General features: G+C 63.1%; 50 protein-coding genes and 1 tRNA gene (1 of these 51 running past the window's edge). 48 read left to right on the top strand and 3 right to left on the bottom strand.

Annotated features, from left to right (window positions below; translation table 11 throughout):
* Positions 1 to 196 precede the first annotated feature (196 nt).
* Positions 197 to 982: an SDR family NAD(P)-dependent oxidoreductase gene (locus ABID58_RS31135; RefSeq protein ID WP_354036657.1), complete on the bottom strand. Its 786-nt coding sequence runs from the start codon at positions 980 to 982 to the stop codon at positions 197 to 199.
* A gap of 134 nt (positions 983 to 1,116) precedes the next feature.
* On the opposite strand from ABID58_RS31135, the gene ABID58_RS31130 reads away from it, so the two are divergent.
* A complete protein-coding gene (locus ABID58_RS31130; RefSeq protein WP_354036655.1) occupies positions 1,117 to 1,815 on the top strand; it encodes a histidine phosphatase family protein in 699 nt (232 codons plus the stop codon).
* Positions 1,816 to 1,900: 85 nt separating this feature from the next.
* Complete coding sequence (locus tag ABID58_RS31125; RefSeq protein ID WP_148750322.1) at positions 1,901 to 2,668, top strand: SDR family NAD(P)-dependent oxidoreductase; 768 nt, start codon at positions 1,901 to 1,903, stop codon at positions 2,666 to 2,668.
* Positions 2,669 to 2,847: 179 nt separating this feature from the next.
* Here ABID58_RS31125 and ABID58_RS31120 read toward each other — a convergent pair whose 3' ends face one another.
* Positions 2,848 to 4,071 (bottom strand): serine hydrolase domain-containing protein, encoded by a 1,224-nt coding sequence (locus ABID58_RS31120; RefSeq protein WP_354036654.1) that lies wholly within the window; start codon positions 4,069 to 4,071, stop codon positions 2,848 to 2,850.
* 162 nt (positions 4,072 to 4,233) lie between these two features.
* Between ABID58_RS31120 and ABID58_RS31115 the strand changes: the two genes are divergently transcribed.
* The 12 genes from ABID58_RS31115 to ABID58_RS31060 all read left to right on the top strand — a co-directional run bounded on the left by ABID58_RS31115 (position 4,234) and on the right by ABID58_RS31060 (position 22,544).
* A tRNA-Trp gene (locus tag ABID58_RS31115) sits at positions 4,234 to 4,309 on the top strand.
* Positions 4,310 to 4,636: 327 nt separating this feature from the next.
* The gene (gene secE / locus ABID58_RS31110; protein WP_007611620.1) at positions 4,637 to 4,828 is read left to right on the top strand and encodes a preprotein translocase subunit SecE; all 192 of its coding nucleotides are present in this window, start codon (positions 4,637 to 4,639) and stop codon (positions 4,826 to 4,828) included.
* Positions 4,828 to 5,388 carry a transcription termination/antitermination protein NusG gene (gene nusG, locus ABID58_RS31105; RefSeq protein WP_129268045.1) on the top strand — a complete coding sequence of 187 codons (561 nt, stop codon included), beginning with the start codon at positions 4,828 to 4,830 and terminating at the stop codon, positions 5,386 to 5,388. Before secE ends, nusG begins: the two co-directional genes overlap by 1 nt.
* A 132-nt stretch (positions 5,389 to 5,520) precedes the next feature.
* Positions 5,521 to 5,949: a 50S ribosomal protein L11 gene (rplK, locus tag ABID58_RS31100; RefSeq protein WP_007602986.1), complete on the top strand. Its 429-nt coding sequence runs from the start codon at positions 5,521 to 5,523 to the stop codon at positions 5,947 to 5,949.
* Positions 5,950 to 5,955: 6 nt separating this feature from the next.
* Entirely contained in the window at positions 5,956 to 6,648 is a 693-nt protein-coding gene (gene rplA / locus ABID58_RS31095; RefSeq protein WP_014494487.1) for a 50S ribosomal protein L1, read from the top strand.
* Positions 6,649 to 6,738: 90 nt separating this feature from the next.
* Positions 6,739 to 7,692 carry a 2-hydroxyacid dehydrogenase gene (locus ABID58_RS31090; protein ID WP_354036653.1) on the top strand — a complete coding sequence of 318 codons (954 nt, stop codon included), beginning with the start codon at positions 6,739 to 6,741 and terminating at the stop codon, positions 7,690 to 7,692.
* 580 nt (positions 7,693 to 8,272) lie between these two features.
* Positions 8,273 to 8,791, top strand: a complete 519-nt coding sequence (gene rplJ, locus ABID58_RS31085; protein WP_148750325.1) for a 50S ribosomal protein L10 — start codon at positions 8,273 to 8,275, stop codon at positions 8,789 to 8,791.
* Between the two features lie 54 nt (positions 8,792 to 8,845).
* Positions 8,846 to 9,217 carry a 50S ribosomal protein L7/L12 gene (rplL, locus tag ABID58_RS31080; RefSeq protein WP_148750326.1) on the top strand — a complete coding sequence of 124 codons (372 nt, stop codon included), beginning with the start codon at positions 8,846 to 8,848 and terminating at the stop codon, positions 9,215 to 9,217.
* A gap of 472 nt (positions 9,218 to 9,689) precedes the next feature.
* Positions 9,690 to 13,808 carry a DNA-directed RNA polymerase subunit beta gene (gene rpoB / locus ABID58_RS31075; protein WP_148750327.1) on the top strand — a complete coding sequence of 1,373 codons (4,119 nt, stop codon included), beginning with the start codon at positions 9,690 to 9,692 and terminating at the stop codon, positions 13,806 to 13,808.
* Positions 13,809 to 13,937: 129 nt separating this feature from the next.
* Positions 13,938 to 18,134, top strand: coding sequence for a DNA-directed RNA polymerase subunit beta' (gene rpoC, locus ABID58_RS31070; RefSeq protein ID WP_148750328.1), 4,197 nt, complete (start codon positions 13,938 to 13,940; stop codon positions 18,132 to 18,134).
* A 192-nt stretch (positions 18,135 to 18,326) separates the two neighbouring features.
* Positions 18,327 to 20,390 (top strand): FAD-dependent oxidoreductase, encoded by a 2,064-nt coding sequence (locus ABID58_RS31065; protein WP_148750329.1) that lies wholly within the window; start codon positions 18,327 to 18,329, stop codon positions 20,388 to 20,390.
* A gap of 135 nt (positions 20,391 to 20,525) precedes the next feature.
* Positions 20,526 to 22,544, top strand: a complete 2,019-nt coding sequence (locus ABID58_RS31060) for an ABC transporter ATP-binding protein (protein WP_354036652.1) — start codon at positions 20,526 to 20,528, stop codon at positions 22,542 to 22,544.
* Here ABID58_RS31060 and ABID58_RS31055 read toward each other — a convergent pair.
* A complete protein-coding gene (locus ABID58_RS31055; protein ID WP_354036651.1) occupies positions 22,466 to 23,710 on the bottom strand; it encodes an FAD-dependent oxidoreductase in 1,245 nt (414 codons plus the stop codon). The genes ABID58_RS31060 and ABID58_RS31055 overlap by 79 nt on opposite strands.
* A 669-nt stretch (positions 23,711 to 24,379) precedes the next feature.
* On the opposite strand from ABID58_RS31055, the gene rpsL reads away from it, so the two are divergent.
* The 34 genes from rpsL to ABID58_RS30885 all read left to right on the top strand — a co-directional run.
* Positions 24,380 to 24,751, top strand: a complete 372-nt coding sequence (gene rpsL / locus ABID58_RS31050; RefSeq protein ID WP_007603006.1) for a 30S ribosomal protein S12 — start codon at positions 24,380 to 24,382, stop codon at positions 24,749 to 24,751.
* A gap of 15 nt (positions 24,752 to 24,766) precedes the next feature.
* Entirely contained in the window at positions 24,767 to 25,237 is a 471-nt protein-coding gene (gene rpsG, locus ABID58_RS31045; RefSeq protein WP_148750332.1) for a 30S ribosomal protein S7, read from the top strand.
* Between the two features lie 33 nt (positions 25,238 to 25,270).
* Positions 25,271 to 27,343, top strand: coding sequence for an elongation factor G (fusA, locus tag ABID58_RS31040; RefSeq protein WP_354036650.1), 2,073 nt, complete (start codon positions 25,271 to 25,273; stop codon positions 27,341 to 27,343).
* 40 nt (positions 27,344 to 27,383) lie between these two features.
* Positions 27,384 to 28,574 carry an elongation factor Tu gene (gene tuf / locus ABID58_RS31035; RefSeq protein WP_148750334.1) on the top strand — a complete coding sequence of 397 codons (1,191 nt, stop codon included), beginning with the start codon at positions 27,384 to 27,386 and terminating at the stop codon, positions 28,572 to 28,574.
* An 86-nt stretch (positions 28,575 to 28,660) separates the two neighbouring features.
* Entirely contained in the window at positions 28,661 to 28,969 is a 309-nt protein-coding gene (gene rpsJ, locus ABID58_RS31030; protein ID WP_002712302.1) for a 30S ribosomal protein S10, read from the top strand.
* Between the two features lie 53 nt (positions 28,970 to 29,022).
* Positions 29,023 to 29,739, top strand: a complete 717-nt coding sequence (rplC, locus tag ABID58_RS31025) for a 50S ribosomal protein L3 (RefSeq protein WP_148750335.1) — start codon at positions 29,023 to 29,025, stop codon at positions 29,737 to 29,739.
* A 1-nt stretch (position 29,740) separates the two neighbouring features.
* On the top strand, positions 29,741 to 30,361 hold the full coding sequence (rplD, locus tag ABID58_RS31020; RefSeq protein WP_011088150.1) for a 50S ribosomal protein L4: 621 nt from the start codon (positions 29,741 to 29,743) through the stop codon (positions 30,359 to 30,361).
* Entirely contained in the window at positions 30,358 to 30,660 is a 303-nt protein-coding gene (locus ABID58_RS31015) for a 50S ribosomal protein L23 (protein ID WP_027535292.1), read from the top strand. The genes rplD and ABID58_RS31015 overlap by 4 nt, the downstream gene beginning before the upstream one ends.
* A gap of 12 nt (positions 30,661 to 30,672) precedes the next feature.
* Entirely contained in the window at positions 30,673 to 31,506 is an 834-nt protein-coding gene (rplB, locus tag ABID58_RS31010; RefSeq protein ID WP_128951222.1) for a 50S ribosomal protein L2, read from the top strand.
* A gap of 12 nt (positions 31,507 to 31,518) precedes the next feature.
* On the top strand, positions 31,519 to 31,797 hold the full coding sequence (gene rpsS / locus ABID58_RS31005) for a 30S ribosomal protein S19 (RefSeq protein ID WP_008136357.1): 279 nt from the start codon (positions 31,519 to 31,521) through the stop codon (positions 31,795 to 31,797).
* A gap of 10 nt (positions 31,798 to 31,807) precedes the next feature.
* A complete protein-coding gene (rplV, locus tag ABID58_RS31000) occupies positions 31,808 to 32,197 on the top strand; it encodes a 50S ribosomal protein L22 (RefSeq protein ID WP_057745488.1) in 390 nt (129 codons plus the stop codon).
* A gap of 18 nt (positions 32,198 to 32,215) precedes the next feature.
* Positions 32,216 to 32,941 carry a 30S ribosomal protein S3 gene (gene rpsC, locus ABID58_RS30995; protein WP_148750336.1) on the top strand — a complete coding sequence of 242 codons (726 nt, stop codon included), beginning with the start codon at positions 32,216 to 32,218 and terminating at the stop codon, positions 32,939 to 32,941.
* A 32-nt stretch (positions 32,942 to 32,973) separates the two neighbouring features.
* Positions 32,974 to 33,387, top strand: coding sequence for a 50S ribosomal protein L16 (gene rplP, locus ABID58_RS30990; RefSeq protein ID WP_148750337.1), 414 nt, complete (start codon positions 32,974 to 32,976; stop codon positions 33,385 to 33,387).
* Between the two features lie 5 nt (positions 33,388 to 33,392).
* On the top strand, positions 33,393 to 33,599 hold the full coding sequence (gene rpmC, locus ABID58_RS30985; RefSeq protein ID WP_027535297.1) for a 50S ribosomal protein L29: 207 nt from the start codon (positions 33,393 to 33,395) through the stop codon (positions 33,597 to 33,599).
* 13 nt (positions 33,600 to 33,612) lie between these two features.
* The gene (rpsQ, locus tag ABID58_RS30980) at positions 33,613 to 33,861 is read left to right on the top strand and encodes a 30S ribosomal protein S17 (protein ID WP_027535298.1); all 249 of its coding nucleotides are present in this window, start codon (positions 33,613 to 33,615) and stop codon (positions 33,859 to 33,861) included.
* 83 nt (positions 33,862 to 33,944) lie between these two features.
* Positions 33,945 to 34,313, top strand: a complete 369-nt coding sequence (rplN, locus tag ABID58_RS30975) for a 50S ribosomal protein L14 (RefSeq protein ID WP_027535299.1) — start codon at positions 33,945 to 33,947, stop codon at positions 34,311 to 34,313.
* Complete coding sequence (rplX, locus tag ABID58_RS30970) at positions 34,313 to 34,627, top strand: 50S ribosomal protein L24 (RefSeq protein ID WP_027535300.1); 315 nt, start codon at positions 34,313 to 34,315, stop codon at positions 34,625 to 34,627. Before rplN ends, rplX begins: the two co-directional genes overlap by 1 nt.
* The gene (gene rplE / locus ABID58_RS30965) at positions 34,620 to 35,177 is read left to right on the top strand and encodes a 50S ribosomal protein L5 (RefSeq protein ID WP_148750338.1); all 558 of its coding nucleotides are present in this window, start codon (positions 34,620 to 34,622) and stop codon (positions 35,175 to 35,177) included. The genes rplX and rplE overlap by 8 nt, the downstream gene beginning before the upstream one ends.
* A 46-nt stretch (positions 35,178 to 35,223) precedes the next feature.
* The gene (gene rpsN / locus ABID58_RS30960) at positions 35,224 to 35,529 is read left to right on the top strand and encodes a 30S ribosomal protein S14 (RefSeq protein WP_057745473.1); all 306 of its coding nucleotides are present in this window, start codon (positions 35,224 to 35,226) and stop codon (positions 35,527 to 35,529) included.
* 14 nt (positions 35,530 to 35,543) lie between these two features.
* Positions 35,544 to 35,942, top strand: coding sequence for a 30S ribosomal protein S8 (gene rpsH / locus ABID58_RS30955; RefSeq protein WP_027535303.1), 399 nt, complete (start codon positions 35,544 to 35,546; stop codon positions 35,940 to 35,942).
* A 16-nt stretch (positions 35,943 to 35,958) separates the two neighbouring features.
* Positions 35,959 to 36,492 carry a 50S ribosomal protein L6 gene (gene rplF / locus ABID58_RS30950; RefSeq protein ID WP_148750339.1) on the top strand — a complete coding sequence of 178 codons (534 nt, stop codon included), beginning with the start codon at positions 35,959 to 35,961 and terminating at the stop codon, positions 36,490 to 36,492.
* A gap of 11 nt (positions 36,493 to 36,503) precedes the next feature.
* Entirely contained in the window at positions 36,504 to 36,866 is a 363-nt protein-coding gene (gene rplR / locus ABID58_RS30945; protein WP_027535305.1) for a 50S ribosomal protein L18, read from the top strand.
* A 44-nt stretch (positions 36,867 to 36,910) separates the two neighbouring features.
* The gene (gene rpsE, locus ABID58_RS30940; protein ID WP_148750340.1) at positions 36,911 to 37,501 is read left to right on the top strand and encodes a 30S ribosomal protein S5; all 591 of its coding nucleotides are present in this window, start codon (positions 36,911 to 36,913) and stop codon (positions 37,499 to 37,501) included.
* Between the two features lie 25 nt (positions 37,502 to 37,526).
* On the top strand, positions 37,527 to 37,721 hold the full coding sequence (rpmD, locus tag ABID58_RS30935) for a 50S ribosomal protein L30 (RefSeq protein ID WP_148750341.1): 195 nt from the start codon (positions 37,527 to 37,529) through the stop codon (positions 37,719 to 37,721).
* 75 nt (positions 37,722 to 37,796) lie between these two features.
* On the top strand, positions 37,797 to 38,282 hold the full coding sequence (gene rplO, locus ABID58_RS30930; RefSeq protein ID WP_354036648.1) for a 50S ribosomal protein L15: 486 nt from the start codon (positions 37,797 to 37,799) through the stop codon (positions 38,280 to 38,282).
* 150 nt (positions 38,283 to 38,432) lie between these two features.
* A complete protein-coding gene (gene secY, locus ABID58_RS30925) occupies positions 38,433 to 39,764 on the top strand; it encodes a preprotein translocase subunit SecY (protein ID WP_148750343.1) in 1,332 nt (443 codons plus the stop codon).
* 274 nt (positions 39,765 to 40,038) lie between these two features.
* Positions 40,039 to 40,929: an adenylate kinase gene (locus ABID58_RS30920; RefSeq protein ID WP_354036646.1), complete on the top strand. Its 891-nt coding sequence runs from the start codon at positions 40,039 to 40,041 to the stop codon at positions 40,927 to 40,929.
* A gap of 186 nt (positions 40,930 to 41,115) precedes the next feature.
* On the top strand, positions 41,116 to 41,484 hold the full coding sequence (rpsM, locus tag ABID58_RS30915) for a 30S ribosomal protein S13 (RefSeq protein WP_148750346.1): 369 nt from the start codon (positions 41,116 to 41,118) through the stop codon (positions 41,482 to 41,484).
* 131 nt (positions 41,485 to 41,615) lie between these two features.
* Positions 41,616 to 42,005 (top strand): 30S ribosomal protein S11, encoded by a 390-nt coding sequence (gene rpsK / locus ABID58_RS30910; RefSeq protein ID WP_007603045.1) that lies wholly within the window; start codon positions 41,616 to 41,618, stop codon positions 42,003 to 42,005.
* A 112-nt stretch (positions 42,006 to 42,117) separates the two neighbouring features.
* Positions 42,118 to 43,149: a DNA-directed RNA polymerase subunit alpha gene (locus ABID58_RS30905; RefSeq protein ID WP_148750347.1), complete on the top strand. Its 1,032-nt coding sequence runs from the start codon at positions 42,118 to 42,120 to the stop codon at positions 43,147 to 43,149.
* Between the two features lie 144 nt (positions 43,150 to 43,293).
* Positions 43,294 to 43,710 carry a 50S ribosomal protein L17 gene (rplQ, locus tag ABID58_RS30900; RefSeq protein WP_148750348.1) on the top strand — a complete coding sequence of 139 codons (417 nt, stop codon included), beginning with the start codon at positions 43,294 to 43,296 and terminating at the stop codon, positions 43,708 to 43,710.
* Between the two features lie 264 nt (positions 43,711 to 43,974).
* A complete protein-coding gene (locus ABID58_RS30895; protein WP_148750349.1) occupies positions 43,975 to 44,763 on the top strand; it encodes an SDR family NAD(P)-dependent oxidoreductase in 789 nt (262 codons plus the stop codon).
* A gap of 9 nt (positions 44,764 to 44,772) precedes the next feature.
* Positions 44,773 to 45,069, top strand: coding sequence for a DUF1330 domain-containing protein (locus ABID58_RS30890; protein ID WP_354036644.1), 297 nt, complete (start codon positions 44,773 to 44,775; stop codon positions 45,067 to 45,069).
* 56 nt (positions 45,070 to 45,125) lie between these two features.
* Positions 45,126 to 45,959, top strand: partial view of a chloride channel protein gene (locus ABID58_RS30885; protein ID WP_354036642.1) — the 5' portion only. The gene runs 483 nt beyond the window's last position; 834 of the gene's 1,317 nt are visible here — the first part of the coding sequence; it begins with the start codon at positions 45,126 to 45,128; the stop codon falls past the right edge of the window.

Genomic DNA, 45,959 nt, shown 5'->3' with positions numbered 1-45,959 from the left:
GATGAGCCGCGAGGATGCGAACTTATGTTGATATTTCAAAGACGGGCTCGTGCCCCGGAGGCTGCGCAGCGCTCCTTCAGCGGTGCGCTGCAGAGCCGGGGCCCATGCAGCAGCGCACTGTGTCGCTTCCTGGGTCCCGGCTCTGCGCAGCAGCGTAAGAACGCTGCAGCGCGTCCGGGACACGGGAGTGTCCGCGCTAAACCGGCTTGCCCGCATACGGCATCGACGCCGTGAGGCCGCCATCCACCGGAAACGCCTGGCCGTTCACATACGACGCCTCGTCGCTGGCCAGAAACAATCCCATCGCGGCGAGCTCGTGCGGCTGGCCGGGGCGCTTCAAGGGGTTGAGCTGGCCGATCTTGTCGGCAGTGCCGCGCTCCCTAGCGCGGTCGAAGATCGGCTTGGTCATGCCCGTCTCGATCAGGCCCGGGCACACCGCGTTGATGCGCACGCCGGTGCCGGTGAGCGAATAGGCGGTGGTCTGCACCAGCGAGATCACGCCGGCCTTGCTTGCCGCATAGGGATGCCCGCTCGCGCCGGCCTTGAGGCCGGCGACCGATGCGGTGAGCACGATCGCGCCGGACTGCTGCTTCACCATGTGCGGCATTGCATGCTTTACCGCGAGGAATGGTCCGATCAGATTGACGCGCAGCACCTCCTGCCACTGTTCGACGGTCTGCTCGCCGAGCGGGACGAGCCCGCCGGAGACGCCGGCATTGGCCCAGATCACGTCGAGCCGGCCGTGCGTCTTCACTGCCTTGTCGATTACCGCGATGACGTCCGCCTCGGAGCCGGCATCGGCGATCATCGCTTCGGCGACACCGCCGGCCTTCCTCACCTCGTCGACGGTCTCCTTCACCGCCTCGGTGCGATCGACCGCGATCAGCTTGGCGCCTTCCCTGGTGAAGAGCAGCGCAGCCGCGCGGCCGATGCCGCTGCCGGCGCCGGTGATGATGACGGATTTGCCTTGCAGACGGCCCATGCGTTTCTCCCTTTGATGTGCCGCGAGACGCTTGCCGCGCGACGGAATTTCAAACAGAATTTCAAACGGTAAAGTGTCTTGAGACACGTTCGCTACTGACGTACAGCGACATTACACGGGATGGAAGGGCTTCAATGGCAACCGCAGACAAGCCGAATGTGGTCACGACACGCTGGTGGTGGGTCCGTCACGCGCCGGTGCGCAATGACGGCGGCAACATCTACGGACAGAGCGATCTCGCCTGCGACACCAGCGACACCTACGTGTTCAACGCCGTTGCCAAGGTGCTGCCGCGCAAGGCGGTCTGGTATTCGAGCAATCTGATGCGCACGCATCAAACGGCCGAAGCGATCTGGGAGGCGGGCTATCCGCGGCCTGCTTCGATGAAGTGGGAGGCGGACCTCGCCGAGCAGAATCTCGGCCGCTGGCAGGGCATGAATCGCGCCGCGTTCATTGCCAGCCGTCCCCTCGGCTCGAGCTGGTTTGCCGACATCAACGAGCCAGCGCCCGGCGGCGAAAGTTTTATGGATCTCTACAACCGCACGCGCCGTACCGTCGAGCGGATCACTAATGAGGCCGGCGGGCAGGACATCATCGCGGTCGCGCATGGCGGCACAATCAAGGCCGCACTGGGACTCGCGCTCAATGGCGAGGTTGAGAGGGCGTTGTCGTTCGATATCGACAATTGCTCGATCACGCGGCTCGATTATTTCACAAGCCCCGAGCGCTCGGTCTGGCGGCTGCCGATGGTGAACCAGCAGCCGTGGATCGCGGACGACGCGCATGCCGAGATGCATCAGCCGGCGGGACCGGAAGTCAAGAAGCTCGCCTGAGGCCCAAACTTGCCTGCGTCATTGTCCGTTCGCGGGGACACGGCGTAAGCTTCAAGCAAATCAAATCATACTGTGGGAGAAAAACATGACCTTGTTCGACATGAAAGGCAAAGTTGCCGTCATCACGGGATCGACCCGCGGCATCGGGCTTGCGATTGCCGAGCGTATGGCCGAGCACGGCGCCAAGGTCGTGATCTCCTCGCGCAAGGCCGATGTCTGCGATGAGGTTGCCCAGGGCATCAACGACAAGTTCGGCAAGGACACCGCGGTCGCGATCGCCGCGAACATCTCGTCGAAGGAGAATCTGCAAAACCTCGTCGACGAGAGCAACCGCGCCTTCGGCAGGATCGACGTGCTGGTCTGCAATGCCGCGTCGAACCCGTATTACGGTCCGCTTGCCGGCATCTCCGACGATCAGTTCCGCAAAATTCTCGACAACAACATCGTCGCCAACAACTGGCTGATCTCGATGGTGGTGCCGCAGATGATCGAGCGCAAGGACGGCTCGGTCATCATCGTCTCCTCGATCGGCGGCCTCAAGGGCTCGACCATTCTCGGGGCTTACGCGATCTCGAAGGCTGCGGACATGCAGCTCGCACGCAACCTGGCTTGCGAATACGGCAAGCACAACATCCGCGTGAACTGCATCGCGCCTGGCCTGATCAAGACCGATTTTGCCAAGGCGCTGTGGGACAATCCGGAGAACCTGAAAGCCTCGACCGCGCGCTCGCCGCTCTTGCGCATCGGCATCCCCGACGAGATCGCGGGCGCCGCGGTGTTCCTGGGATCCGCGGCCGGCGACTTCATGACCGGCCAGACCATGGTGATCGACGGCGGCGCGACGATTAGTTGATTCCCTCGCGGGAAGGGCACTCATTGCGGCTAAACTCAGGTGTCATCGTCCGCGAAGGCGGACGATCCAGTATCCCAGAGACCGGCGTTGGAGAGCTCGCCTTCACCACACCTGCCGCGGAGTACTGGATGCCCCGCTTTCGCGGAGCATGACAGCGAGATTGGTGATCCGGCGCAAGTTCAATCCACCGCCGCGTACACCAGATCCCGCACCAGTGTGCGCGTAAAATCGCGCTGGCCGGGGCCCTGGCTCATGAACACCGTGAACAGGTCTTCTTTCGGATCGATCCAGAAGAACGTCCCGGCAATGCCGCTCCAGAAATACTGGCCGACGCTGCCGGGGAAGGGTGCGATGCCGGCTTGCATGCGCACCGCAAAGCCGAGACCGAATCCGTGGCCGGGCGAGAGCAGCGTGCCGTTGGTCACGACGTGCGGCCCGAGGTGATCGGACGCCATCAGCTCCAGCGTCTTGCGCCCGATGATCCTGGCGCCGTCGAGCGTGCCGCCATTGCGCAGCATCAGCGCGAAGCGGGCATAGTCCATCGTGGTCGAGACGAGGCCGCCGCCGCCTGACTCCATGATCGGCTGCTCGAGCATGTTGAACAGCGCGACCTTGTCGCCGGTCCAGGGATCGGCTTCGAATGGCTGGGCGAGCCGGCTGGCATTGGCCTCAGAGGTAGAGAATCCGGTCTCGGTCATCTGCAAGGGGGCGAGAACGCGCTCGGTGAGGTACGCGCCGAGGGACTTGCCGCTGATGATTTCGATGATGCGGCCGAGGATGTCGGTGGAGCGGCTGTAGTTGAACTCGTCGCCGGGGTGGCAGACCAGCGGGAAGCTCGCCACAAGTGCTGCGTGCTCGGCATTGGTGATCTTGCGGCTGCGGACGCGGGACTCCTGGTAGAGCTTGTGCACCGGGCCGTCGCCCTGGTGCTCATACGTCAAACCAGACGTGTGGCGGAGCAGGTCCTGCACCGTCATCGGCCGCTTCGGTGGAACCAGTTCCAGCCTGCCGCCGCTGACGACGCCGACCTTCTGGTCGGCAAACTCGGGGATGAATTTCGCGACGGGATCGCCGAGGAGAAGGTGGCCGTCCTCGACCAGCGCCATGATGCCGACCGACACAATCGGCTTGGTCATCGAGAAGATCCGGAAAATCGAATCAAGCGCCATCGGCGCGGAAGCCGCCGGGCTCTGCTTGCCGAGCGCCTCGAACCAGCCGACCTGGCCGCGGCGGGCCACCAGCACGGTCACGCCGGGGACGGTTCCCTTGTCGATCTCGCGCTTGAACGCATCCGACATCGCCTGGAGACGAGGGCGCGACAGGCCCAGCGTTTCCGGCTTGGCCTCGGGAAGAGGCGGGGTTTTCGGCGCGGTCGAGGGGCGAGGGGCGGCTGTCGCGGTCATGTTCACTCCCGGGGGCAATGTTATTATCGGGAACGAACTCTGGCCCAGAAGGCGCGGCACAAACAAGCGAAGCCAGCGCGCTTCACCCTTGCAATCCGTCCTTGCAAACCAGCCGTCCCCTGTGCTTGAAAGCGGCCTGATCCGCGGCAACGCAGGGTCCGTAGGAGTGTAGCTCAATTGGTAGAGCACCGGTCTCCAAAACCGGGGGTCGCAGGTTCGAGCCCTGCCACTCCTGCCAGCTAATCCCGACAATCAGGATCGACAGGCAGGACGGCGGTGGGCCAACGGCTCGGCCGCTGGATCATGGGGAGCGGATAAGCCCTTGATCCGCATCGCGTCCGTCAGCCGGGCTCGCGCGCATTCCGGCTCGGTCACACCTTGACCTTTGGCCTCATTCGCAGTAGATACCCGGCACTCGCAGCCGGCCCGTTAAACGCGGATTTCCGGCGCGGCTTTGAAATCCCCCGAACAATCGAGCCCGGTTTTCCGGCTCATCCTTCGAGACAGAGGGCTGGGCCACAGGCGGCTGTTCGGATCCCTGAAATCATTATTGGCGTCTCAAACGATGGCAGTCAGCCCGTTCAAGTTCTTGCAGGAAGTACGCTCGGAGACCGCCAAGGTCACCTGGCCGACCCGTCGTGAGACCACGATCACCACCATCATGGTGTTCGTGATGGTCGCCGTGGCCTCGATCTTCTTCTTCGCCGCCGACCAGATCATCCGCTACCTCATCACCTTCCTTTTGGGCATTCACTGATGGCAACAGCAGCCGCTGCAACCCAATCGACCGACAAGCGCTGGTACATCGTCCACGCCTATTCGAACTTCGAGAAGAAGGTCGCCGAATCGATCCGCGAGCAGGCCAAGCAGCGCGGGCTCGAGGAGCTGTTCGAGCTGGTGCTGGTTCCGACCGAGAAGGTCACGGAAGTGCGCCGCGGCCGCAAGATCGACGCCGAGCGCAAGTTCTTCCCGGGCTACGTGCTGGTGAAGATGAAGCTGACCGACGAGGCGTTTCATCTGATCAAGAACACGCCGAAGGTCACGGGCTTCCTCGGCGCCGAGAACAAGCCGATGCCGATCTCGGAGGCCGAGGCCATGCGCATCCTGCACCAGGTGCAGGAGGGTGTGGAACGGCCGAAGGCGTCGGTGTCGTTCGAGATCGGCGAGAACGTGCGCGTGGCCGATGGCCCATTCGCCTCGTTCTCGGGTGTCGTCGAGGAAATCGACGAGGCGCGCTCGCGCGTGAAGGTCGCGGTGTCGATCTTCGGCCGCGCCACGCCGGTCGAGCTGGAATTCGGTCAGGTCGAGAAGGTCTGATCGGGTCACGCGGGACGCCCTAAGGCGTCACGCAAAGAGAGGCCGTGGGAGGGAGAGGGCGGTCGCCAGCCGCATCCGACCCAGACCACGAACCTGAAACCGCCGGCGTTGCCGGCACAACAGGAGTGATACATGGCAAAGAAAGTGACCGGATACCTGAAGCTCCAGGTCCCGGCCGGTGCGGCGAATCCTTCGCCCCCGATCGGTCCCGCGCTCGGTCAGCGTGGTCTCAACATCATGGAGTTCTGCAAGGCGTTCAACGCCCAGACCCAGAAGGAAGAGAAGAACACCCCGATTCCCGTTGTGATCACGATCTACGCCGATCGTTCGTTCACCTTCGAGATGAAGACCCCCCCGATGTCCTTCTTCCTCAAGCAGGCCGCCAAGATTCAGTCCGGTTCGAAAGCTCCGGGCCGTGACAAGGCCGGCGCGGTGACCAAGGCGCAGGTGCGCGAGATCGCCGAGAAGAAGATGAAGGATCTCAATTGCGACTCGATCGAATCGGCCATGAAGATGGTCGAGGGCTCTGCCCGTTCGATGGGTCTGGAAGTGGCGGGGTAAGCGGCTATGGCAATCGGAAAGCGTTTGAACAAAGCCCGCGAAGGTGTTGACCGCGAAAAGCTTTACCCGCTCGCGGACGCCATCAAGATGGTCAAGGAACGCGCCAAGGCGAAGTTCGACGAGACCATCGAGGTCGCGATCAATCTCGGCGTCGATCCGCGTCACGCCGACCAGATGGTCCGCGGCGTCGTGACCCTGCCGAACGGCACCGGCCGTACGCTCCGCGTCGGCGTGTTCGCCCGTGGCGCCAAGGCTGACGAAGCCAAGGCCGCAGGTGCCGACGTCGTCGGCGCCGAAGACCTGGTCGAGAAGGTGCAGAACGGCTCGATCGATTTCGACCGCTGTATCGCCACCCCCGACATGATGCCGCTGGTCGGCCGTCTCGGTAAGGTGCTCGGCCCGCGCGGCCTGATGCCGAACCCGAAGATCGGCACTGTGACCATGGACGTCACCGGTGCGGTGAAGGGTGCCAAGGGCGGCTCGGTCGAGTTCCGCGTCGAGAAGGCCGGCATCCTGCAGGCCGGCGTCGGCAAGGCCTCGTTCTCCGAGGAGAAGCTGGTCGAGAACATCAAGGCTCTCGCCGATGCTGTCTCGAAGGCGAAGCCGGCTGGCTCCAAGGGCACCTACATCCAGCGCGTTGCGGTGTCCTCGACGATGGGCCCGGGCGTGAAGGTCGAACCGGGTACCATTCTCGGCTGAGGTTTGGAAATTGCATGAGGCGAGGGGCGGAATCGGGCGACCGATTCCGCCCCTTTCCGTTTTCGACTTCGCTCACCGGAAACAACAACAATGGCTGACAAGGTCCTGATCTACTCGCGCTTTCCCAAGACGATGATGGTGCGCTTCGCCGAACGATTCGAGTTGCTCGACACCGGCGGCAAGCCCGCGCGGGAGGTGTTTTCGGCGGAAGAAATCGGCGGCATCCGTGCGATGTTGACGGCTGGCGGCTCGCCGCTCGGCGCCGAGGCGATGGACTTGTTTCGAAAACTCGGCGCCATCGTCTGCTACGGCACCGGCTATGACGGCGTCGACCTGAAGGCGGCTGCCGCGCGCGAGATCGCAGTCGGCCACAGCCCGGGTGCCAATGCTGCATCGGTCGCCGACATCGCGATGACCCTGATGCTAGCGACGACCCGGCGGATCCTGGTCGCCGACCAATATGTTCGCAGCGGTGATTGGGCTGGGTCAAAACAGTCGCCGATGATGCGCCCGCAGGCCGGCATGCCCGGCCGCCGCATCGGCGTCTACGGCATGGGCGAGATCGGCCGCAAGATCGCGGCGCGCTGCGCCGCGTTCGAGAGCGAGGTCGGCTATTTCAGCCGCAGCAAATACGATCTGCCCTATCAATATTTCCCGACGCTCGAGGCGCTCTCCGACTGGTGCAGCGTGCTGATGATCGCTGTCCGGGCAGGGGCCGAGACCCAGCATGTGGTCGACGCCGACATCCTTAAGCGCCTCGGCGCGGACGGCTATGTCGTCAACATCTCCCGCGGCTCGGTCATCGACGAGAAGGCCCTGGTCGCGGCGCTCGCCGACAAGACCATCGCTGGCGCCGGCCTCGACGTCTTCGAGACGGAACCGCACGCCCCCGACGCCCTGACCGCGCTCCCAAACGTCGTGTTCGCCCCGCATATCGGCGGCCACACCCTCGAATCGCACGTCGCCATGCAGAACTGCGCGCTGGCCAACCTGAGTGAGTTCTTCGCGGGCAAGCCGCTGCCTTATGGGGTCAAATCGGCCTGAATCGCCCCTTGTCCGGCCGCCTCAAGCCCCGTGGGCAACGGATTGGAACTGGTGTGAATTTTGCTCTTGGCAAGCGGGCAGAGAGCGGTTAAAGAACCGCTTCCGGACGCGCCGGCCTTGGCTGGCGCGTCTGTGCACGCATTCCGAAAACCCGACGCGCAGGAGATCATTCCTTTTCAGGACGTCCGCAAGGATTTGCCCAAAAAGGAAGGAAAATCCATCGGTTGGTGGGGTGCGGGCAGAGGTCAGGCGGTTCGCCGGCTGGCCTTGTCCTGTCCAAGACTGCAGGCGCCTGCGGGAAATTTCGATTTCTCAATGGCTTAATCGCATGGCCTGCATAGACGGGTGAAGACCGGATTTCGCTTCGCATCCCACCTTAGGGTGGTCGCGGAAGGAGTTTGGTTCGGACCTCGACACGCCGTGGGCTCTCACCAGCTCCCGGAGGGCAGGCTTTGAATTGTCGTCTCGCCCGGCGCGTGTCCGATGGGTTTTGACCCTGAGGTTCAGGTTTTGGGTGGGACGATGGGTGCAACCCGGCGGTCCCGCTTTCGCGATGACCGCCAACCGGAAAGAGCTTGCTGTGGAACGAGCGGCAAAAAAGGAAGCGGTCGAACAGCTCAATGGGGTCTTCAAGGCCACGAGCGTCGCGGTCGTTGCCCAATATTCCGGCCTGACCGTTGCCCAGATGCAGAAGCTGCGGACGCAGATGAAGCAGGCTGGCGCCTCGGTGAAGGTCTCGAAGAACCGTCTCGCCAAAATTGCTCTTGAAGGCACTGATGTCGTTGCCATCGGCCCCATGCTGAAGGGACCGACCGTGATCGCCACTTCGGACGATCCGGTAGCGGCGCCAAAGGTCGCCATCGAATTCGCCAAGACGAACGAAAAGTTCGTCATCATCGGCGGCTCGATGGGAAAGACCGTCCTGAATGTCGACGGCGTGAAGGCGCTTGCCTCGCTGCCGTCGCTTGACGAACTGCGCGCAAAGATCGTCGGCCTGCTTGTGGCCCCGGCGACCAAGATCGCACAGCTCGCCAACGCGCCCGCGGGCAAGCTCGCGCGCGTCATCCAGGCTCATGCCTCAAAGAGCGAAGCGGCCTGACGCCCTTCGCAAAACTCAAACCCGAACCAGACTTACATTCAAGGAAACTGAACAATGGCTGACTTGCAGAAGATCGTTGACGACCTCTCGAGCCTCACCGTGCTCGAAGCTGCCGAACTCGCGAAGCTCCTCGAAGAAAAGTGGGGCGTGTCCGCCGCTGCGGCAGTGGCCGTTGCCGGTCCCGCCGCTGCTGCCGCCGCTCCGGCGGAAGAGAAGACCGAGTTTACGGTCGTTCTGGCCGCCGCCGGCGAGAAGAAGATCGAGGTCATCAAGGAAGTCCGCGCCATCACCGGCCTGGGCCTGAAGGAAGCAAAGGACCTCGTCGAGGGCGCGCCGAAGCCTGTCAAGGAAGGCGTGAACAAGGACGAGGCCGAGAAGCTCAAGGTCCAGCTCGAGAAGGCTGGCGCGAAGGTCGAGCTCAAGTAAGCGACGCTTACTGGCGGGGTCCCGGGCCAAGGCTCGGGACCTTGGTCCGTCCCTCAAAAGGGTGGGCCTGATGCAAAAGGCGTGCGACGGATCGTCCCGACGCAGGCCGAACACGAAAATGTGTGGGGATTTGAGGGTATACCCCTCGAATCTCCACTATTGTCGCCCCATATCGGGTCGGCAGCACGAAAGCGCGGTGGGCAGGGTGCCGGATTTCCCTGTAAGCCGTTGGGAGAGCACGCTATTTCGGGCTTTTGCAGTCCGTGAAGACGATCGTTGAGACGGGCGGGCGTGCCTATGCGCCCCGCGCGTCGTTTTGCGTTTTGAAGGTCTGAAGAACAGATTCAGGACATGACGGCCTGAAACTGGATTTTCGGTCCCCAAAACGGGTTCGAAAAATTCAACCCGGGGAGCGGCGGCAGCCGAGTCCTGGACGGCGCGCCCAGAGCGGGCGACGAAATGAGAGGCCACGATGGCGCAGCAGACATTCACCGGTCGCAAACGCGTTCGCAAGTTCTTCGGACACATCAAGGAAGTCGCCGAGATGCCGAACCTCATCGAGGTTCAGAAGGCGTCCTATGACCAGTTCCTGATGGTCGATGAACCCGCGGGCGGTCGCCTTGACGAGGGCCTGCAGGCCGTATTCCGCTCGGTGTTCCCGATCTCGGACTTCTCGGGCACCTCGATGCTGGAGTTCGTCCGTTACGAGTTCGAGCAACCCAAATACGACGTCGACGAGTGCCGCCAGCGCGGCATGACCTTCGCGGCTCCCCTCAAGGTGACGCTGCGCCTCATCGTGTTCGATATCGACGAGGAAACCGGTGCGAAGTCGGTCAAGGACATCAAGGAGCAGGACGTCTACATGGGCGACATTCCGCTCATGACGATGAACGGCACCTTCATCGTGAACGGCACCGAGCGCGTCATCGTCTCGCAGATGCACCGTTCGCCGGGCGTGTTCTTCGACCACGACAAGGGCAAGACCCATTCTTCGGGCAAGCTGCTGTTCGCCGCCCGCGTGATCCCGTATCGCGGCTCCTGGCTCGACATCGAGTTCGACGCCAAGGACATCGTCTATGCGCGTATCGACCGTCGCCGCAAGATTCCGGTGACGTCGCTGATGTTCGCCCTCGGCCTCGACGGCGAGGCGATCCTGTCCACGTTCTACAAGAAGATCCTCTACAAGCGGACCAAGGAAGGCTGGCGCGTTCCGTTCGACGCCAACCGTTTCCGCGGTTACTCGACCATCAACGACCTGATCGACGCCGACACCGGCAAGGTCGTGCTCGAGGCCGGCAAGAAGCTCACCGTCCGCGGTGCGCGTCAGATGCAGGAGAAGGGACTGAAGGCGTTGCGCCTGTCGGATGAGGAGCTCGTCGGCAACTACCTCGCCGAGGACCTCGTCAACCCGAAGACGGGTGAGATCCACGCCGAAGCCGGCGAGGAAATCACCGACAAGTCGATGAAGGCCCTCAACGAGCACGGCTACAAGGAACTGCCGCTGCTCGACATCGACCACGTCAATGTCGGCGCCTACATCCGCAACACGCTCTCGGCCGACAAGAACATGACGCGTGAAGACGCGCTGTTCGACATCTACCGCGTGATGCGTCCGGGCGAGCCGCCGACGCTGGATTCGGCGCAGGCGATGTTCCAGTCGCTGTTCTTCGACTCAGAGCGTTACGACCTCTCCGCGGTCGGCCGCGTCAAGATGAACATGCGCCTCGATCTCGATGCGCCCGACACCCAGCGCACGCTGCGCAAGGAAGACATCCTTTCCGTCATCAAGACTCTGGTGGATCTGCGCGACGGCAAGGGCGAGATCGACGACATTGACCATCTCGGCAACCGCCGTGTGCGTTCGGTCGGCGAGCTCATGGAGAACCAGTATCGCATCGGCCTCCTGCGCATGGAGCGCGCGATCAAGGAGCGCATGTCCTCGGTCGACATCGACACGGTCATGCCGCAGGACCTGATCAACGCGAAGCCGGCGGCTGCCGCCGTGCGCGAGTTCTTCGGCTCCTCGCAGCTCTCGCAGTTCATGGACCAGACCAACCCGCTGTCGGAGATCACCCACAAGCGCCGCCTGTCGGCACTTGGACCGGGCGGTCTGACCCGCGAGCGCGCCGGCTTCGAGGTGCGCGACGTGCATCCGACGCATTACGGCCGCATCTGCCCGATCGAGACGCCGGAAGGTCCGAACATCGGTCTGATCAACTCGCTCGCCACCTTCGCGCGCGTGAACAAGTACGGCTTCGTCGAAACGCCTTATCGCAAGGTGAAGGACGGCCGAGTCACCGACGAGGTCGTGTACCTCTCCGCGATGGAAGAGGGCCGCTACACCGTCGCGCAGGCCAACGTGCCGCTCGACCCGAAGGGCCGCTTCACCGAAGACCTCGTGGTCTGCCGTCACGCCGGCGAAGTCTTGCCGGTGACGCCGGACAAGGTCGACTACATGGACGTGTCGCCGAAGCAGCTCGTTTCGGTCGCCGCAGCCCTGATCCCGTTCCTCGAGAACGACGACGCCAACCGCGCGCTGATGGGCTCGAACATGCAGCGCCAGGCGGTGCCGCTGGTTCGCGCCGAGGCGCCGTTCGTCGGCACCGGCATGGAAGGCGTGGTTGCGCGTGACTCGGGTGCTGCGATCGCGGCGCGCCGTTCGGGCGTGATCGACCAGATCGACGCGACCCGCGTCGTTATCCGCGCCACCGAAGATCTCGATCCGACCAAGTCGGGCGTCGATATCTACCGGCTGATGAAGTACCAGCGCTCCAACCAGTCGACCTGCATCAACCAGCGTCCGCTGGTGAAGGTGGGCGACATCGTCAAGAAGGGCGACATCATCGCTGACGGTCCGTCGACCGATCTCGGCGAGCTCGCGCTCGGCCGTAACGTGCTCGTCGCGTTCATGCCGTGGAACGGCTACAACTTCGAAGACTCGATCCTGCTCTCCGAGCGGATCGTGAAGGAAGACGTGTTTACCTCAATTCATATCGAAGAATTCGAGGTGATGGCCCGTGACACCAAGCTCGGGCCTGAGGAAATCACCCGCGACATTCCGAACGTTTCGGAAGAAGCGCTGAAGAACCTCGACGAAGCCGGTATCGTCTACATCGGTGCGGAAGTGCGCGCCGGCGACATCCTGGTCGGCAAGATCACCCCGAAGGGCGAGAGCCCGATGACGCCGGAAGAAAAGCTTCTGCGCGCCATCTTCGGTGAAAAGGCCTCCGACGTTCGCGACACCTCGCTGCGCGTTCCCCCGGGCGTGCAGGGCACGATCGTGGAAGTCCGCGTGTTCAACCGTCACGGCGTCGACAAGGACGAGCGTGCGCTGGCGATCGAGCGGGAAGAGATCGAGCGTCTGGCCAAGGACCGCGACGACGAGCAGGCGATCCTGGACCGCAACGTCTACAACCGTCTTGCCGAGCTCCTCGAGGGACGGCAGGGCATTGCGGGCCCGAAGGGCTTCAAGAAGGACACCAAGATCACCCGCGCGGTGCTCGAGGAGTACCCGAAGTCGCAGTGGTGGCTGTTCGCTTCGCCGAACGACAAGCTGATGGCCGAGATCGAGGCCATGCGGAAGCAGTACGACGAGTCGAAGAAGGGGCTTGAACAGCGCTTCCTCGACAAGGTCGAGAAGCTCCAGCGCGGTGACGAATTGCCGCCCGGCGTGATGAAGATGGTCAAGGTCTTCGTCGCGGTGAAGCGCAAGATCCAGCCCGGCGACAAGATGGCCGGCCGCCACGGCAACAAGGGCGTGGTGTCGAAGATCGTGCCGATCGAGGACATGCCGTTCCTCGAGGACGGTACGCATGCCGACATCGTGCTCAATCCGCTCGGCGTGCCTTCGCGCATGAACGTCGGACAGATCCTCGAGACGCATCTCGGCTGGGCCTGCGCCGGCCTCGGCAAGCGTATCGGCCAGACGGTCGATGCCTACCTGTCGAAGCAGGACATCAAGCCGCTGAAGGATACCTTGAAGAAGGTCTACGGCGAGGACGAGACGATCAAGACGCTCAACGACAACGAGCTGCTTGAACTCGGCCATAACCTCAGCCGCGGCGTGCCGATCGCGACGCCGGTGTTCGACGGTGCCAAGGAAGCCGACATCGAGGAGATGCTGAAGCTTGCCGGTCTCGACGCTTCGGGTCAGTCGACCGTCTATGACGGCCGCACCGGCGATGCCTTCGATCGCAAGGTGACGGTGGGCTACATCTACATGCTCAAGCTGCACCATCTCGTCGACGACAAGATCCATGCGCGTTCGATCGGTCCGTACTCGCTCGTTACCCAGCAGCCGCTGGGCGGCAAGGCGCAGTTCGGTGGCCAGCGCTTCGGCGAAATGGAGGTGTGGGCGCTCGAGGCTTACGGCGCGGCCTACACGCTCCAGGAAATGCTGACCGTGAAGTCGGACGACGTCGCCGGCCGTACCAAGGTGTACGAGGCGATCGTGCGTGGCGACGACACCTTCGAGGCCGGTATTCCGGAATCGTTCAACGTGCTGGTCAAGGAAATGCGCTCGCTCGGCCTCAACGTCGACCTGCACAATTCCAAGGTGGGACCGGCGTCGACGTCGGAAGCAGCCGAGTAATACGACCTTTCATGCCCGGCCTTCGCGGCCGGGCATTGGCGCCCCTCCCGATGCCTTGAGGGCAGGGCGCCCCGCTCGAGTGATTTTCGAATTTGCGGCCGGAGGCGACCGGCACGCGAGGAGAAGACGATGAACCAAGAAATTATGAATCTCTTTAACCCGACGACGCCGGCTCAGGTCTTCGACCAGATCCGCATCTCGATCGCGTCCCCGGAGAAGATTCTGTCCTGGTCCTACGGCGAGATCAAGAAGCCGGAGACCATCAACTACCGTACCTTCAAGCCCGAGCGCGACGGCTTGTTCTGCGCGCGCATCTTCGGGCCGATCAAGGATTACGAGTGCTTGTGCGGCAAGTACAAGCGCATGAAGTACAAGGGCATCATCTGCGAGAAGTGCTCGGTCGAGGTCACGCTGTCGCGCGTCCGGCGCGAGCGCATGGGCCATATCGAGCTCGCAGCTCCCGTCGCCCACATCTGGTTCCTGAAGTCGCTGCCGTCGCGCATCGGCCTGCTGCTCGACATGACGCTGAAGGATCTCGAGCGAATCCTCTACTTCGAATATTACGTCGTGCTTGAGCCGGGCCTCACCGCGCTGAAGGACCGTCAGCTGCTGTCGGAAGACGAGTATCTGAAGGCGCAGGACGAGTACGGCCAGGATTCCTTCACCGCCATGATCGGCGCGGAAGCGATCCGCGAGCTGCTCAAGGGCATGGACCTCGAGAAGCTCGAGCTGACCCTGCGCGCGGAGATGCACGAGACCGACTCCGACATCAAGCACAAGAAGCTCGCCAAGCGCCTGAAGATCGTCGAGGCCTTCCGCCACTCCGGCAACAAGCCGGAATGGATGATCCTGACTGTCGTTCCGGTGATCCCGCCGGACCTGCGTCCGCTGGTGCCGCTGGACGGCGGCCGCTTCGCGACCTCGGACCTCAACGACCTCTACCGCCGCGTCATCAACCGCAACAACCGCTTGAAGCGGCTGATGGAGCTGCGCGCGCCCGACATCATCATCCGCAACGAGAAGCGCATGCTTCAGGAAGCGGTCGATGCGCTGTTCGACAACGGCCGCCGCGGCCGCGTCATCACGGGTGCCAACAAGCGCCCGCTGAAGTCGCTCGCCGACATGCTGAAGGGCAAGCAGGGCCGTTTCCGCCAGAACCTGCTCGGCAAGCGCGTCGACTATTCGGGCCGTTCGGTGATCGTGGTCGGTCCCGAGCTGCGCCTGCATCAGTGCGGCCTGCCGAAGAAGATGGCGCTCGAGCTGTTCAAGCCGTTCATCTATTCGCGGCTTGACGCCAAGGGCCTGTCCACCACGGTGAAGCAGGCGAAGAAGCTGGTCGAGAAGGAGCGGCCCGAGGTCTGGGACATCCTGGACGAGGTGATCCGCGAGCATCCGGTGTTGCTCAACCGCGCGCCGACGCTGCATCGCCTGGGCATCCAGGCGTTCGAGCCGGTGCTGATCGAGGGCAAGGCGATCCAGCTTCATCCGCTGGTCTGCTCCGCGTTCAACGCCGACTTCGACGGCGACCAGATGGCCGTGCACGTTCCGCTGTCGCTTGAAGCGCAGCTGGAAGCGCGCGTGCTGATGATGTCGACCAACAACATCCTGCATCCGGCGAACGGCCAGCCGATCATCGTGCCGTCGCAGGACATCGTGCTCGGTCTCTACTACGTCTCGATCATGCGCGAAGGCCTGCCCGGCGAGGGCAAGCTGTTCGGCGACATGGCCGAGCTCGAGCACGCCCTGCACGCGAAGGTCATCCACCTCCACACCAAGATCAAGTATCGGTGGGAAGGCATGGACGAGACCGGCAAGATCTCCAAGCGCTGGATCGAGACCACCGCCGGCCGCGTCATGCTGGGCAATCTGCTGCCGAGGAACCCGCGGATTTCGTACGAGATCATCAACAAGCTGATGACCAAGCGCGAGATCTCGGGCGTCATCGACCAGGTCTACCGTCACTGCGGCCAGAAGGAGACTGTGATCTTCTGCGATCGCATCATGGCGCTCGGCTTCTACAATGCGTTCAAGGCCGGCATCTCGTTCGGCAAGGACGACATGGTCGTGCCGCACTCCAAGTGGAAGATCGTCGACACCACCCGTACGCTGGCGAAGGATTTCGAGCAGCAGTACAACGACGGCCTGATCACGCACGGCGAGAAGTACAACAAGGTCGTCGACGCCTGGTCGAAGGCCACGGAAGAAATCGCCAAGGCGATGATGAAGGAGATCTCCTCCACCAAGAAGACGGCGAGCGGAGCCGATGCCGACATCAACTCGATCTACATGATGGCTCATTCCGGCGCCCGCGGCTCGCCGGCCCAGATGCGCCAGCTCGCCGGCATGCGCGGCCTGATGGCCAAGCCGTCGGGTGAGATCATCGAGACGCCGATCATCTCGAACTTCAAGGAAGGCCTCTCGGTTCTCGAGTACTTCAACTCGACCCACGGCGCCCGTAAGGGCCTCGCGGACACCGCGTTGAAGACTGCGAACTCGGGTTACCTGACCCGTCGTCTGGTCGACGTCGCGCAGGACTGCATCATCACGCAGTCCGATTGCGGCACCAAGCTCGGCATCAAGATGCGCGCCATCGTCGATGCCGGCACCGTGGTCGCTTCGCTCGGTTCGCGCATCCTCGGACGCACGGCCTGCGAAGACATCCGTGACAGCTCCGGCAAGGTGATCATCAAGCGCGATACGCTGATGGAAGAGAGCCATCTGGACGCCATCCAGCAGGGTGGCGTGCAGGAGGTGAAGATCCGCTCCGCGCTGACCTGCGAACTCGTCAACGGCATCTGCGGCAAGTGCTACGGCCGCGACCTCGCCCGCGGCACGCCGGTCAACCACGGTGAAGCGGTCGGCGTCATCGCGGCGCAGTCGATCGGCGAGCCGGGCACCCAGCTCACCATGCGCACCTTCCACATCGGTGGTGCGGCGCAGCTCAACGAGCAGTCCTTCGTCGAAGCCAATTTCGACGGCAAGATCGTGATCAGGAACAAGGCCATCGCCCGCAACAGCGAAGGTCACCTGGTCGCAATGGTGCGCAACATGGTGGTGGCGATCGTCGATGCCGATGGCACCGAGCGTGCGACGCACCGTATCCAGTACGGTGCGCGCCTGCACATCGACGAGGGCGATACGGTCAAGCGTGGCCAGCGTATCGTCGAGTGGGATCCCTACACCCGTCCGCTGCTCACTGAAGTCGAAGGAACCATCGGCTTCGAGGATCTGGTCGAAGGGCAGTCGATCACGGAAACGCTGGACGAGGCCACCGGTATCGCCAAGCGCGTGGTCATCGACTGGCGCTCGACCCGCGGCGGCGCGGACCTGCGTCCGGCCATCGTGGTCAAGGGCAAGGACGGCAAGGTGCTCAAGCTCGCCCGTGGCGGCGATGCCCGCTACATGCTGTCGGTCGACGGCATTCTGTCGGTCGACGTCGGTGCCAAGGTTCAGACGGGCGACATCCTCGCCCGTGTCTCGACCGAAAGCGCCAAGACGCGTGACATCACCGGCGGTCTGCCGCGGGTGGCGGAATTGTTCGAGGCACGGCGTCCGAAGGATGCGGCGATCATCGCCGAAATCGCGGGCACCATCCGGTTCGGGCGCGACTACAAGAACAAGCGTCGCATCTCGATCGAGCCGATGGACAAGACCGACGAGGCACGCGAATACCTGATCCCGAAGGGCAAGCACATCCACCTTCAGGACGGCGACGTCGTCGAAAAGGGCGACTTCATCGTGGAAGGCAACCCGGCACCGCATGACATCCTTGCGGTCAAGGGCATCGAGGAGCTCGCGGCCTATCTGGTCAACGAGATCCAGGAGGTCTACCGGCTCCAGGGCGTGCTCATCAACGACAAGCACATCGAGGTGATTGTCCGTCAGATGCTCCAGAAGGTGGAAGTCACCGACCAGGGCGACACGGACATGATCTCCGGCGAGCAGGTCGACAAGATCGAGTTCGACGCGCTGAACGAGAAGGCCAAGGAAGAGGGCAAGAAGATCGCCACGGGGACGCCGGTTCTGCTCGGCATCACCAAGGCGAGCCTCCAGACCCGTTCGTTCTTCTCGGCGGCCTCGTTCCAGGAGACCACCCGCGTCCTCACGGAAGCGGCGGTCAACGGCAAGGTCGATCCGCTCGAAGGCCTCAAGGAGAACGTCATCGTCGGCCGGCTGATCCCGGCGGGCACCGGCGCCTCCATGGCCAAGATCCGCGAAGTCGCCGTGAAGCGCGACAAGATGATCCTGGACGAGCGCGAGAAGCAGGCGGCCGTCGTGTCGCCCGCACCGGAAGCAGAGCTTCCTGCGCTGCCGCCCGCGGAATGATGGTTCATCCGTAGGAATACCGAGGACAATGAAAGGGCCGGCGAAAGCCGGCCTTTTTGCTGCTTTGTTTGCCTGTTGCGGTGCAGGATCAACCTTTGTTCATCTTTCCTTCAGTCAGAAAAGCGCTTCTGCTAGGGGAGCTTAGACCGGTGGTCCCGTGACGGGGGCAAGGCCGGAGACCACGGAACTGACATGCTTGATCTCGCAATCGTAGGCGGCGGCCCCGGCGGGCTGATGAGCGCCTGGTACCTGAAGCGTAAGCTCGGCGACCTCTGCCGCATCACCATCTATGAAGCCTCCGACCGGCTCGGCGGCAAGATCGTCACGCGCAAATTCGATTCCGCGCCGGCGATGTACGAGGCCGGCGTCGCCGAGATCTACGATTACTCGATGACGGGTCCCGATCCGCTGCGCGAGCTTATCCAGCATTTCGGCCTGCAGACCATTCCGATGGATGCCGAGCAGGTGCAGTTCGGCGGCGAGCTGCTCAATGACGTCGCCGGCATGCGCCGCAAATACGGCGCCAAGACTGCGGCTGCGATCGAGTCGTTTCGCAAGCGCTGTGCCGACGCGATGTCGCCGATCGAATATTACGAGGGCGTCGGCGCGCACGACAACGAGAACCCCTGGGCCTACAAGACCGCCGAGCAGGTGCTCGACGAGGAGGTCGAGGACGAGATCGCAAAGCGCTTCTTCAAGGTGATGGCGCGCTCCGATCTCGCGACCGAAAGCCACAACACCAACGGCCTCAACGCACTCAAGAACTATCTGATGGATGTCGACGGCTATATCGGCCTCTATTCCATCCAGAACGGCAACGAGCAGCTGATCGAATGCCTGCAGTCGGAGGTCAACGCCGACATCCAGCTCAATCACCGCGTGCTTACCGTCGGCAAGGCGACGACCGGCCGCTATCAGCTCAAGATGATGAACGGGAAGGGACCGGAGACGCGCGACTTCGATCTTGTGGTGGTCTGCCTGCCGCATTCCTGGCTCTCCACTGTCGGCTGGGAAGGCGAGCAACTGCGCAAGTCGATGGTCAAGCACGTCTCCTATTTCGACCGTCCCGCGCATTACCTGCGCGTCTCGATCCTGTTCGATTCCCCGTTCTGGGGAGACAAGATTCCCGGCGCCTGGTTCATGTCGGAAGCCTTCGGCGGCTGCTGCGTCTACAATGAAGGCGCGCGCCACGACGTCGGCAAGCACGGCGTCCTGAACTGGCTCATTCCGGGTTCCGATGCGCTGGCGTTCGCCAATCTGTCGGATCAGGAGCTGATCGACGCCGCGCTGAAATCGCTGCCGGCTTCGCTCGGCGATGCGCGTGCTTATTTCATGGAAGGCAAGATCCACCGCTGGCTGTCGTCCGTGAACGCGATCCCGGGCGGTCTGCCCGTGCGCGACGTCATGACCAATCACCGGCCCGAGCCGAAGGATCATCCCGGCATCGTCGTGGTCGGCGATTATCTGTTCGACTCCACGCTGAACGGCCTGCTCGACTCATCGGACGCGGCGACCGACATCATCCTGACCGAGATGATGCGGCTGCGCCGCGAGCATGCCCAGGATAGCAAGCCAGTCTCGGACAAGATCGACCGCGATTATTTCGAGAACTATCGCGGCGTCGGCCCTTATAGCGAAGCGTGGCGGCAGTTCACCGATCCCGACTACCTTGCAGAGCTGATCAGCATCGTCTGGGGCACAGCGAAGGGCGCAAAACTCCTGGTCGCGGGCTCCGCCAGCGGCGAGCTGGTCGGCGCGCTGCGCGAGCGAGGCATCGACGCCTGGGGCATCGAGAACAACCGCGCCATTCATGCCAAGACGCCGAAGGCGCTGAAGAAGTACAACAAGCTGGGATCGATCCTGGACATGCCGTTCAAGGACGGCGCGTTCGACTACGTGTTCGAGACCAGTCTCTGCCACGTTGCCCCGAAGCAGGTGGTCCGCGCGATCCGCGAGTTGAACCGCGTGGTCAAGACCGGCCTCGTGTTCGGCTCGATCACCTCGGACATGGCCTCAGTCGTGATCGACCGCTACGACCTGCTGCGCGGGGTCAAGAAGCTCGGCACCTGGTGGGAATGGTCCGAACTGTTCTTCGGCAACGGCTTCGATCTGTCGATGCACCGCAAGGACTGCACCGACGCGCTCTGGTCGGCGACGCTTGCCGCCAACAAGGGGCCGGGGCAGTGGTATGCCGACGCCGACTCCTTGCGTTATTCCTTCTTCGACAAGGTCGAGGACGAAGACAACGACGACTAGCATCACAGGGCGGATGGATTCGCCAATTGTTTTGCTGAATTCATCCTGATCGCATAGAATCGGTGGCAGTAGCGGCGCTCCGCTATTTCCCTGCTTTCTCTGCGGTCATGCCGGCCGTCAGCATCGGTTGGTTTCATGGCGTCCAAGCCTCTCTCTCCCGACAAACAGAAGCTCGCCGCACAAGAGGCGGCCGAGCTCGAGGACAAGCTCGACACCGGTCACGAGCCGGAGCTGGAAGACGACAACGAAGACGAGAACGACGACGAGCTTGGGCTCGACGACGAGGATGACGAGGACCTCGTCGTCTTTACCGCCCGCGAAGCCGCCGGCGCGCTCGCGACCATCCTGGGCTTCGTCAAGCCGTTCCTGTCCAATTACAAGCGCATCCTGGGCTATGTAGCGTTCGGCGTTCTGGTCGAGACGCTGTTCAACGTCATCATGCCGCTCAGTCTGAAGTTCCTGATCGACGACGCGCTCGGCGAGGAGGATTTCCAGGCGCTGTACAAGATCCTCGGCGTGCTCGCGGTCGCCGGCATCTTCACCTCGATCGTCGCGGTCTGGTACGAGCGCTGGGACGCGCGGCTGGCCGCCTGCATCATCTCCGACGTCCGCAAGCGCCTGTTCGAGCACGTCCAGGACCTGCCGGCGGCCTATTTCGGCCGCACCAAGCGCGGCGAGATCCTGTCGCGCTTCTCCGTCGACCAGGCTGCCTTCGAGGGCTCGGTCAAGACCTTCGCCAACAGCGCGGCGCTGCCGTTCCTGGAGTTGATCGCCGGCATCATCCTGATGTTCTTCTTGAACTGGCAGCTCGCCGTGGTCGCGCTGCTGGTGTTCCCGATCACGCTGATCGGGCCGCGCATGCTCACCCCGAAAGCGGTGCAGGCCAATTACGAGCAGAAGCTCAACGAAAGCGCGCTGCTCGGAATGGTGCAGGAGAACGTGGCGGCGCAAGCGGTGATCAAGGCTTTCAGCCTGCAACGCAGGATGTTCGGCTTCTTCAGCTTCCGCAACGACGAGACCCGCAACAGGATTGCGTCCGCTGCGTTCCTGTCGACCATGGTGGAACGGACCGTCACCATCTCGGTGCTGCTGCTACACCTCGTCGTGCTCGCGATCGGCGCGTATCTGGCGACCAAGGGCCAGATCACCATCGGCACCTTCGTCACCTTCGAGAGCGCGTTCTGGGAAGTCTCCTACAACATCGCCCATGTGATGCACTTCATCCCGGTGTCGATCTCCTCGGCCGCCGCGATCCGCCACATCCAGGAGCTGCTGGACGAGCCCACACGCGGCGCCGATCGTCCCGGCGCGCCCGATCTGCCGCGCATCACCCACGACATCACCTTCGACCACGTGACGTTCCAGTACGAGGGCGGCCAGACGCCGGTGCTGGACAATCTCAGCCTGAAGCTCAACGTCGGCAAGAGCATCGCCATCGTCGGTCCTTCCGGATCCGGCAAGAGCACGCTGCTCAATCTGATCCTGCGGCTTTACGTGCCGGACGAGGGGCGGGTCACCATCGACGGTGTCGACGTGCGCAAGGTGACGCTGAATTCGCTGCGCCGGAGCATGGCCGTGGTGTTCCAGGAGAACATGCTGTTCAACATGTCGATCCGGGAGAACATCCGGCTCGGCAAGGAAGGCGCGACCGACGAGGAGGTGGAGGACGCCGCCAAGAAGGCCGAGATCCACCGCTACATCATGAGCCTGCCGCAGCGCTACGAGACCCCGGTCGGCGAGCGCGGCGACACGCTGTCGGGCGGCCAGCGCCAGCGCATCGCGATCGCGCGCGCCATCATCCGCAATCCCTCGGTGCTGCTGCTCGACGAAGCCACCTCGGCGCTCGACCAGACCACGGAGGCCGCAATCAACCGCACATTGCTGAAGGTCGCCAAGGGCCGCACCATGATCTGGTCTACTCACCGCCTCTCCTCGGTGGTCGAGATGGACGAGATCATCGTGATTTCAGGAGGCAGGGCGATCGAGCGCGGTTCCCATGCCGAGCTGCTCGCCAGGAACGGCACCTACCGCAAGCTGTGGAACGACCAGACCCATCAGCCGCATAGCGCGGCGGCTCAAGCCGACGACGACAGCGACGATGACGAGGACGACCTCGACGAGGATGATGAGGACGAGGACGACGAGGAGGAATGACCGAGGAAGTTCGGCTCCAGATGGAACGCCCCTCCCAGCCGCCGCAGTAGTCCCTGGCTCGACCACGCCATGAAGCGGGCCCAGCGCTGCGCGGTCCAGTACGGGCTCGTTGCAATCGACACCGAGCGGAAGTCGAAGGCTTTCGCCGCCGACCATTCATCACAGGCCCGCTTGACCGGGTCGGCGTAGAAGGCGGCGATCTTGTCCGCATCCATCCCGTCGGACGCCAGCCATTGCGGGATGTGGACGTTGCAGAGCCGCTCGACGTCGGTGAACACCTTGTCGCAACCGGTACCCGCGACCGGGCAGGAGGTGGCGAAGGCGTCGCCCACCAGCACCACGCCGGGCTGATGGCTGGCATCGTTCACATAGAGATCGACCGGGCGGATCTTCGGCTCGCCTTGAATGTCGAAGGCGCCGGTGATGCGCTTGAGCCGCGGCAAGGCGGCGTCCAGCGTTGCGGCCGGCGCGCGGCGCAGATCGCGCAGCCAGGGATCGTCGAAGCCACGGTACACGAACAGATTGGCGCGCATCCGCGGGCCGATCGGAAACAGCGTGATGTAGGGGATACGGTCATTCGGCCGCTCCGAGAAATAGGTCAGCGCCGGGAAGTCGAACGAATTCCGCCCGGCCGGCACCACGTCGAACCCGATCGAGATCGAATGGCAGGCGCTGATGATGTTTCGCGCGATGCCGAGCTGGTGGCGCAGGCCGACATTCAGGCCGTTGGCGAGCACGACCAGGCGGGCCGAGATCGTCTCGGCATTGGCGAGCGAGATTCTCTGCCGTTCCGGGCTGGTCTCGACCGACACCGCTTTGGTCCAGATTCGCTCGACGGTTTCGGGAATCTCGTCGCGAATCGCGTTGACCAGGGAATCGTAGAGGATGTTGAACTGCCGGCTCGGCGCCTTGTCGAGGAGATGCCCGAACCGTGCGATCCAGTTCTCGCTGGAGAAGGTTGCCTGGCGCAGCACTGAGTCGGCGATTCCCGTCCGCTGGAATCGCTCGACCTGACCGTGACCGCTGAGTTTTTCGACGCGAAAGTCGGCCGGATAGGTCTCATGCGGGTCGATCAGCACCGCCGAAATGCCGGCGCGCCCGAGCATCGCGGCGACGGTCGAGCCGGCAAGTCCCCCGCCGATGATGGTAATGTCGGTGTACCGCATGGCGTTTGTCTCTGCCGAAGAGGGCAGATTGACGCATCAAGAGGAAAAAAAGCCTTAGCGCGGGTCATAAAAGTATATTTCTCCCGGGTATAATTTGCCGTCGGGCTGGCGGAACCGGCACTTCGACCCCATATCGGGGGAGGCGTGGGGAAGAAGGCGAACAGGCTTTTTCTACAGGCGCGATAAGCGCTTTCTGACGGTCATTTCACCTTGACTTGATCGATTCTCACTTATAGAAAGCGCCTCACTTAACGACAGGCGGTGAGCATCGCCAGCGTCGGTACGGAGCACCTGCCTGATCCCGTAGGGGTCGCTTGGCAGGCACCAACCTCGACGAATGCCGCTCAAACGCTGTCGCTTATAGCTAGGCAATGCCAGGCGAATTTAGGTCTCTTGAGCACGTTCTCTTGAGATCGAACTCGGATGCATGACCTCGGTACGCGGGCTGCGGCGTTTTCGCCGATTGGCCCGAAGGCTGCGGTCCTCTGTGCGTCGGAACGCTTTCCGCTCAGTGATGGAGCGGTTGGCGCAATTTCGCTTTGTGCGGATTGTTCCGTGCGAGGCGGGCCTCGTCGGGCGGGTAGCTCGAAAGAATTTGCGGTCCCGGCAACGGGCCGCGGCAAGACAGCGGGCCCGCAAGGGGCCGCGATAACAAAGGGTAAGGCCAGGATGCCGACGATCAACCAGCTGATCGCTCAACCGCGTGAAGTGCAGAAGTCGCGCAAGAAGGTGCCGGCGCTGCAGCAGTCGCCGCAGAAGCGTGGTGTTTGCACCCGCGTCTACACCACGACCCCGAAGAAGCCGAACTCGGCGCTTCGTAAGGTCGCCAAGGTGCGCCTGACCAACGGCTTCGAGGTGATCGGCTACATCCCGGGTGAGGGCCATAACCTCCAGGAGCACTCGGTGGTCATGATCCGCGGCGGTCGCGTCAAGGATTTGCCCGGCGTGCGCTACCACATCCTCCGCGGCGTTCTGGATACCCAGGGCGTCAAGAACCGTAAGCAGCGTCGTTCGAAGTACGGCGCCAAGCGTCCGAAGTAAGCGGGAACCAGCTCAATGTCTCGTCGCCACTCAGCGGAAAAGCGCGAAGTTCTTCCCGATCCGAAGTTCGGGAACATCATCGTCACGAAGTTCATGAACTCGGTGATGTACGCCGGCAAGAAGTCGGTCGCCGAAGGCATCGTCTACGGTGCGTTCGGTCTCATCGAATCCAAGACCAAGCAGAACCCGCTCGGCGTGTTCGAGCAGGCACTCGAGAACGTCATGCCGACGATCGAAGTGCGCTCCCGCCGCGTCGGTGGTGCGACCTATCAGGTTCCGGTCGAGGTTCGCTCGGTGCGCCGTCAGGCGCTGGGCATTCGCTGGCTGATCTCGGCTGCGCGCGAGCGCAACGAGAAGACGATGACCGAGCGGCTCTCGGCGGAGCTTCTGGACGCATCGAACAACCGCGGGAACGCCGTCAAGAAGCGCGAAGACGTGCACCGGATGGCGGAAGCCAACCGCGCCTTCTCGCACTATCGCTGGTAACGGCGACACACTCGGACTCGCAAGGAACGACCCATGCCCCGCCTACATGCCATCGAGGACTACCGTAACTTCGGTATCATGGCGCATATTGACGCCGGCAAGACCACGACGACCGAGCGCATCCTCTATTACACCGGCAAGAGCCACAAGATCGGCGAAGTGCACGAAGGTGCCGCGACGATGGACTGGATGGAGCAGGAGCAGGAGCGTGGCATCACGATCACCTCGGCTGCGACCACCGCGTTCTGGGCCGGCAAGCGTCTGAACATCATCGACACCCCCGGCCACGTCGACTTCACCATTGAGGTCGAGCGTTCGCTGCGCGTGCTCGACGGCGCCGTCTGCGTGCTCGACTCGAACCAGGGCGTTGAGCCCCAGACCGAGACCGTCTGGCGCCAGGGCGACAAGTACAAGGTTCCGCGCATCGTCTTCGCCAACAAGATGGACAAGACCGGCGCCGACTTCTTCAAGTGCCTGGCCGACATCGTTGACCGCCTCGGTGCCAAGCCGATCGCGATCCAGCTTCCGATCGGCGCCGAGAACAACTTCAAGGGTCTCGTCGACCTCGTGAAGATGAAGGGCATCGTCTGGAACGACGAGTCGCTCGGCGCGAAGTTCGACTATGTCGACATTCCGGAAGATCTCGTCGACCAGGCCAAGGAATACCGCGAGAAGATGGTGGAAGCCGCCGTCGAGCTCGACGACGATGCGCTCGCCGCTTTCCTCGACGGCAACGAGCCGGACGAAGCGACGCTGAAGCGGCTGATCCGCAAGGCGGTGCTGACCGGCGCGTTCTATCCCGTGCTGTGCGGCTCGGCCTTCAAGAACAAGGGCGTGCAGCCGCTGCTCGACGCCGTCGTCGACTATCTGCCGTCGCCGATCGACGTGCCTGCGATCAAGGGCACCGACGATCGCGGCAACGAGGTCGTGCGTAAGGCGGACGACAAGGAGCCGCTCGCGCTGCTCGCGTTCAAGATCATGGACGACCCGTTCGTCGGCACCATCACCTTCTGCCGCATCTATTCCGGCGTTCTCCAGAGCGGCACCGGCGTCGTGAACTCGACCCGCGAGAAGAAGGAGCGCATCGGGCGCATGCTGCTGATGCATGCGAACAACCGCGAGGACATCAAGGAAGCCTATGCCGGCGACATCGTCGCGCTGGCCGGCCTGAAGGAAGCGCGCACCGGTGACACGCTGTGCGATCCCGACAAGCAGGTGATCCTGGAAAAGATGGAATTCCCCGAGCCGGTCATCGAGATCGCGATCGAGCCGAAGTCCAAGGCCGACCAGGAAAAGCTGGGCGTGGCGCTGGCGAAGCTCGCTGCGGAGGATCCGTCCTTCCGCGTGTCGACCGACCAGGAGTCCGGCCAGACCATCCTCAAGGGCATGGGCGAACTCCACCTCGACATCAAGGTCGACATCCTCCGCCGTACCTACAAGGTCGACGCCAACATCGGCGCGCCGCAGGTGGCGTTCCGTGAGCGCGTGACCAAGAAGGCCGAGGTCAAGTACACCCACAAGAAGCAGACCGGCGGTACCGGTCAGTTCGCGGAAGTGTCGATCGTGGTCGAGCCGAACGAGCCCGGCAAGGGCTACGAGTTCGAGTCCAAGATCGTCGGCGGCGCGGTTCCGAAGGAATACATCCCCGGCGTCGAAAAGGGCCTCAACAGCGTGATGGGCTCCGGCGTGGTCGCGGGCTTCCCCGTGGTCGACGTCAAGGTTCAGCTCGTCGACGGTAAGTATCACGACGTCGACTCGTCGGCGCTCGCCTTCGAAATCGCATCGCGCGCGGCGTTCCGCGAAGCGCTGCAGAAGGGCAAGTCCGTCCTGCTCGAGCCGATCATGAAGGTCGAGGTGGTGACCCCGGAAGACTACACCGGCTCGGTCATCGGCGATCTGAATTCCCGGCGCGGTCAGATCCAGGGGCAGGACATGCGCGGCAACGCCAACGTCATCAACGCGATGGTGCCGCTCATGAACATGTTCGGTTACGTGAATAACCTGCGCTCGATGAGCCAGGGTCGCGCGACCTTCACCATGCAGTTCGACCACTACGCAGAAGCGCCGGCCAACGTGTCGGCAGAAGTCCAGAAGAAGTTTGCCTGATTGTCGTCGGTCCAGAGCTGACGATTGAACGGAGAGTCAAATGGCCAAAGCAAAGTTTGAACGTAACAAGCCGCACTGCAACATCGGCACCATCGGTCACGTCGACCATGGCAAGACGTCGCTGACCGCGGCGATCACCAAGGTTCTCGCCGAAGCCGGCGGCGCAACGTTCACCGCGTACGACCAGATCGACAAGGCGCCGGAAGAGAAGGCGCGCGGCATCACCATCTCGACCGCGCACGTCGAGTATGAGACCAAGAACCGCCACTACGCCCACGTCGACTGCCCCGGCCACGCCGACTACGTGAAGAACATGATCACCGGCGCCGCGCAGATGGACGGCGCGATCCTGGTCGTGTCGGCTGCTGACGGCCCGATGCCGCAGACCCGCGAGCACATCCTGCTCGCCCGCCAGGTCGGCGTGCCCGCACTCGTCGTGTTCCTGAACAAGTGCGACATGGTCGACGATCCGGAACTGCTCGAGCTCGTCGAGCTCGAAGTCCGCGAGCTGCTCTCGAAGTACGACTTCCCGGGCGACAAGATCCCGATCATCAAGGGTTCGGCGCTCGCCGCTCTCGAAGACTCCGACAAGAAGCTTGGCCACGAAGCCATCCTCGAGCTGATGAAGAGCGTCGACGAGTACATCCCGCAGCCGGAGCGTCCGATCGACCAGCCGTTCCTGATGCCGGTTGAAGACGTGTTCTCGATCTCGGGCCGCGGCACCGTCGTGACCGGCCGTGTCGAGCGCGGCATCGTCAAGGTCGGCGAGGAAATCGAGATCGTCGGTCTCCGTGCGACCCAGAAGACCACCGTCACCGGCGTCGAAATGTTCCGCAAGCTGCTCGACCAGGGCCAGGCCGGCGACAACATCGGTGCGCTGCTCCGCGGCACCAAGCGCGAAGACGTCGAGCGCGGCCAGGTGCTGTGCAAGCCGGGTTCGGTCAAGCCGCACACCAAGTTCAAGGCCGAGGCTTACATCCTCACCAAGGAAGAGGGCGGTCGCCACACCCCGTTCTTCACCAACTACCGTCCGCAGTTCTACTTCCGCACCACCGACGTGACCGGTGTCGTGCATCTGCCGGAAGGTACCGAGATGGTGATGCCGGGCGACAACATCGCGATGGAAGTGCACCTGATCGTGCCGATCGCGATGGAGGAGAAGCTCCGCTTCGCGATCCGCGAAGGTGGCCGCACCGTCGGCGCCGGCGTCGTCGCTTCGATCATCGAGTAAGCAAGCGAATAGGGAATGGCGAGTAGCGAGTGGGCCAGAACCACCTGCTATTCGCTACTCGCCACTCACCCAAGAAAGACACGGCAATGAACGGCCAAAATATTCGTATCCGTCTCAAGGCGTTCGACCATCGTATCCTCGATACGTCGACCCGCGAGATCGTGAACACGGCGAAGCGCACCGGTGCGCAGGTCCGCGGACCCATTCCGCTGCCCACCCGCATCGAGAAGTTCACCGTCAACCGTTCGCCCCACGTCGACAAGAAGAGCCGTGAACAGTTCGAGATGCGCACCCACAAGCGCCTGCTCGACATCGTCGATCCGACCCCGCAGACCGTCGATGCTTTGATGAAGCTCGACCTGGCCGCCGGTGTCGACGTCGAGATCAAGCTCTAAGATTTTTGGATCACGTTCGCCACTTGCGGACAGAAAGAACAGGAAGCACGCCGATGCGCTCCGGAGTGATCGCACAAAAGGTCGGGATGACGCGGGTCTTTACAGAGACCGGCGAACATATCCCCGTGACCGTGCTGAAGCTCGGCAATTGCCAAGTCGTAGCCCACCGCACTGAAGAGAAGAACGGCTACGTCGCCCTCCAGCTCGGGTCGGGCAGCCGCAAGACCGTGTATCTGCCCAAGGCAGAGCGCGGCCAGTTCGCGGTCGCCAAGGTCGAGCCGAAGCGTCAGGTCGAGGAGTTCCGCGTCTCCGCGGATGCCATGATCCCGGTTGGAGCCGAGATCCTCGCCGACCACTTCGTCGTCGGCCAGTTCGTCGATGTTACCGGCACCTCGGTCGGTAAGGGTTTTGCCGGCGGCATGAAGCGCTGGAACTTCGGCGGTCTGCGCGCCACCCACGGCGTGTCGGTTTCGCATCGCTCGATCGGTTCGACCGGCGGTCGTCAGGACCCCGGCAAGACCTGGAAGAACAAGAAGATGCCCGGCCACATGGGTGTCGACCGCATCACTACGCTCAACCTCCGGGTCGTTCAGCTCGACGTCGAGCGTGGCTTGATCCTCGTCGAAGGCGCCGTTCCCGGCTCCAAGGGCGGCTGGATCCGCGTGCGCGACGCCGTCAAGAAGCCGTTGCCGAAGGAAGCTCCGAAGCCTGGCAAGTTCAAGGTTGCGGGCGGCGAAGCGGAAGCCTCGGCCCAGCAAGAGGGTGCGTGAGATGGAATTGAAGGTCACCACCCTCGAGGGCAAGGAAGCGGGCTCCGTCCAGCTCTCCGACGCCATTTTCGGCCTCGAGCCGCGCCAGGACATCATTGCGCGTTGCGTGCAGTGGCAGCTCAACAAGCGTCAGGCCGGTACCCACAAGGCCAAGGGCCGCGCCGAGATCTGGCGCACCGGCAAGAAGATGTACAAGCAGAAGGGCACCGGCGGTGCTCGTCACGGCTCGGCCCGCGTGCCGCAGTTCCGCGGCGGCGGTCGTGCCTTCGGTCCTGTGGTGCGTTCGCATGCCACCGACCTGCCGAAGAAGGTCCGTGCGCTCGCCCTCAAGCATGCGCTCTCGGCCAAGGCCAAGGACGGCGATCTCCTCGTGATCGACAAGGCCGCGCTGGAAGCCGCCAAGACCAAGGCGCTGCTCGGTCACTTCTCGGGTCTGGGCCTCACCAACGCGCTGATCATCGACGGCGCCGAGCTCAACAACGGCTTTGCCGCTGCGGCCCGCAACATTCCGAACATGGACGTGCTGCCGATCCAGGGCATCAACGTCTATGACATCCTGCGCCGTCAGAAGCTTGTTCTGACCAAGGCCGCCATCGATGCGCTGGAGGCGCGCTTCAAATGACGAAGAACATCGAGGCTCGCCATTACGACGTGATCGTCGCCCCGGTCGTCACCGAAAAGGCGACGCTGGCGTCCGAGCACAACAAGGTCCTGTTCAAGGTGGCCGCCAAGGCGACCAAGCCGCAGATCAAGGAAGCGATCGAGAAGCTGTTTGACGTCAAGGTCAAGAGCGTCAACACGCTGGTCCGCAAGGGCAAGACCAAGGTCTTCCGCGGCAATCTCGGCTCGCAGTCGAATACCAAGCGCGCGATCGTGACCCTCGAAGAGGGTCATCGGATCGACGTGACCACCGGTCTGTAAGGTCGCACGACGATGGCACTGAAGAAATTCAATCCCACGACACCGGGCCAGCGCCAGCTGGTCATGGTCGATCGTTCAGCCCTCTACAAGGGCAAGCCGGTCAAGGCGCTCACCGAAGGCAAGCACTCCTCGGGCGGTCGCAACAACACCGGTCGCATCACCGTGCGCTTCCGTGGCGGCGGTCACAAGCAGACGCTGCGCATCGTCGACTTCAAGCGCGACAAGGTCGATGCGCCCGCGACTGTCGAGCGGCTGGAATACGATCCGAACCGCACCGCGTTCATCGCGCTGGTCAAGTACGAAGACGGCACCCAGGCCTATATCCTGGCGCCGCAGCGCCTGGCGGTCGGCGATTCCGTGGTGGCCGGCAACTATGTCGACGTGAAGCCGGGCAACGTCATGCCGCTCGGCAACATGCCGGTCGGGACGATCATCCACAACATCGAGGTCAAGATCGGCAAGGGCGGCCAGCTCGCCCGTTCCGCCGGCACCTACGCCCAGCTCGTCGGCCGCGACCAGGATTACGTCATCATCCGCCTGAACTCGGGCGAGCAGCGTCTCGTGCACGGCCGTTGCCGCGGCACGATCGGCGCGGTGTCGAACCCGGATCACATGAACACCTCGATCGGCAAGGCCGGCCGCAACCGTTGGCTGGGCCGCAAGCCGCATAACCGAGGCGTTTCGATGAACCCGATCGACCATCCGCACGGCGGTGGTGAAGGTCGGACCTCGGGCGGCCGCCACCCGGTCACCCCGTGGGGCAAGCCGACCAAGGGCAAGAAGACCCGCAGCAACAAGTCGACCAACAAATTCATTCTCCTAAGCCGCCACAAGCGGAAGAAGTAAGGAACGCCGGACATGGTTCGTTCAGTCTGGAAAGGCCCGTTCGTCGAGGGTTCTCTGCTCAAGAAGGCAGATGCCGCGCGCGCGTCCGGCCGTCACGACGTCATCAAGATCTGGAGCCGTCGCTCGACGATCCTGCCGCAGTTCGTCGGCCTGACCTTCGGCGTCTACAACGGCCAGAAGCACGTGCCGGTGGCCGTCAACGAGGAAATGGTCGGTCACAAGTTTGGTGAGTTTTCGCCGACCCGGACCTTCCATGGCCACTCGGGCGACAAGAAAGCCAAGAAGGCTTGAGGATTAAACGATGAGCAAACCTAAGCGCGAACGGAGCCTCGCCGAGAACGAGGCCAAGGCGGTCGCCCGGATGCTGCGGGTGAGCCCGCAGAAGCTCAACCTGGTCGCCCAGCTCATTCGCGGCCGGAAGGCTTCCGCTGCGCTCGCCGACCTGCAGTTTTCGCGCAAGCGGATCGCGGTTGACGTGAAGAAGTGCCTGGAATCGGCTATCGCCAATGCCGAGAATAACCACGACCTCGACGTCGACGATCTCGTCGTGGCGCAGGCCTTCGTCGGCAACGGCCTCGTGATGAAGCGCTTTGCAGCCCGCGGCCGTGGCCGCTCGGGCCGTGTCTACAAACCATTTTCGCAGCTGACGATCATTGTTCGTCAGGTCGAAGCCGAAGCAGCAGCGGCTTAAGGGTCGCAGGAGAAAACGATGGGTCAAAAGATCAATCCGATCGGTCTGCGTCTCGGCATCAACCGGACCTGGGATTCCCGCTGGTTCGCCGGCAAGCAGGAATACGGCAAGCTGCTGCACGAGGACGTCAAGATCCGCGAGATCCTGCACAAGGAGCTCAAGCAGGCGGCCGTCGCCCGCATTGTGATCGAGCGTCCGCACAAGAAGTGCCGCGTCACCATTCACTCGGCCCGTCCGGGCGTGGTGATCGGCAAGAAGGGCGCCGACATCGACAAGCTTCGCAAGAAGGTCGCGGACATCACCTCGTCCGACGTCGTCATCAACATCGTCGAAATCCGCAAGCCGGAGCTCGATGCGACGCTGGTGGCCGAGTCGATCGCGCAGCAGCTCGAGCGCCGCGTGGCGTTCCGCCGCGCCATGAAGCGCGCCGTTCAGTCGGCGATGCGTCTCGGCGCGGAGGGCATCCGCATCAACTGCTCGGGTCGTCTGGGCGGTGCGGAAATCGCGCGCATGGAGTGGTACCGCGAAGGTCGCGTGCCGCTGCACACGCTGCGTGCCGACATCGACTACGGCGTCGCGACCGCGTTCACGACCTTCGGCACCTGCGGCGTCAAGGTCTGGATCTTCAAGGGCGAGATCCTCGAGCACGATCCGATGGCCCAGGACAAGAGAATGGCCGAAGGCGAGACGGGCGGCGGTGGTGATCGTGGCGGCCGTCAGCGCCGTGACCACGCTGCGGCCTGACGCCAGCACAGAGAATTTGAGGGCTTGAAGCCATGATGCAACCTAAGAAAACGAAGTTCCGGAAGGCGCATAAGGGCCGCATTCACGGCGTTGCGACTTCGGGCGCGACGTTGGCGTTCGGCCAGTTCGGCCTGAAGGCGACCGAGCCTGAGCGCGTCACCGCGCGTCAGATTGAAGCCGCCCGCCGCGCGCTGACCCGCCACATGAAGCGTGCCGGTCGGGTCTGGATCCGCGTGTTCCCCGACGTTCCGGTGTCGAAGAAGCCCGCCGAAGTCCGCATGGGCTCCGGCAAGGGTGCGCCGGAACTGTGGGTCGCGCGTGTCAAGCCGGGCAGGGTGCTGTTCGAGATCGACGGCGTCAACACCCAGACGGCGCGTGAGGCGCTGACGCTGGCGGCCGCCAAGCTGCCGATCAAGACGCGCTTCGTCGAGCGCATTGCGGAGTAATGGCCATGGCCCAGATGAAGATCGAAGACATCCGCGCGATGAGCCCCGACCAGCAGGACGACGCCGTCCTGAACCTGAAGAAGGAGCGCTTCAACCTGCGCTTCCAGCGTGCCACCGGGCAGCTCGAGAACACCTCGCGCCTGCGCGAGGCCCGTCGTGACATCGCCCGGATCAAGACCGTCGCTGCGCAAGCGCGCGCGAAGAAGAAGTAAGGGGCTAACGGATATGCCGAAACGTACTTTGCAAGGCGTGGTCGTCAGCGACAAGACTGCCAAGACCGTCGTGGTGCGCGTCGATCGCCGCTTCACGCACCCGATCTACAAGAAGACGATCCGCCGTTCGAAGAACTACCACGCGCACGACGAGAACAACGAGTTCAAGCCGGGCGACATGGTTTGGATCGAGGAATCGAAGCCGATCTCGAAGTTGAAGTCCTGGATCGTGATCCGGGGCGAGCACAAGAAAAGCGCCTGATCTGTTGGCCTTGGCCGACTGACTTCAGGGAAATGTTGAGCGCCGGCTAGGCTGGCGCAAAGAGAAGAGGACGAGGTGCATCAATGATTCAGATGCAGACCAACCTCGACGTGGCCGATAATTCTGGCGCACGCCGTGTCATGTGTATCAAGGTGCTCGGGGGCTCGAAGCGCCGCTACGCCACGATCGGCGACATCATTGTCGTCTCGATCAAGGAAGCGATTCCGCGTGGCAAGGTGAAGAAGGGCGACGTGATGAAGGCCGTCGTGGTGCGTGTCCGCAAGGACATCCGCCGCGCCGACGGTTCGGTCATCCGCTTCGACCGCAACGCCGCCGTCCTGATCAACAACCAGTCCGAGCCGATCGGCACCCGCATCTTCGGGCCCGTGCCGCGCGAGCTGCGTGGCAAGAACCACATGAAGATCATCTCGCTCGCGCCGGAGGTGCTGTGATGGCTGCGAAGATCCGCAAGGGCGACAAGGTCGTCATGCTGACCGGCCGCGACAAGGGTCGCACCGGCGAAGTGTTCGAGGTGCGTCCCGACGCCGGTACCGCGCTGGTGCGCGGCATCAACATGGTCAAGCGTCACCAGAAGCAGACGCAGGCCCAGGAGGGCGGCATCATCTCGAAAGAGGCGCCGGTCCAACTGTCCAACATCGCGTATGTCGGCAAGGATGGAAAGCCGACCCGCGTCGGATTCAAGATTCTGGCGGACGGCAAGAAAGTCCGCATCGCCAAGCGCTCGGGAGCTGAGATCGATGGCTGAGGCCGCTTACACGCCGCGCCTGCGCGCGGAATACGATGCGAAGATCCGCACGGAGATGACCGAGAAGTTCGGTTATGAGAACGTGATGCAGGTTCCGCGTCTGGACAAGATCGTGCTGAACATGGGCGTTGGCGATTCCGTCAACGACCGCAAGAAGGCCGAGACCGCCGCTGCCGAGCTGACCCAGATCGCCGGCCAGAAGGCGATCGTGACCTACTCGCGTATCGCGATCGCGACCTTCAAGCTGCGTGAGAACCAGCCGATCGGCTGCAAGGTCACGCTGCGCAAGGCTCGCATGTACGAGTTCATCGATCGCCTGGTGACGGTCGCGCTGCCGCGCGTCCGCGACTTCCGCGGCCTGAACCCGAAGAGCTTTGACGGTCGCGGCAACTACTCGCTCGGCATCAAGGAGCACATCATTTTCCCCGAGATCGACTTCGACAAGGTCTCGGAAGCCCGCGGTATGGACATCACCGTCTGCACCACGGCCAAGACCGACGAAGAGGCGAGGGCCTTGTTGACCGCTTTCAATTTCCCGTTCCGGCAGTGAGACGCTGACCTAAAGCCTCTCAAACGCGGATACCCAGGAGCCAAGCATGGCAAAGAAGAGTTCAGTCGAGAAGAACAACCGGCGCAAGCGGATGGTGAAGAACGCCGCCCCGAAGCGCGAGCGGTTGAAGGCGATCATCGCCGACAAGACGCTGCCGATGGAAGAGCGGTTCGCCGCGACCCTGAAGCTTGCTGAAATGCCGCGCAATTCGTCGGCCACCCGCATCCGTCTGCGTTGCGAGCTGTCGGGCCGCCCGCGCTCGAACTACCGCAAGAACAAGCTGTCCCGTATCGCGCTGCGCGACCTTGGCTCCAAGGGCATGGTCCCGGGCCTCGTGAAGTCGAGCTGGTAAGGAGGGTCGTTTAGATGTCTACGCACGATCCAATCAGCGATCTGATCACCCGCATCCGCAACGCGCAGATGCGTGCCAAGAGCAAGGTCTCCACGCCCGGCTCGAAGATGCGCGAGAACGTCCTCGAAGTGCTCAAGAGCGAGGGCTACATCCGCGGTTACGCCACGCTCGAGCACTCCTCGGGCCGCAGCGAGATCGAGATCGAGCTGAAGTATTTCGACGGCGAGCCCGTCATCCGCGAGATCGAACGTGTCTCCAAGCCCGGGCGTCGTGTTTACGCCTCGGTGAAGAACCTGCCGCGGGTCAATAACGGACTCGGTATTTCGGTGTTGTCGACGCCGAAGGGGATCATGGCCGACCACAGTGCGCGTGAAGCGAACGTGGGCGGTGAAGTCCTCTTCACGGTGTTCTGAGAAGGATTTTTGATCCATGTCACGTGTTGGCAAAAGGCCTGTTGCGGTGCCGTCCGGTGTGACCGCGACCGTGGACGGGCAGACCGTCAAGATGAAGGGGCCGAAGGGCCAGCTTCAGTTCGTCGTCCATGACGACGTCGAGGTGAAGCTCGAGAGCGGCCAGATCAAGGTGAACCCGCGGGTCGAGACCAATCGCGCGCGCGCCTTGTATGGCACCGCTCGCGCCCAGGTCGCGAATCTGGTCGAAGGCGTCACCAAGGGCTTCGAGAAGAAGCTCGAAATCACCGGCGTCGGTTATCGCGCCGCGATGCAGGGCAAGAACCTGCAGCTCGCGCTCGGTTACAGCCACGACGTGGTCTATGCGATCCCGGAAGGGATCACGATCACCGTGCCGAAGCCGACCGAGATCACGGTGACGGGCAGCGACATCCAGCGCGTCGGCCAGGTCGCCGCCGAGATCCGCTCTTATCGTCCGCCGGAGCCCTACAAGGGCAAGGGCGTGAAGTATGTTGGCGAATTCATCTTCCGCAAGGAAGGCAAGAAGAAGTAACGGAGCCGGTCATGTCCAAAGCCAAGGTTACAAATGCCCGGCGCAAGCGGAGTGTGCGGCTGAAGCTGCGCCGCTCCGGTGCTGGCCGCCCGCGTCTGTCGGTGTTCCGCTCGTCCAAGCACATCTATGCCCAGGTCATCGACGACCTGAAGGGCGAGACGCTGGCCTCTGCCTCGTCGCTCGAGAAGTCGATGCGCGACGGCGGCAAGACCGGCGCCGACATCGATGCGGCGAAGGCGGTCGGCAAGTTGCTGGCCGAGCGCGCCGCCGAGAAGGGCGTCAAGGAAGTCGTGTTCGATCGCGGCAGCTATCTCTACCACGGGCGCGTCAAGGCATTGGCCGACGCTGCGCGTGAGAGTGGGCTGAGCTTCTAACAGAATTTGAGGATTGAGGCGTAAGCTTCTGAAGGATTGGAAAAATGGCAGAACGCGAACAACGTGGTGGACGCGATCAACGCGGCGGACGTGACCGTCAGCAGCGCGAGGAGCGCGACAGCGAGTTCGTCGACAAGCTCGTCCACATCAACCGCGTGGCCAAGGTCGTCAAGGGCGGCAAGCGCTTCGGTTTCGCCGCGCTGGTCGTGATCGGCGACCAGAAGGGCCGCGCCGGCTTCGGTCACGGCAAGGCGCGCGAAGTGCCTGAAGCGATCCGCAAAGCAACGGAATCCGCCAAGCGCAACCTGACCCGCGTGTCGCTGCGCGAGGGCCGTACGCTGCATCACGACATCGCCGGCCGTCATGGCGCGGGCCGTGTCTATCTGCGTGCTGCTCCGGCCGGTACCGGCATCATCGCCGGCGGTCCGATGCGTGCCGTGTTCGAGACGCTCGGCGTCCAGGACGTGGTGGCGAAGTCGATCGGATCGTCGAACCCGTACAACATGGTTCGCGCGACCTTCGATGCGCTGAAGCACCAGGACAGCCCGCGTTCGGTCGCGGCGCGCCGCAACATCAAGGTGTCCACCCTCCAGGGTCGTCGCGTCGGCGGCGATGCCGAGGCGGCTGCGGACTAACGAACGCTTTTCGGAGTAGACCACGATGGCCAAGGCCGCAAAGACGATCAAAGTTGAGCAGACCGGCAGCGCGATCCGCCGCCATCACTCGCAGCGTTCGACGCTGATCGGGCTCAAGCTCAACAAGATCGGCCGCACCAGCGAACTGCCGGACACCCCGGCGATCCGCGGCATGATCGAAAAGGTTCACCATCTCGTTCGCATCGTCGACGAGAAGTAAAATTGCGCGCATGATCCCGAAAAGTGGATACCGGTTTTCGGGCCAGATCATGCGCAAAACACAAGGAGCAGGGCGATGAAGCTCAGCGATATCGCCGACAATGCCGGCTCGCGCAAGAAGCGTATGCGCGTCGGCCGTGGCATCGGTTCGGGCAAGGGCAAGCAGTCCGGCCGCGGCGGCAAAGGCCAGACCGCGCGTTCGGGCGTGCGCATCAAAGGTTTCGAAGGCGGCCAGATGCCGATGCATCGCCGTCTGCCCAAGCGCGGCTTCAACAACATCTTCCGCGTCGAGTACGCCGAGATCAATCTCGACCGGCTCCAGGATGCGGTCGATGCCAAGAAGCTCGACACCGGTAGCGTCGTGAACGTCGAGGCCCTGGTGAAGGCTGGCGTGCTGCGCCGCGCCAAGGGCGGCCTGCGGCTGCTCGGCCGCGGCGAGCTCAAGGCCAAGCTGAACATCGAAGTGCATGGCGCCTCGAAGACCGCGATCGAAGCGGTCGAGAAGGCCGGCGGTTCGGTGAAGATCCTGGCCCCTGCCAAGGAAGAGGGCGAGGCGGCGTAACAACTGCGTCATTGGCCCGCGCCTCGCGGGCCTTTGCGCATGCGGAACGATGGACTTATCGAAGCCGAAGCCCCAGATAATGTCCGGCGTCCGCTAAAATAGCCCGGCCGCGGGTATGACGGCGCAAAAGGCGGCGGGAGAAAGTCCAATATGGCCTCAGCAGCGGAACAACTGGCAGCCAACCTCAATTTCGGCGCGTTTGCCAAGGCCGACGAGCTGAAGAAGCGCATCTGGTTCACCCTGGGTGCGCTGCTCGTTTATCGGCTCGGGACCTACATCCCGCTGCCCGGCATCGATCCCAACATCTGGGAGCAGGTGTTCAAGTCGCAAGCCGGCGGCATCCTCGGCATGTTCAACATGTTCGCCGGCGGCGGCATCCACCGCATGGCGATCTTCGCGCTGAACATCATGCCGTACATCTCGGCCTCGATCATCATCCAGCTTCTGACCACCGTTTCGCCGCAGCTCGAAGCGCTGAAGAAGGAAGGTGAGTCCGGCCGCAAACTGCTGAACCAGTACACCCGCTATCTGACCGTGATCCTGGCCGCGTTCCAGTCCTATGGCATTGCGGTCGGCCTCGAGGGTGCCGGCAATGTCGTCAGCGATCCCGGCATGTTCTTCCGTCTGTCCACCGCGATCACGCTGACCGGTGGCACCATGTTCCTGATGTGGCTGGGGGAGCAGATCACCTCGCGCGGCATCGGTAACGGCATTTCGCTGATCATCCTCGCCGGCATCGTCGCCGAACTGCCCTCGGCGCTCGCCAACATGCTCGAGCTCGGCCGTCAGGGCGCGATGTCGACCGGCCTGATCCTGGTCGTGATCGTGATGGCGGTCGCCGTGATCGCCTTCATCGTGTTCATGGAGCGCGCCCAGCGCCGGCTTCTGATCCAGTATCCGAAGCGCCAGGTCGGCAACAAGATGTTCGAGGGTCAGTCCTCGCATCTGCCGCTCAAGCTCAATACCTCCGGCGTGATCCCGCCGATCTTCGCGTCCTCGCTGCTGTTGCTGCCGACCACGGTTGCGAACTTCAACGCGGGCAGTGGGCCGGAATGGTTCCAGTGGATCACGACCCAGCTCGGCCACGGCCGTCCGCTGTTCCTGATTCTCTATCTCGCGCTGATCGTGTTCTTCGCCTTCTTCTACACCGCTATCGTGTTCAACCCGACCGAGACCGCGGACAATCTGAAGAAGCATGGCGGCTTCATCCCGGGCATCCGTCCGGGCGAGCGCACCGCGGAATATATCGACTATGTGCTGTCGCGCGTCACGGTGCTCGGCGCGATCTATCTGGCGATCGTCTGCTTGATCCCGGAAATCCTGATCTCCTACGCCTCGGTGCCGTTCTACTTCGGCGGCACCTCGCTGCTGATCGTCGTCAGTGTCACCATGGACACGGTTGCGCAGGTGCAGGGCTATCTGTTGGCTCATCAGTATGAGGGCCTGATCCGCAAGTCGAAGCTCCGGGGTCGCCGCCGCTAAGCCGCGTCCTCTCGAGGCAGCACGCCTGTGCTGCCGATTCGCCGCGCGAGTCACGCGCGGCGCCCGCCGAGGTGATCAGCCAGTCATTCGGTCGCATCGGCAGAGCTGCTCTCACTGCAGCGCAATCACTGATTTCAAAGGCGTTCTTGGCGTCCGGGCATTTGCTCCCCTATGATATGGGTAGCGGTGCGGCGCCGATTATGGTTTGCACTGTTGTCAAACTTCAAACACAGGTGCGCGACGTATCGCTCACCAATCGGGGGGGCGTACGCCGATGAGAATTATCCTGCTGGGACCGCCGGGATCGGGCAAGGGGACCCAGGCGCAACTGCTGGTGCAGCGCTATGGCATCGTCCAGCTCTCGACCGGTGAGATGTTGCGTGCAGCCGTTGCAGCCGGAACGCCTGTCGGACTGAAGGCCAAGGAGATCATGGCCAGCGGCGGGCTCGTGCCCGACGATGTCGTGGTTGGAATCATCTCCGACCGCATCGATCAGCCGGACGCGAGGCACGGTTTCATCCTCGATGGTTTCCCGCGCACCGTGCCGCAGGCCGAGGCGCTGGACGAGCTTCTCAAGCACAAGCACATGAAGCTTGATGCGGTGATCGAGCTCCGCGTCAACGAGAGCGCGCTGCTGAGCCGCGTCGAGACCCGCGTCGCCCAGATGCGGGAGCGCGGGGAGGAGGTCCGGGTCGACGACACCCCGGAGGTGCTGACCAAACGGTTAGCGAGCTACCGCAGCCAGACGGAACCGCTGATTCACTACTATTCCGAGCGTCGGAAGCTCTCCACCATCGACGGCATGATGGCCATCGACGAGGTCACCCGCGCCATCCACCGCCAGCTCCTGGCGCTCGGCGCGGTCGAACCCAAATCCCATGGCAAGAGCTATGCGCGCAGCGCGGCCAAGGCGGCACCCGCCAAGACGGGGGCGAAGAAGGCCAAGGTAGCCAAGAAAGCAGCCCAAAAGCCGACGAAAACCGGCAAAAAGGCTGCCAAATCGGCTAAATCCGCCGAGAAGGCCGTGAAGGGCGCCAAGAAGGCGGCCAAGAAGACAGCCAAGAAGACAGCCAAGAAAACGGTCAAAAAGGCCGCCAAAAAGGCCATCAAGAAAGGTTCGAAGAAGAGTCCAAAAAAGGTCACGAAAAAGCGAGCCAAACGCTAGCGGCAGTTGACGAAAGCCCCCTGAATCCCTTAATAAGCCCCGCATCCAAGTCGGATAGTTTCAAACGATGCCGGGCCCCAGGAAGACCAGGGGTGGGCGTCGTGTTCGCGTTTGTGAACACCTGCCCGAGAAACACAAGCACTTAAAGCCCGATTCCTGACGAGGGATCGGCAACAGGAGAAGGCCGTGGCCCGTATTGCCGGCGTGAACATTCCGACCAACAAGCGCGTGCTGATCGCGCTTCAGTACATCCATGGCATCGGCGAGAAGATCGCTGGCGAGATCGTGGAGAAGGTGAAGATCCCCGCGGATCGTCGTGTCAATCAGCTCAGCGACGCTGAAGTGCTCCAGATCCGCGAAGTGATCGACCGCGACTATCTCGTCGAGGGCGATCTGCGTCGTGAGGTCGGCATCAACATCAAGCGTCTGATGGACCTCGGCTGCTATCGCGGCCTGCGTCATCGTCGCGGTCTGCCGGTGCGCGGTCAGCGGACCCACACCAATGCGCGTACACGCAAGGGTCCGGCCAAGGCCATCGCCGGCAAGAAGAAGTAAACTGGCGAATAGGGTTTGGCGAATGGCGAGTAGGGAGGGTCCCTATTCGCCATTCGCTACTCACCATTCGCCTCCACAGGTGTAGCCGCTGGCATTACGGCGGCGTTTGAGATCTCCAGGAAAGGTAGTCTATGGGCAAGGAAGCCACCCGCGTTCGTCGTCGTGAGCGCAAGAACATCGCCTCCGGCGTCGCGCACGTGAACTCGTCGTTCAACAACACGACCATCACCATCACCGACGCACAGGGTAACACGATTGCCTGGTCCTCCGCCGGCACCATGGGCTTCAAGGGCTCGCGCAAGTCGACCCCGTATGCCGCGCAGGTTGCCGCCGAAGACGTGTCGAAGAAGGCGCAGGAGCACGGCATGCGCACGCTGGAAGTCGAAGTCGCCGGTCCCGGTTCGGGCCGTGAGTCGGCGCTCCGCGCGCTGCAGGCTGCTGGCTTCACCGTCACCTCGATCCGCGACGTGACCACGATCCCGCACAACGGCTGCCGTCCGCGCAAGCGTCGGCGCGTCTGATACGAACTCGCGGGCGCATCGTCGCCCGCGATGCTTTTTTTAAGAAGCCGCGGGTTTGATCTGCGGCCTTTCTCCAACGCCAGTATTTGAATTTTCAAATCGACTGGCCTGTATGGGTGAAACAGTGACGATCCAGAAAAATTGGCAAGAACTGATTCGGCCGAACAAGCTCCAGATTCAGCCCGGCAGCGATTCCTCGCGTTTCGCGACCATCGTTGCCGAGCCGCTCGAGCGCGGTTTCGGCCAGACGCTCGGCAACGCGCTGCGCCGCATCCTGCTCTCCTCGCTCCAGGGCGCGGCGGTGCAGTCGGTGCACATCGACGGCGTGCTGCACGAGTTCTCCTCGATCGCCGGCGTCCGCGAGGACGTCACCGACATCGTGCTGAACATCAAGGATATCGCGATCAGGATGCAGGGCGAAGGCCCCAAGCGCATGGTCGTGAAGAAGCAGGGCCCGGGCGCTGTCACTGCCGGTGACATCCAGACCGTCGGCGACGTCGTCGTGCTCAATCCCGACTTGCAGATCTGCACGCTCGACGAGGGCGCCGAGATCCGCATGGAGTTCACGGTTGCCACCGGCAAGGGCTACGTGCCCGCCGAGCGCAACCGTCCCGAGGATGCGCCGATCGGCCTGATTCCGGTCGACAGCCTGTACTCGCCGGTCCGCAAGGTCTCCTACAAGGTCGAGAATACCCGTGAGGGCCAGATCCTCGACTACGACAAGCTGACCATGACGATCGAGACCAACGGCGCGCTGACGCCGGATGACTCGGTGGCTTACGCCGCCCGCATCCTGCAGGATCAGCTCAACGTGTTCGTCAATTTCGAAGAGCCGCGCAAGGAAGTCGCCCAGGAGATCATCCCGGATCTCGCCTTCAACCCGGCCTTCCTCAAGAAGGTGGACGAGCTCGAGCTGTCGGTGCGTTCGGCCAACTGCTTGAAGAACGACAACATCGTCTATATCGGCGACCTCGTGCAGAAGTCGGAAGCGGAAATGCTCCGCACCCCGAACTTCGGCCGCAAGTCGCTGAACGAGATCAAGGAAGTGCTGGCCCAGATGGGTCTGCACCTCGGCATGGAAGTGCCGGGCTGGCCGCCGGAGAACATCGACGAGCTCGCCAAGCGCTTCGAGGATCACTACTAGGCGAATAGGGAATGGCGAATTGCGAATGGAAACAATTCGCTACTCGCCATTCGCTACTCACCACCACGGGCGAACGCAGGCAGCCCACCTGAGCAACATGTCCGACGAACCGTCGCGGCAGTTCATACGTTAAGGAATAGACATATGCGTCACGGCAAGGTTCATCGGAAGCTCAACCGCACCGCCGAGCATCGCCGCGCGATGTTCGCGAACATGTGCGCCGCGCTGATCAAGCACGAGCAGATCGTCACCACGCTGCCCAAGGCCAAGGAGCTTCGTCCGATCGTCGAGAAGCTCGTCACCCTCGGCAAGAAGGGCGGGCTGTCGCTGCGCCGCCAGGCCATCTCCGAGATGCGCGACAAGGACCAGGTCAGGAAGCTGTTCGACGTGCTGGCGCCCCGCTACAAGGATCGCCAGGGCGGCTATACCCGCATCATCAAGGCGGGCTTCCGCTATGGCGACAACGCGCCGATGGCCGTGATCGAGTTCGTCGACCGCGACGTCGATGCCAAGGGCCAGGACTCCGGTCCGGTGCAGGCGAAGGAAGCCGAGGCGGCGTAAGCCGGCCGGTACTGAGTTTCGAGACAGCGGCGCCTTCGGGCGCCGCTTTTTTATGACGTGAGCGGTAGGGTGGGCAAAGGTGCGCTCTTCGCGCGCCGTGCCCACCATTCCATCCGCACGCCGTGCTGACATGGTGGGCACGCTACGCATTGCCCACCCTACAAGCGCGTCCTTGCGGCGACAGAGCCTCACGCATCGGTGATCGCTGATTGCCATGACGCTGGCAACGCCCAATATCTCCGTCAACATCAACGGAGACGACGCATGAACATCGACCTTTCCGGGAAGACCGCCCTCGTGACCGGCTCGACCGCCGGCATCGGCCATGCCATCGCCAAGGGCCTCGCCGGCTCGGGCGCGAGCGTGGTGATCAACGGGCGCGGCCAGGACAAGGTCGATGCGGCCGTGCGCAAGCTGGAAGGGACAGGTGCCAGGGTGCGCGGCATCGCCGCTGACGTCTCGACCGCATCAGGCTGCAAGGCGCTTGTGGCGGCACTGCCCGAGGTCGACATTCTCGTCAACAATGCCGGCATCTTCGAGCCAAAGGACTTTTTCGAGATTCCGGACGAGGACTGGAGCCGCTTCTTCGAGGTCAACGTCATGAGCGGCATTCGCCTGTCGCGCGCTTACCTGAAGGGAATGCTTAAGCGCAACTGGGGCCGCATCGTCTTCATCTCCTCGGAATCCGGGCTCAACATTCCCGTCGAGATGATCCACTACGGCACGACCAAGACCGCGCAGCTCTCGGTCGCGCGGGGTCTCGCGCAGCTCACCCGCGGCACCGGCGTTACCGTCAATTCCGTGCTGCCGGGTCCGACCATGTCGGAAGGCGTCGCGACCTTCGTGAAGGATCTCGCCAAGCAGAACGGTCAGTCGGTCGACGAAGCCGCGGCCAATTTCGTCAAGCAGCATCGCCCGAGCTCGCTGCTCCAGCGCTTCGCCAGCGTCGACGAGATCGCCAACATGGTGGTCTATGTCGCCTCGAAGGAGGCATCCGCAACCAATGGCGCGGCGCTGCGCGCGGAAGGCGGCATCGTCAACACCATCGCGTGAGGCCCGCCTGTGTCGGCCTATGTGATCTCCGAGGTGGAGGTACGCGATCAGGCTGCTATGGAGGCCTATCGCACGCTCGCGGCCCAAACCATCGCGCAATATGGCGGGTGCTATCTCGTCCGCGGCGGTCCGGCCGAAGTGGTGGAGGGCGGCCCGCCGGCCAAGACCATCATCATCGTGGAGTTTCCCTCGATGGCCCGCGCGCGCGAATGGTACGCCTCGCCGGAATATGCCGCGGCGCTGAAGCTGCGGCAGACGGCGCTGGAGCGGCGACTGTTGTTCGTCGAGGGCGTGATCCCGGCCTAGCTGGTCTGCCCACTTGCCGCTTCAATTCGGAGCGCGACCGGCTAAAACGGGGTTACATGCTCTGGCCCCTCTCGACCCGCCACAAACGCCTGTTCAGGCTGACATCCGCGCGATGGCAGCGGCGGGCGATCTTTCTGCTTGGCGGGATCGCCGTCGGCGCTGCGGCGGTGGCGCTGGCGCAGCTTGCCGATCTCGCCCAGCACGCCTTTGTGCTCCTTCTGGCCAAGTCGCGCTATGCCGTACTGGCGGTGACGCCGCTCGGCTTTATGCTGTCGGCCTATCTGACCATCCGTCTATTCCCGAACGCGCAGGGCAGCGGCATTCCGCAGGCGATCGCCGCGCGGCATCTGACCGATCAGGCGGCGCGCGAGAGCCTGGTCTCGATCCGGGTCGCGATCGGCAAGATGATCCTCACCCTGTTCGGGCTCCTGTGCGGCGGCTCCGTGGGGCGGGAAGGGCCGACCGTTCAGGTCGGCGCTTCCATCATGTTCGCGCTCGGCCGGGTCTCGCCACGCCGCCAGCCCGGGCTGATTCTGGCGGGTGCCGCCGCCGGCGTGGCCGCGGCCTTCAACACGCCGCTTGCGGGAATCGTCTTCGGCATCGAGGAGATGAGCCGCGCTTTTGAGACGCGTACATCCAGCCTCATCATTGCAGCCGTCATCGCGGCCGGCCTGACGTCGCTCGCGCTATCAGGTAATTACGCCTATTTCGGCAGCAGCGCGATGTCGCTGGCGCGTGGCGCCGACTGGCTGGCCGTTCCGCTTTGCGGCGTGGTCGGCGGCCTCGCGGGCGGCCTGTTCAGCCGCGTTGTCATTGCCATGGCGCGCGGTTTCAAGAACCCGCTCGGACGCGCGATCAAGGGCCACCCGCTCTGGTTTGCATTTGCTTGC

The organism is Bradyrhizobium sp. S3.2.6 (genome assembly GCF_040546885.1).
Lineage (GTDB): Bacteria > Pseudomonadota > Alphaproteobacteria > Rhizobiales > Xanthobacteraceae > Bradyrhizobium > Bradyrhizobium cytisi.
Note: the sequence above shows the minus strand (reverse complement) of the source record. Positions and strands in the feature narration are given on the sequence as shown.

What these genes read in the sequence shown, in the direction of transcription:
- rpsQ (WP_027535298.1), top strand. Translation starts at nt 33,613, where the DNA reads ATGCCGAAACGTACTTTGCAAGGCGTGGTCGTCAGCGACAAGACTGCC.
- rplB (WP_128951222.1), top strand. Translation starts at nt 30,673, where the DNA reads ATGGCACTGAAGAAATTCAATCCCACGACACCGGGCCAGCGCCAGCTG.
- rpsN (WP_057745473.1), top strand. Translation starts at nt 35,224, where the DNA reads ATGGCAAAGAAGAGTTCAGTCGAGAAGAACAACCGGCGCAAGCGGATG.
- rplF (WP_148750339.1), top strand. Translation starts at nt 35,959, where the DNA reads ATGTCACGTGTTGGCAAAAGGCCTGTTGCGGTGCCGTCCGGTGTGACC.
- rplN (WP_027535299.1), top strand. Translation starts at nt 33,945, where the DNA reads ATGATTCAGATGCAGACCAACCTCGACGTGGCCGATAATTCTGGCGCA.
- rpoB (WP_148750327.1), top strand. Translation starts at nt 9,690, where the DNA reads ATGGCGCAGCAGACATTCACCGGTCGCAAACGCGTTCGCAAGTTCTTC.
- ABID58_RS31130 (WP_354036655.1), top strand. Translation starts at nt 1,117, where the DNA reads ATGGCAACCGCAGACAAGCCGAATGTGGTCACGACACGCTGGTGGTGG.
- rplQ (WP_148750348.1), top strand. Translation starts at nt 43,294, where the DNA reads ATGCGTCACGGCAAGGTTCATCGGAAGCTCAACCGCACCGCCGAGCAT.
- rpoC (WP_148750328.1), top strand. Translation starts at nt 13,938, where the DNA reads ATGAACCAAGAAATTATGAATCTCTTTAACCCGACGACGCCGGCTCAG.
- rpsL (WP_007603006.1), top strand. Translation starts at nt 24,380, where the DNA reads ATGCCGACGATCAACCAGCTGATCGCTCAACCGCGTGAAGTGCAGAAG.
- rplR (WP_027535305.1), top strand. Translation starts at nt 36,504, where the DNA reads ATGTCCAAAGCCAAGGTTACAAATGCCCGGCGCAAGCGGAGTGTGCGG.
- tuf (WP_148750334.1), top strand. Translation starts at nt 27,384, where the DNA reads ATGGCCAAAGCAAAGTTTGAACGTAACAAGCCGCACTGCAACATCGGC.
- ABID58_RS31135 (WP_354036657.1), bottom strand. Translation starts at nt 982, where the DNA reads ATGGGCCGTCTGCAAGGCAAATCCGTCATCATCACCGGCGCCGGCAGC.
- ABID58_RS31090 (WP_354036653.1), top strand. Translation starts at nt 6,739, where the DNA reads ATGGCTGACAAGGTCCTGATCTACTCGCGCTTTCCCAAGACGATGATG.
- ABID58_RS31060 (WP_354036652.1), top strand. Translation starts at nt 20,526, where the DNA reads ATGGCGTCCAAGCCTCTCTCTCCCGACAAACAGAAGCTCGCCGCACAA.
- rpsK (WP_007603045.1), top strand. Translation starts at nt 41,616, where the DNA reads ATGGGCAAGGAAGCCACCCGCGTTCGTCGTCGTGAGCGCAAGAACATC.
- nusG (WP_129268045.1), top strand. Translation starts at nt 4,828, where the DNA reads ATGGCAACAGCAGCCGCTGCAACCCAATCGACCGACAAGCGCTGGTAC.
- rpsG (WP_148750332.1), top strand. Translation starts at nt 24,767, where the DNA reads ATGTCTCGTCGCCACTCAGCGGAAAAGCGCGAAGTTCTTCCCGATCCG.
- rplO (WP_354036648.1), top strand. Translation starts at nt 37,797, where the DNA reads ATGAAGCTCAGCGATATCGCCGACAATGCCGGCTCGCGCAAGAAGCGT.
- ABID58_RS31055 (WP_354036651.1), bottom strand. Translation starts at nt 23,710, where the DNA reads ATGCGGTACACCGACATTACCATCATCGGCGGGGGACTTGCCGGCTCG.
- rpsE (WP_148750340.1), top strand. Translation starts at nt 36,911, where the DNA reads ATGGCAGAACGCGAACAACGTGGTGGACGCGATCAACGCGGCGGACGT.
- rplC (WP_148750335.1), top strand. Translation starts at nt 29,023, where the DNA reads ATGCGCTCCGGAGTGATCGCACAAAAGGTCGGGATGACGCGGGTCTTT.
- ABID58_RS31015 (WP_027535292.1), top strand. Translation starts at nt 30,358, where the DNA reads ATGACGAAGAACATCGAGGCTCGCCATTACGACGTGATCGTCGCCCCG.
- rplV (WP_057745488.1), top strand. Translation starts at nt 31,808, where the DNA reads ATGAGCAAACCTAAGCGCGAACGGAGCCTCGCCGAGAACGAGGCCAAG.
- rplX (WP_027535300.1), top strand. Translation starts at nt 34,313, where the DNA reads ATGGCTGCGAAGATCCGCAAGGGCGACAAGGTCGTCATGCTGACCGGC.
- rplD (WP_011088150.1), top strand. Translation starts at nt 29,741, where the DNA reads ATGGAATTGAAGGTCACCACCCTCGAGGGCAAGGAAGCGGGCTCCGTC.
- rplP (WP_148750337.1), top strand. Translation starts at nt 32,974, where the DNA reads ATGATGCAACCTAAGAAAACGAAGTTCCGGAAGGCGCATAAGGGCCGC.
- rpmD (WP_148750341.1), top strand. Translation starts at nt 37,527, where the DNA reads ATGGCCAAGGCCGCAAAGACGATCAAAGTTGAGCAGACCGGCAGCGCG.
- rplL (WP_148750326.1), top strand. Translation starts at nt 8,846, where the DNA reads ATGGCTGACTTGCAGAAGATCGTTGACGACCTCTCGAGCCTCACCGTG.
- ABID58_RS31125 (WP_148750322.1), top strand. Translation starts at nt 1,901, where the DNA reads ATGACCTTGTTCGACATGAAAGGCAAAGTTGCCGTCATCACGGGATCG.
- rplA (WP_014494487.1), top strand. Translation starts at nt 5,956, where the DNA reads ATGGCAATCGGAAAGCGTTTGAACAAAGCCCGCGAAGGTGTTGACCGC.
- ABID58_RS30920 (WP_354036646.1), top strand. Translation starts at nt 40,039, where the DNA reads ATGAGAATTATCCTGCTGGGACCGCCGGGATCGGGCAAGGGGACCCAG.
- rplK (WP_007602986.1), top strand. Translation starts at nt 5,521, where the DNA reads ATGGCAAAGAAAGTGACCGGATACCTGAAGCTCCAGGTCCCGGCCGGT.
- ABID58_RS31065 (WP_148750329.1), top strand. Translation starts at nt 18,327, where the DNA reads ATGCTTGATCTCGCAATCGTAGGCGGCGGCCCCGGCGGGCTGATGAGC.
- rpsC (WP_148750336.1), top strand. Translation starts at nt 32,216, where the DNA reads ATGGGTCAAAAGATCAATCCGATCGGTCTGCGTCTCGGCATCAACCGG.
- secY (WP_148750343.1), top strand. Translation starts at nt 38,433, where the DNA reads ATGGCCTCAGCAGCGGAACAACTGGCAGCCAACCTCAATTTCGGCGCG.
- secE (WP_007611620.1), top strand. Translation starts at nt 4,637, where the DNA reads ATGGCAGTCAGCCCGTTCAAGTTCTTGCAGGAAGTACGCTCGGAGACC.
- rpsH (WP_027535303.1), top strand. Translation starts at nt 35,544, where the DNA reads ATGTCTACGCACGATCCAATCAGCGATCTGATCACCCGCATCCGCAAC.
- fusA (WP_354036650.1), top strand. Translation starts at nt 25,271, where the DNA reads ATGCCCCGCCTACATGCCATCGAGGACTACCGTAACTTCGGTATCATG.
- ABID58_RS30905 (WP_148750347.1), top strand. Translation starts at nt 42,118, where the DNA reads ATGGGTGAAACAGTGACGATCCAGAAAAATTGGCAAGAACTGATTCGG.
- rpmC (WP_027535297.1), top strand. Translation starts at nt 33,393, where the DNA reads ATGGCCCAGATGAAGATCGAAGACATCCGCGCGATGAGCCCCGACCAG.
- rpsS (WP_008136357.1), top strand. Translation starts at nt 31,519, where the DNA reads ATGGTTCGTTCAGTCTGGAAAGGCCCGTTCGTCGAGGGTTCTCTGCTC.
- rplE (WP_148750338.1), top strand. Translation starts at nt 34,620, where the DNA reads ATGGCTGAGGCCGCTTACACGCCGCGCCTGCGCGCGGAATACGATGCG.
- ABID58_RS31120 (WP_354036654.1), bottom strand. Translation starts at nt 4,071, where the DNA reads ATGACCGCGACAGCCGCCCCTCGCCCCTCGACCGCGCCGAAAACCCCG.
- rpsJ (WP_002712302.1), top strand. Translation starts at nt 28,661, where the DNA reads ATGAACGGCCAAAATATTCGTATCCGTCTCAAGGCGTTCGACCATCGT.
- ABID58_RS30895 (WP_148750349.1), top strand. Translation starts at nt 43,975, where the DNA reads ATGAACATCGACCTTTCCGGGAAGACCGCCCTCGTGACCGGCTCGACC.